The 47,606-nt window shown below is 61.8% G+C and carries 41 protein-coding genes and 1 pseudogene; 12 read left to right on the top strand and 30 right to left on the bottom strand.

Annotated features, from left to right (window positions below; translation table 11 throughout):
• The 4 genes from Q7T64_RS16515 to ndk form a co-directional block, all read right to left on the bottom strand.
• Positions 1–945, bottom strand: a 945-nt coding sequence (locus Q7T64_RS16515; RefSeq protein WP_304797952.1) for a helix-turn-helix domain-containing protein, incomplete at its 3' end; no start/stop codon positions are given.
• Positions 938–1,744: a type IV pilus biogenesis/stability protein PilW gene (gene pilW, locus Q7T64_RS16510; RefSeq protein WP_304797951.1), complete on the bottom strand. Its 807-nt coding sequence runs from the start codon at positions 1,742–1,744 to the stop codon at positions 938–940. The genes pilW and Q7T64_RS16515, both read right to left, overlap by 8 nt.
• Positions 1,744–2,916, bottom strand: coding sequence for a 23S rRNA (adenine(2503)-C(2))-methyltransferase RlmN (rlmN, locus tag Q7T64_RS16505; protein ID WP_304797949.1), 1,173 nt, complete (start codon positions 2,914–2,916; stop codon positions 1,744–1,746). Before rlmN ends, pilW begins: the two co-directional genes overlap by 1 nt.
• Before the next feature lie 35 nt (positions 2,917–2,951).
• Entirely contained in the window at positions 2,952–3,377 is a 426-nt protein-coding gene (gene ndk, locus Q7T64_RS16500) for a nucleoside-diphosphate kinase (protein WP_304797947.1), read from the bottom strand.
• Positions 3,378–3,569: 192 nt separating this feature from the next.
• Between ndk and Q7T64_RS16495 the strand changes: the two genes are divergently transcribed.
• Positions 3,570–4,262 carry a Bax inhibitor-1/YccA family protein gene (locus Q7T64_RS16495; RefSeq protein WP_304797945.1) on the top strand — a complete coding sequence of 231 codons (693 nt, stop codon included), beginning with the start codon at positions 3,570–3,572 and terminating at the stop codon, positions 4,260–4,262.
• Positions 4,263–4,451: 189 nt separating this feature from the next.
• Complete coding sequence (gene corA / locus Q7T64_RS16490; RefSeq protein WP_304797943.1) at positions 4,452–5,432, top strand: magnesium/cobalt transporter CorA; 981 nt, start codon at positions 4,452–4,454, stop codon at positions 5,430–5,432.
• 31 nt (positions 5,433–5,463) lie between these two features.
• On the opposite strand, the gene rlmD is transcribed toward corA, so the two are convergent.
• The 6 genes from rlmD to surE all read right to left on the bottom strand — a co-directional run bounded on the left by rlmD (position 5,464) and on the right by surE (position 11,325).
• Positions 5,464–6,819, bottom strand: coding sequence for a 23S rRNA (uracil(1939)-C(5))-methyltransferase RlmD (rlmD, locus tag Q7T64_RS16485; RefSeq protein WP_304797941.1), 1,356 nt, complete (start codon positions 6,817–6,819; stop codon positions 5,464–5,466).
• A 68-nt stretch (positions 6,820–6,887) separates the two neighbouring features.
• Entirely contained in the window at positions 6,888–7,667 is a 780-nt protein-coding gene (locus Q7T64_RS16480) for a 3'-5' exonuclease (RefSeq protein WP_304797939.1), read from the bottom strand.
• Positions 7,664–8,662, bottom strand: a complete 999-nt coding sequence (gene rpoS / locus Q7T64_RS16475; RefSeq protein ID WP_304797937.1) for an RNA polymerase sigma factor RpoS — start codon at positions 8,660–8,662, stop codon at positions 7,664–7,666. Before rpoS ends, Q7T64_RS16480 begins: the two co-directional genes overlap by 4 nt.
• A gap of 6 nt (positions 8,663–8,668) precedes the next feature.
• Positions 8,669–9,634 carry a peptidoglycan DD-metalloendopeptidase family protein gene (locus tag Q7T64_RS16470; protein ID WP_304797935.1) on the bottom strand — a complete coding sequence of 322 codons (966 nt, stop codon included), beginning with the start codon at positions 9,632–9,634 and terminating at the stop codon, positions 8,669–8,671.
• A gap of 51 nt (positions 9,635–9,685) precedes the next feature.
• The gene (locus tag Q7T64_RS16465; protein ID WP_304797933.1) at positions 9,686–10,591 is read right to left on the bottom strand and encodes a protein-L-isoaspartate(D-aspartate) O-methyltransferase; all 906 of its coding nucleotides are present in this window, start codon (positions 10,589–10,591) and stop codon (positions 9,686–9,688) included.
• The gene (gene surE, locus Q7T64_RS16460; RefSeq protein WP_304797930.1) at positions 10,588–11,325 is read right to left on the bottom strand and encodes a 5'/3'-nucleotidase SurE; all 738 of its coding nucleotides are present in this window, start codon (positions 11,323–11,325) and stop codon (positions 10,588–10,590) included. The genes Q7T64_RS16465 and surE overlap by 4 nt, the downstream gene beginning before the upstream one ends.
• Before the next feature lie 175 nt (positions 11,326–11,500).
• Here surE and Q7T64_RS16455 point away from each other — a divergent pair, with 175 nt between their 5' ends.
• Complete coding sequence (locus Q7T64_RS16455; protein WP_304797928.1) at positions 11,501–12,478, top strand: NADPH:quinone oxidoreductase family protein; 978 nt, start codon at positions 11,501–11,503, stop codon at positions 12,476–12,478.
• Here the strand turns inward: Q7T64_RS16455 and Q7T64_RS16450 are convergent.
• Both Q7T64_RS16450 and Q7T64_RS16445 read right to left on the bottom strand, forming a co-directional pair.
• Positions 12,462–14,423: an ATP-dependent DNA helicase gene (locus tag Q7T64_RS16450; protein WP_304797954.1), complete on the bottom strand. Its 1,962-nt coding sequence runs from the start codon at positions 14,421–14,423 to the stop codon at positions 12,462–12,464. The two genes, Q7T64_RS16455 and Q7T64_RS16450, sit on opposite strands and share 17 nt — an antisense overlap.
• A gap of 174 nt (positions 14,424–14,597) precedes the next feature.
• The gene (locus Q7T64_RS16445) at positions 14,598–14,810 is read right to left on the bottom strand and encodes a YdcH family protein (RefSeq protein ID WP_304797926.1); all 213 of its coding nucleotides are present in this window, start codon (positions 14,808–14,810) and stop codon (positions 14,598–14,600) included.
• A gap of 177 nt (positions 14,811–14,987) precedes the next feature.
• On the opposite strand from Q7T64_RS16445, the gene Q7T64_RS16440 reads away from it, so the two are divergent.
• Complete coding sequence (locus tag Q7T64_RS16440; RefSeq protein ID WP_304797923.1) at positions 14,988–15,794, top strand: PP2C family serine/threonine-protein phosphatase; 807 nt, start codon at positions 14,988–14,990, stop codon at positions 15,792–15,794.
• A gap of 51 nt (positions 15,795–15,845) precedes the next feature.
• Here Q7T64_RS16440 and Q7T64_RS16435 read toward each other — a convergent pair whose 3' ends face one another.
• From Q7T64_RS16435 to Q7T64_RS16375, 13 genes are all read right to left on the bottom strand, one after another.
• Positions 15,846–16,421, bottom strand: a complete 576-nt coding sequence (locus tag Q7T64_RS16435; protein WP_304797921.1) for a hypothetical protein — start codon at positions 16,419–16,421, stop codon at positions 15,846–15,848.
• Between the two features lie 10 nt (positions 16,422–16,431).
• Positions 16,432–17,538, bottom strand: coding sequence for a cell division protein ZapE (gene zapE / locus Q7T64_RS16430; RefSeq protein ID WP_304797919.1), 1,107 nt, complete (start codon positions 17,536–17,538; stop codon positions 16,432–16,434).
• Between the two features lie 129 nt (positions 17,539–17,667).
• The gene (locus tag Q7T64_RS16425) at positions 17,668–18,096 is read right to left on the bottom strand and encodes a hypothetical protein (RefSeq protein ID WP_304797916.1); all 429 of its coding nucleotides are present in this window, start codon (positions 18,094–18,096) and stop codon (positions 17,668–17,670) included.
• Positions 18,097–18,131: 35 nt separating this feature from the next.
• The gene (gene lpdA, locus Q7T64_RS16420) at positions 18,132–19,568 is read right to left on the bottom strand and encodes a dihydrolipoyl dehydrogenase (RefSeq protein WP_304797913.1); all 1,437 of its coding nucleotides are present in this window, start codon (positions 19,566–19,568) and stop codon (positions 18,132–18,134) included.
• Positions 19,569–19,687: 119 nt separating this feature from the next.
• Entirely contained in the window at positions 19,688–20,950 is a 1,263-nt protein-coding gene (odhB, locus tag Q7T64_RS16415; RefSeq protein WP_304797911.1) for a 2-oxoglutarate dehydrogenase complex dihydrolipoyllysine-residue succinyltransferase, read from the bottom strand.
• A 60-nt stretch (positions 20,951–21,010) separates the two neighbouring features.
• Positions 21,011–23,866: a 2-oxoglutarate dehydrogenase E1 component gene (locus Q7T64_RS16410; RefSeq protein WP_304797908.1), complete on the bottom strand. Its 2,856-nt coding sequence runs from the start codon at positions 23,864–23,866 to the stop codon at positions 21,011–21,013.
• Positions 23,867–24,212: 346 nt separating this feature from the next.
• Complete coding sequence (gene gltA, locus Q7T64_RS16405; RefSeq protein ID WP_304797904.1) at positions 24,213–25,517, bottom strand: citrate synthase; 1,305 nt, start codon at positions 25,515–25,517, stop codon at positions 24,213–24,215.
• Positions 25,518–25,672: 155 nt separating this feature from the next.
• Complete coding sequence (locus Q7T64_RS16400; protein WP_304797902.1) at positions 25,673–25,942, bottom strand: succinate dehydrogenase assembly factor 2; 270 nt, start codon at positions 25,940–25,942, stop codon at positions 25,673–25,675.
• Between the two features lie 51 nt (positions 25,943–25,993).
• Positions 25,994–26,704: a succinate dehydrogenase iron-sulfur subunit gene (locus Q7T64_RS16395; RefSeq protein WP_304797900.1), complete on the bottom strand. Its 711-nt coding sequence runs from the start codon at positions 26,702–26,704 to the stop codon at positions 25,994–25,996.
• A gap of 11 nt (positions 26,705–26,715) precedes the next feature.
• Entirely contained in the window at positions 26,716–28,494 is a 1,779-nt protein-coding gene (gene sdhA / locus Q7T64_RS16390; RefSeq protein WP_304797898.1) for a succinate dehydrogenase flavoprotein subunit, read from the bottom strand.
• Positions 28,495–28,496: 2 nt separating this feature from the next.
• Positions 28,497–28,868, bottom strand: a complete 372-nt coding sequence (gene sdhD / locus Q7T64_RS16385) for a succinate dehydrogenase, hydrophobic membrane anchor protein (protein ID WP_304797896.1) — start codon at positions 28,866–28,868, stop codon at positions 28,497–28,499.
• A complete protein-coding gene (gene sdhC, locus Q7T64_RS16380) occupies positions 28,869–29,276 on the bottom strand; it encodes a succinate dehydrogenase, cytochrome b556 subunit (RefSeq protein ID WP_304797894.1) in 408 nt (135 codons plus the stop codon). It abuts the gene before it with no gap.
• A 115-nt stretch (positions 29,277–29,391) separates the two neighbouring features.
• Positions 29,392–30,183 carry a GntR family transcriptional regulator gene (locus Q7T64_RS16375; protein ID WP_304797892.1) on the bottom strand — a complete coding sequence of 264 codons (792 nt, stop codon included), beginning with the start codon at positions 30,181–30,183 and terminating at the stop codon, positions 29,392–29,394.
• 361 nt (positions 30,184–30,544) lie between these two features.
• On the opposite strand from Q7T64_RS16375, the gene Q7T64_RS16370 reads away from it, so the two are divergent.
• The 5 genes from Q7T64_RS16370 (at position 30,545) to Q7T64_RS16350 (ending at position 36,911) form a co-directional block, all read left to right on the top strand.
• The gene (locus tag Q7T64_RS16370) at positions 30,545–31,534 is read left to right on the top strand and encodes a malate dehydrogenase (RefSeq protein ID WP_304797890.1); all 990 of its coding nucleotides are present in this window, start codon (positions 30,545–30,547) and stop codon (positions 31,532–31,534) included.
• Positions 31,535–31,809: 275 nt separating this feature from the next.
• Positions 31,810–32,337: a hypothetical protein gene (locus tag Q7T64_RS16365; RefSeq protein WP_304797888.1), complete on the top strand. Its 528-nt coding sequence runs from the start codon at positions 31,810–31,812 to the stop codon at positions 32,335–32,337.
• An 86-nt stretch (positions 32,338–32,423) separates the two neighbouring features.
• A complete protein-coding gene (gene acnA / locus Q7T64_RS16360; RefSeq protein ID WP_304797887.1) occupies positions 32,424–35,159 on the top strand; it encodes an aconitate hydratase AcnA in 2,736 nt (911 codons plus the stop codon).
• Positions 35,160–35,339: 180 nt separating this feature from the next.
• Positions 35,340–35,519: a hypothetical protein gene (locus tag Q7T64_RS16355; RefSeq protein WP_304797886.1), complete on the top strand. Its 180-nt coding sequence runs from the start codon at positions 35,340–35,342 to the stop codon at positions 35,517–35,519.
• 126 nt (positions 35,520–35,645) lie between these two features.
• The gene (locus Q7T64_RS16350; RefSeq protein WP_304797885.1) at positions 35,646–36,911 is read left to right on the top strand and encodes a DUF2863 family protein; all 1,266 of its coding nucleotides are present in this window, start codon (positions 35,646–35,648) and stop codon (positions 36,909–36,911) included.
• Positions 36,912–36,946: 35 nt separating this feature from the next.
• On the opposite strand, the gene def is transcribed toward Q7T64_RS16350, so the two are convergent.
• Genes def through Q7T64_RS16330 form a run of 4 tightly spaced genes read right to left on the bottom strand, consistent with a single transcriptional unit; the run spans position 36,947 to position 41,563 of the window.
• Positions 36,947–37,483 (bottom strand): peptide deformylase, encoded by a 537-nt coding sequence (gene def / locus Q7T64_RS16345; protein ID WP_304797884.1) that lies wholly within the window; start codon positions 37,481–37,483, stop codon positions 36,947–36,949.
• Positions 37,480–38,358, bottom strand: coding sequence for a UTP--glucose-1-phosphate uridylyltransferase GalU (galU, locus tag Q7T64_RS16340; RefSeq protein WP_304797883.1), 879 nt, complete (start codon positions 38,356–38,358; stop codon positions 37,480–37,482). The genes def and galU overlap by 4 nt, the downstream gene beginning before the upstream one ends.
• Before the next feature lie 5 nt (positions 38,359–38,363).
• Complete coding sequence (gene ligA, locus Q7T64_RS16335; RefSeq protein WP_370653352.1) at positions 38,364–40,427, bottom strand: NAD-dependent DNA ligase LigA; 2,064 nt, start codon at positions 40,425–40,427, stop codon at positions 38,364–38,366.
• A gap of 17 nt (positions 40,428–40,444) precedes the next feature.
• Complete coding sequence (locus tag Q7T64_RS16330; RefSeq protein ID WP_304797880.1) at positions 40,445–41,563, bottom strand: cell division protein ZipA C-terminal FtsZ-binding domain-containing protein; 1,119 nt, start codon at positions 41,561–41,563, stop codon at positions 40,445–40,447.
• 531 nt (positions 41,564–42,094) lie between these two features.
• On the opposite strand from Q7T64_RS16330, the gene Q7T64_RS16325 reads away from it, so the two are divergent.
• A complete protein-coding gene (locus tag Q7T64_RS16325) occupies positions 42,095–42,265 on the top strand; it encodes a hypothetical protein (RefSeq protein WP_304797877.1) in 171 nt (56 codons plus the stop codon).
• A 152-nt stretch (positions 42,266–42,417) separates the two neighbouring features.
• Here the strand turns inward: Q7T64_RS16325 and smc are convergent, their stop codons facing one another.
• On the bottom strand, positions 42,418–45,948 hold the full coding sequence (gene smc, locus Q7T64_RS16320; RefSeq protein WP_304797875.1) for a chromosome segregation protein SMC: 3,531 nt from the start codon (positions 45,946–45,948) through the stop codon (positions 42,418–42,420).
• A 156-nt stretch (positions 45,949–46,104) separates the two neighbouring features.
• Here smc and dapC point away from each other — a divergent pair, with 156 nt between their 5' ends.
• Together dapC and Q7T64_RS16310 are read left to right on the top strand one after the other, a co-directional pair.
• Positions 46,105–47,313 (top strand): succinyldiaminopimelate transaminase, encoded by a 1,209-nt coding sequence (dapC, locus tag Q7T64_RS16315; protein ID WP_304797873.1) that lies wholly within the window; start codon positions 46,105–46,107, stop codon positions 47,311–47,313.
• A 65-nt stretch (positions 47,314–47,378) separates the two neighbouring features.
• Positions 47,379–47,606: pseudogene (locus Q7T64_RS16310) on the top strand (2,3,4,5-tetrahydropyridine-2,6-dicarboxylate N-succinyltransferase); the annotation flags it as partial.

The raw sequence follows: 47,606 nt of genomic DNA, 5'->3' as shown, positions 1-47,606 counted from the left end.
GATTCCGCTTGCATTGCCCAGCACGACTGTCACCGGACCATTCAGGTCGATGCGCTCGGTCGACCCGGCCTGGATCGTCCTGGATAGCATTGGCGTGTTGTCCGGCTTGCGGATTTCAATCCAGCAATCTTCTTTCGCCTTCAACACCAATAGCTGTTGATCCTGCTGCTGGGCCTGCGCCGAGGCGCTCGTGATGCTTGTTTCAGACAGCCCGGCGTCCTGGCGCGGCGTCATGCTTGCAGCCGGCGCTGGCGCTGGAACGGGCTGGATTGGCGCGGTGACCGCTGCCGGCGACAGCTCAGGCAGCGACGCCTTGGGCACGGCGACTGCACCTGCAGCCGTGGGCGGCGGCACGGTCAATGTCGTCGCCGGTGCAAGCACGGCCGATGACACAGAACTTTCCGAACCACTCGGCGCCTTGCTGGCCGTGCTGTCGAGGCGCAATGCCACGCCAGCGGCCAGGGGTTTGAGCCAACCCGACTGGTAGGCGGCAAAAGCCACTGCCAGCGCCAATAGCAGGCCGGCAAACAGCAGCAGCGGCCGCGATGGTCCGCCGCGCTTCATCGGTGCCAGGCGAACCGGGGAAAATGGCGCAGCCGGCAGCGGCCGGCGCAATGCAATCGCATCATCGAGTGGCTTGGTCTCGGTCGCAAGCGCCTGCACCAGCGGCGCGGCGTCCATGCTCAGCAGCTTGGCATAGGCACGGATAAAGCCACGGGTACTGGCCATGCCCGGAAGCGCTGCAAAGTTGTCGGCTTCGATCGCTTCGATTTGGCGTGGCGCGAGGTTCAGGCGGGATGCAACGTGCTCCACGGTCCAGCCGAGCTCCTGACGGCAGGCCGATAGCTGGCGACCGGGAGACCGCGCTGCGTCCGCGCTGGCGGCACTGGCCTCTACCGCGCCGTCTGCCGGGGACTGGGCTTGATCGTTCGAAGCGTCACTCATCAAAAGCTCCGCGCAGGTAGGCTGCATATTCCGGTGAATTGGGGAAACGCCGGCGCAACTGATTGGCCAGGCCGGCTTCGGCCATTTTATCTCCCGAGCGGCGCTCGATCCGGATCGCGGTCCACAGGGAATCGGCGGTCAGGTACGCTGCCGAGATCACCCGGCGCGAATAAAACTGGCCGCGCTGCGGGTCACCGCTCGCCAGGTAAAACTTGGCCAGGTTCAGGTTGACGTCGGGGTTCCCCGGCTCGGCCTGGAAGGCGCGCGCGAGGTATTTTTCGGCTTGCGCCATGTTTTTCATGCGCAGGCTGCACATGCCGGCATTGTTCAATGCCTTGGATGGCGATGCGTATTGCCGGTTAGCCAGGGCTTTTTCAAAATAGGCGATTGATTTGTCCGCCCGCCCGGTCTGGCACAGGAACCAGCCGAAATTGTTGGCCAGGTCGGGATTGTCGGGAGTCAGCTTCATCGCCTGCACGAAGTTTTCTTCGGCCAGGCGGTTTTCCATCATTTCCATGTAGATCAACGCGCGCACGCTGTAGGCGTCCGACAGCGTCGGGTCGATCTGGAGCGCCTGCTTGACTTCGTCCAGGGCGGTCGTCATCTGGCCCTGTTCAAAATAGCCCACGGCGAGCTGCAGGCGGATCTGGGCGCGGCGCTGAATTTCAGTCTGGTCCGAGGAGGTCGGCAAGTCGTCTTTCGGTGCGGAACTGGTGCTGGCGCATGCGCCCAGCAAGGACAACAAGGCAAGCAGCAAGGCCGCGCGCAGGATCCGGCCCAGCGTAGTGGTGGCCACCATCATGAGCGAATCTCGATGATGCGGCCGAAATCCTGGCCGTATTTCTGCTGGTATCCAGCCATTTTCTGCATCCGTTCCTGGACGCGGGTGCGGTCCTGGACTTCACCGGCGAGTTGTCCGCATGCGGCGTCGATGTCGTCGCCGCGCGTCTTGCGCACGGTGGTGACGATGCCGGCGTCCATCAGGACTTTGGCGAATGACCTGATGCGATGATCGGGAGAGCGCTTCAGGCCGGATTCAGGGAAAGGATTGAACGGAATCAGGTTGAACTTGCACGGAACCGGGTTGCTGCGCGATTGCACCAGCGCGATCAGCTCGCGGGCGTGGCGGTCGCTGTCGTTGACACCGTCGAGCATGCAATATTCGAACGTAATGAAGTCGCGCGGCGCATACGCCAGGTAACGGCGGCATGCCGCCATCAGCTCAGCCAGCGGATACTTGCGGTTCAGCGGCACCAGCTCATCGCGCAGGGCGTCGTTGGAGGCATGCAGCGATACCGCCAGCGCAACCGGGCAATCCAGCCCGAGCTTGTCGATCATCGGCACCACGCCACTGGTCGACAGTGTCACGCGCCGGCGCGACAGGCCGTAGGCGTTATCGTCCAGCATCAGTTGCAGCGACTTGACGGTCGGCTCGTAATTCAGCAGCGGCTCGCCCATCCCCATCATCACGACATTGGTGATCTGGCGCTCGCCCTTGGGACCGGCAACGATGCCTTTGCTCTTGCGCAGAGCGAATTCCGCCATCCATAGCTGGCCGATGATTTCACCGGTCGTCAGGTTGCGGCTGAAACCTTGCTTGCCGGTGGAGCAGAAGCGGCAATTGACCGCGCACCCGGCCTGGGTCGAGATGCACAGCGTGCCACGGTTTTCTTCGGGAATGAATACCGTTTCGACAGCATTTCCATTGCCCACGTCGATCAGCCACTTGCGCGTGCCATCGGTCGACGTATGGTCGCTCAGCACGGGCAACTGCGGCAGGACGGCGCGGGTCTGCAACTTTTCGCGCAGCGACTTCGCCAGGTCAGTCATTTCGGCGAAGTCGCTCGCTCCGTACTGATGGATCCAACGCTGCAACTGCTTGGCGCGAAACGGCTTCTCGCCGAGCTCGCCGCAAAAGGCGACGAGCTCGGCGGGATCGAGGTCAAGCAGGTTGGTCAGGACGTTGGTCATCAATTTACGCAGGAGCGGCGAATAAGGGCACTAGACTACCGGGAATAGACGTTCAGCGCCGGGAAGAAATAGCTGATCTCGACTTGTGCTGTTTCCGCAGCATCGGAACCATGCACGGCGTTGGCGTCGATGGAGTCGGCGAAATCGGCACGGATGGTGCCCTTTTCTGCTTTCTTCGGATCAGTCGCGCCCATCAGGTCGCGATTTTTGGCAATTGCGCCCTCGCCTTCGAGTGCCTGCACCATCACCGGGCCGGAAATCATGAAGTCGACCAGGTCCTTGAAGAAGGGACGTGCGCTGTGAACCGCGTAAAAACCTTCCGCTTCGGCGCGCGACAATTGCATCATGCGGGCGGCGATGATTTTCAGGCCTGCGCCTTCAAAACGGGTATAGATCTGTCCGATCACGTTTTTCGCGACTGCATCGGGCTTGATAATCGATAGGGTGCGTTCGATTGCCATCTGTAAAAACTCCAATAAAAATAAAGGTTTAGGGCGATATCTTGATATTTCAAGGAACCTTGGATTTTAGCATGAAACACCCCATATAGCTGTCATGGTGCAGTGCAAGAAGCCGTGGCGCCTCACTTGCGTTGTCACTGATGCGTGCTATTCTTGTCCCGCCATTTCCCCCTTGATGAGGAGAGTCTCAATATGGAGCAGAATCTGCAACAAACCTACACCGGTGCCGGTGAGTCGCTGCTGGCGCGGCACCGCGTACTGCGCAACACCTACTTGCTGCTGGCGCTGTCGATGATTCCCACCGTGCTGGGAGCATGGACCGGCCTGCAGGTGAATTTTTCATTTTTCGCCGGCAGTCCGTTCATCGGCTTCATGGTTTTTTTGGCGATAGCGTTCGGTTTTTTCTACGCAATTGAAAAAACCAAGAATTCCGGCCTGGGCGTGGTCGTCCTGCTCGGATTCACGTTCTTCATGGGCCTGATGCTGTCGCGGCTGCTCGGTCACATTCTCGGCTTCCAGAACGGCACATCGCTGATCATGACGGCTTTTGGCGGCACGGCCACGATCTTCGCCGTGATGGCCAGCGTGGCGACGGTGTCCAAGCGCGACTTCAGCGGCATGGGCAAATGGCTGTTCGCCGGCATGCTGATCATCCTGCTGGCGATGGTGGCAAACATATTCCTGCAACTGCCCGCCTTGCAGATGACGATTTCAGTCATCGCGATCGCGATTTTTTCAGCCTACATCCTGTATGACGTGCAGCGGGTGCTCAATGGCGGCGAGACCAACTATATCTCGGCGACACTGGCCATCTACCTGGACTTGTACAATGTGTTCGTACACTTGCTGTCCTTGCTCGGCATCATGGGCGGTGAGCGGGACTGACCCCCGGACATCACGAGAAGCCGGCCTCTGGGCCGGCTTTTTTTTCGCGCCAGGGAAGCAGCACACAGTCCGGGCAAGGGATTGCAGCAGATCCGCGCGTGGGCTTGCCTTGCCGCCCGTTGCGGCAACCGGATCGGCCCGAACCGAAGTCCCCACACTGGCATCGCCAGGAATTTGCAGGAGTCATGCATGAACCAGACAAACGGCGTCGTGAACTGTTCTGCCTACAAGAACGGCGTCAAGATCGGCGATATCCAGCTGGACGATATCAGTGATGTGCTCCAGCAAAAGGACGTCTTCGTCTGGGTCGGCCTGTTTGAACCGGGCGATGCGCTGCTCAGGAAATTACAGGTGGAGTTCGGCTTGCACGAGCTGGCAATCGAAGATGCGCACAAAGCCCATCAACGTCCGAAGATCGAGGAATACGGCGAAACCTTGTTCCTGGTGCTGCAAACCGCCACGCTGGAAAACGCCACGATCGCGTTTGGCGAGACCCACATCTTCCTCGGAAAAAACTTCCTGCTGACAGTGCGGCATGGCGCTTCCGCCAGTTTCGCGAAAGTGCGCGAACGGGCCGAATCCATGCCGGAGAGACTGGCAAGGGGCCCCGGATTTGCCCTGTATGCGCTGATCGACTTTGTGGTCGACCAGTACCAACCCTGCATGGACCATCTGCAGTCCCAGTTCCGCTCCCTGGAGGAACGGTTGTTCAGCCCGGCATCGGACGAGGATGCGCTGCAAAACTTCTACCGACTGAAGAACGAACTATTGGCGCTGCAGGCGGCGGCAGTGCCGCTGATTGAAATTTGCACCCAGCTATTGCGCTTCCACGAAGACATCATTCCACGCGAGAGCCGCGTCTACTTCCGCGATATCCTCGATCACGTGAGCCGGGTCACCCAGGCCGCCGACCGCATGCGCGAGATGATCAATGCCGCGATGCAAGTCGCACTCGCGCAAGTCACGATCCGGCAGAACGAGGTGGTCAAGCGACTGGCGGGCTGGGGCGCGATGGTCGCCGTGCCGACCATGGTATTTAGCCTGTATGGCATGAATTTCCGGCATATGCCCGAGCTGCAATGGGAATGGTCCTATCCGGTCGTGATGGCAATCATCGCCGGCGCCAGCATCGTGCTGTACCGGCGGCTCAAGCGTGCAGGCTGGCTCTAGCTGCGTTTTACGTCAGCGATACCCGCGTGTGCTAATCAACCAGATCGAACAGTGCAATCGATTCCACATGCGCCGTGTGCGGAAACATGTTGATCACCCCGGCCTGCCGCAGCACATAACCTGCCTCGCGCACCAGGGTGCCGGCGTCGCGCGCCAGGGTGGACGGGCTGCATGACACATAGACGATGCGTTGCGGACGCAGTTCCGGCCGCAATTGCTTCAATGCGGCCAGCGCCTCGCAGACGGCGACTGCGCCGTCCCTGGGCGGATCGATCAGGAAGCGGTCAAATTTACCGAGGTCGATCAGGTCCTGGGCCGTCAACTCGAACAAATTGCGGGTCTGGAATTCGACCCGGTCCGACAAGCCGTTGTGGCGGGCGTTTTCTGTTGCGCGATTGGTCAGCGAGGCACTGCCCTCGATACCGACCACTTGCCGCGACCTGGTCGCCAATGGCAGGGTGAAATTGCCGAGCCCGCAAAACAGGTCGGCGATCCGCTCGTGCGGCTGCGGATCGAGCATGCGCAGCGCCTTGGCCACCAGCACCCGGTTGATCTGGTGATTGACCTGGGTGAAATCGGTTGGCTTGAACGGCATCTCGATGCCGAATTCCGGCAGCAGGTAATGCAGCGTCGATAGCGCCGGATAGAACGCGAACGCCGTATCCGGACCGCCCGGCTGCAGCCACCACTGGATCTGGTGCAGGTCGGCGAAAGCGACCAGCTTTTGTTCGTCGTCAGGCGTCAGCGGCGCCATGTTGCGCAGCACGAACACGGTGACGCGCCGCCCTTCCGACTCACCGACCGCCAGTTCGATCTGCGGGAATTTCTCCGGCTGCGACAGCGTGCTGATCAGCACGCGCAGCGCCGGCAGCAGCGCCGACACATTGCGCGGCACGACCTCGCAGGACAGCATGTCGGTGATGTAGCCGGATTTCTTTTCATGGAACCCGACCAGGATGCCGCCCTTCTTCGCCACCAGGCGAATCGACAGCCGGGCGCGGTAACGATATTCCCAGCTCGGCCCCTGTATCGGCCGCAGCACCATTTCAGGGCGTACCCGGCCGATATGGGCCAGGTTGTCCTCCAGCACGCGCTGCTTGGCCGCGACTTGCGCCGACGGCTCGATATGCTGCATCGCGCAGCCGCCGCATACACCGAAATACGGACATTTCGGCTTCACGCGCAATGCGGATTCCCGGTGCAGCGCAGTCATGCGGGCCGCTTCCCACTTGGACTTGCGGCGGAACGACAGGAAGGACACGGTCTCGCCCGGCAAGGCGCCTTCGACGAAGATCACCTTGCCGGGCGAACCGTCTTCGTTGGTCAGGTGGCCAACGCCGCGGGCTTCCATGTCCAGCGACTCAATCTTGATAATCGGATCAGGCATCAACACGCTGCCGGCCTCGCAAGGCGCGGACTAAAAAAAGGGTGGGAAGAAAAACGCCGGCCGGCACTTCAGGGCTGGGGCCAGGCGTCAAGATAGATTTTCCAGTGCCCGCCGTCGAGCTTGGCCAGGGACTCGCGCACCAGGCTCATTTCCTGCGCATAGGCGGCGGGGGTCAATTCTCCGCGCATCAGGCGAAAGCGGCAATGCATCAGGTAGGTATTGACGACATCGGTTTCACAGTAGTCACGGATATCGCCAAGCCGTCCCTGCTGGTAATAGCTCCACACCTGGGAGCCGTCGACACCCTGCTTGCCGGGAAAGCCGCACAGCTTGGCCAGGTCATCCAGCGGCGCGTTCGCGCGTCCGGTATGCAGTGCCAGCACATCCATCAGGTCAAGATGCCGCGAGTGATAACGGCTCAGGTAATTGTTCCACTTGAACTCGCGGTCGTCATTGCCCGACTCCCAGTAACGCGAAGCCGTGACGCCGTGGATCAGGGCCCGGTAATGCAGTACCGGCAGGTCGAAGCCGCCGCCATTCCACGACACCAGTTGCGGCGTGTACTTGTCGACCACGCGGAAAAAGTCCTGTACCAGGCGCGCTTCGCCATCATCTGGCGTGCCCAGCGAACGCACGCGAAATCCATCGTCGTCGCGAAACACGCAGGAAATGGCGGCGATCCGGTGCAGGTGATGGGCCAGGAAATCCGAACCGTTCTTGGCGCGCCGCGCGGCGAATGCCATCTCGGCCACGTCGGCGTCCGAGGTTTCGGGCGCTACTCCATTCAATACGCGCAGTCCGGCCACGTCAGGAATGGTCTCTATGTCGAACACCAGGATGGGAGTCACAGCAATGCGTCCTTGTTCACGCCGCGCGCCGTCAATGTCCGCTTGAGCTTGACCAGCGCTTCTTGTTGTATTTGACGGATCCGCTCACGGGTGACGCCCATTTCAGCGGCCAGCTCTTCCAGCGTCGCCGGATCGTCATTATCGAGCCCGAAACGGCGGGCGATGACGATGCGCTGCTTGTCAGGCAGCTTTTGCAACCAGTCGCGCACCAGCACATGGGTTTCCTGCTGCTCGGCGCGCGCATCGGGATTGTCGTCGCTGCGGCCGGGCAGCAAATCGATCAGGCTGGCCTGCGGATCGTTGTCCAGCGGCGCATCCAGCGATGCCGCATGCTCCGACAGCGCCAAGATGTCCTGTACGTCCTCGATCGGACGATCGACAAGATGGGCAATATCCTCGGCCGTCGCATCGCGCCCATCGTGGTGCTGCGATTCGAGGTGGTATTTGGCGCGCAGGACCTGGTTCAGTTCACGCACCATGTGCACCGGCAGGCGCACCGTGCGCGCCTGGTTCATGATGGCGCGCTCGATGCTTTGCCGGATCCACCATGTGGCATAAGTCGAGAAACGAAATCCGCGCTCCGGCTCGAACTTGTCGATTGCGCGCATCAGTCCCAGGTTGCCTTCCTCGATCAGGTCCAGCAATACCACGCCACGGTTGATGTAATGCTTGGCGATCGACACGACCAGGCGCAGGTTGTGCTCGATCATTTTCTGCCTGGCGTTGAAGTCGCCCGCCTTGGCCAGCGTGGCATGGTGCACTTCTTCGGCAACAGTCAGTAAAGGGCGCAGGCCGATCTGGTTCAGGTAGTGTTGCGTCGTATCGGTGGCCAGCTCCGCCGCCAGCACGCGCTTGACTTCATCGACAGTGTCAACCACGGTTGCGGCTTCGCCCGCGTCCAGAGCGCTGGCGTCGCCTGCCGGCGCGCCGTCGAGATCAGCCAATCCTTCGGGATCAGGTTCCTCGTCGGGTTCGTCGTCGGCTGATCGGTTCATCGTGATTTAGCGATTCGGCAAGTATTTTGTCGGGTCTACCGGTTTGCCTTGCTGCCGGATCTCGAAATGCAATTTGACCCTATCGGTATCGGAATTGCCCATTTCGGCAATCTTCTGCCCCCGGCTCACGGTTTGACCTTCCTTGACCAGGATGGTTTTGTTGTGGGCGTATGCGGACAGATAGGTATTGGTGTGCTTGACGATCACGAGGTTGCCGTAGCCGCGCATGCTGCCCGCGTACAGCACCGCGCCGCTACCGGCAGCCAGCACGGGCTGACCGAGCGTGCCGGCGATATCGATGCCTTTTTTGGCCTGGTCGAAAACCGAGACGACACGGCCCTCGGTCGGCCAGATCAGCTCGGGCGCATCATCGGCAGTGGCAGCCTGCTCGGCCGGCCTGGCGCCGGGTTTGGCCGCCTCCGGCCTGCTTGCGGCAGCAACGGGTGCGCCATCGGGCTTCTGCATTTCTGCCAGGGTCGCGTCGGAATACGCACGCTTGTCGCCACGCGGGAGTGACTTGGACGGCGTGGCCGCAGTTGCCGCGGGTCCTTGTCCGAGCGGCCGCACCTCGACTCCCGAGTTGACTGCCACCGCGCCGGTCTGCGCGCCGGCAGCGACCGGGGCGTCCGGCGGCAGTACGCGCAGCACCTGGTCCACCTTGATATCGTTCGCACTGGCGAGCTTGTTCCACGTCACCAGGTCGCGCCAGTTCTGGCTGAATTCTTGCGCAATGCGCAGCAAGGTGTCGCCGCGTTTGACCGTGTAATAGGCGGCGCGCTGCGAGGGCGCCGCCTGGGCCGGCTGGCTGGCCGCGGCAGCTTGCGCCGGCGGGCGTTGCCTCGATGCGTCGGACGTGCGGGATTGCCCCTGCGCCCGGTCGACCACCGGAGCGGATGATTTAGTGGTCGTGCATGCGGCGCTCAGGAACAACAGGGCGACCGCAACCAGCAGGCTGGATGATGAGTTTCTCATTGCTGAATTGTTTCGTGCGCATGGATCGCGCGTTCGGGCAGTATCAGGACGTCAGGCAGTACCGGGGCGAAGGGGTACAAAATGGCAATCCTCCAGCGTCGCCGTGGACCAGTCAAATTTGCTCTTGCGTTCGATCAGTTGCAGCACCTGATGACGCCCGCCGACCGGCGCCACCAGCCGCCCACCAATGCGCAGTTGCTCCAGCAGCGCCGTGGGCACTTCAAGGCCCGCAGCCGCCAGGATGATCCCGTCGAAGGGGGCAACTTGCGCAAGGCCAAGCATACCATCTCCAAATTGCAAGCGGATATTGGCAATGCGCAGCGGCCGCAGGTTGGTCTTGGCCAGTTCGTGCAGCGGCCGGATCCGCTCGATCGAATAAACCTCGGTGGCCAGCAACGACAACACCGCAGCCTGGTAACCGCAGCCGGTTCCGATCTCGAGGACCCGGTCGAGCTTACCGCCCCAACCATTGTCGCGCATGACCTCGATCATGCGGGCGACGATATAGGGCTGCGAGATGGTCTGGTGATGGCCAATCGGTAAGGACGCATCGATATAGGCCTGGCTGACCAGCGCCGGCTCGATGAACAGGTGGCGCGGCACGGCCTGCATTGCCGCCAGCACCTTGGTATCACGAATGCCTTGCTGCGCAAGTCGTTCGACCATCGCCCGCCTGATGCCGTCCGACACCACCGGCGCCTGGCGATCCGCCTGGAATACCGGCACCGGGCTTGCACGCTTGACGCCTGCGGTTCCTGCATTGCCGAGGACAGGGCCCGTCACCGGCCCACGCTGAGACCGTTCGCCGCCATCCGATGCATGATTGCCGGCGGCGTTCCGGGTCGCCGTTTGCGGGGTGCGCGCCCGTCCGCCCGCCGGTTCCGCCGGCGTCTTGCGGGAGCCGCGGTCAGAGAGCTCCGCAAGCGACAGGGGGAAACGCTTGCCCTCCTTGTTCATCCAAGCACGCTGCGCAATTGCGCGAGCTGCGCAGTGTGCGTGATGTCGATCTGCAGCGGTGTAATGGAGACAAATCCTTCGCTGACCGCGTGAAAATCTGTCCCTGATGCGTCGTCCTTCGCCCGTCCGGGCGGTCCGATCCAGAAAACCTCGTTGCCATGCGGATCGGCACTGCGAATCACGGGTTCGGATTGATGGCGGCGGCCCAGGCGGGTCGCCTTCCAGCCAAGGATCGCCTCATAGGGAATGCTCGGGATGTTCACGTTCAGCAGGAATGGCGTGCCAAGGGCGTCGAGCCGACGCTCGACCACTTCCCTGGCCACACGAGCGGCGGCGTCAAGGTTGGCCCAGCCATGCTGGGACTGCGAGAAGGCAATTGCCGGTATACCGAACAGGAAGCCTTCGGTGGCAGCCGCGACGGTGCCGGAATAGAGCGTGTCGTCACCCATGTTCTGGCCCTGGTTGATGCCGGACACGATCAGGTCGGGCCGCTCGGTCAGCAATCCGGTCAGCGCGATATGGACGCAGTCCGACGGCGTGCCATTGACCGAGTACACCCCGCCCGGCGTGCGATAGACACGCAGCGGCCGGTCCAGCGTCAGTGAATTGGAGGAGCCGGAGCGATTGCTCTCGGGCGCCACCACGGTGATATCGGCAATCGGAGCGAGTGCATTGGCCAGCGCTTCAATGCCGGGGGCTAAGTAGCCATCGTCATTACTGATCAGTATTTTCATGGCAAAGATTCTAACCGATGCACAGTCCGGTTCCGCGTCCCTTGCAATGAATTCCGGCATAATCAGCCGATCAGGCCGGTGGTTCGTTTTTCCCGTGCATTGTCAACGCCCGCGTTGCCGACACGCAGGCATGCACCCGACGCCCGCCAAAATCAAAAAAAACAAGGAGCAGAACATGAAAGCCGTCGTATGCAAGCAATGGGGACCACCCGACAGCCTGGTGATCGAAGACTTGCCGGACCTGCTGCCTGGCGAGGGCCAAGTCACGATCGAGGTCCATGCCGCCGGCGTGAATTTCCCGGATGTATTGATCATCCAGAACAAATACCAGTCCAAGCCGGCGCTACCGTTCACACCGGGCAACGAGCTGGCCGGCGTGGTCAGCGCAGTCGGCGCCGGCGTCACGCAGTACAAGGTCGGCGACCGCGTGATTGCCTTTATCGGCCACGGTGCATTCGCACAACAGGCCTGCGTCCCGGTAGAGTCCATGATGCCGATGCCGGCCGGCATGGACTTCGATATCGCAGCTGCGATCACGCTGACCTACGGCACATCCCATCATGCGGTGGTGGACCGTGCGCAACTGCAGCCGGGCGAGACCCTGCTGGTGCTGGGCGCAGCCGGCGGCGTCGGACTGGCGGCGATTGAAATCGGCAAGGCGCTTGGCGCGCGTGTCATCGCCGCTGCCTCCTCCGACGAAAAACTGGCGGTGTGCCGCGAGCATGGAGCGGATGCAACGATCAATTACAGCACCCAGGATTTGCGCGAAGCAATCAAGGCCGCAACGGATGGACGCGGGCCGGATGTCATTTTCGATCCGGTCGGCGGCATCTATGCAGAGCCCGCCTTCCGCTCGATTGCCTGGCGCGGCCGCTACCTGGTGGTCGGATTTGCCAATGGCGAGATTCCCCGGCTGCCGCTTAACTTGCCCTTGCTGAAGGGAGCGTCATTGGTCGGCGTATTCTGGGGCGAGTTCGCCAAACGCGAACCCCGGGCAAACGCCAGGTCCATGCAGCAAATGCTGGGCTGGCTGGCCGAAGGCAAGATCCGGCCGCACATTTCTGCCCGCTACAAGCTGGCAGATACGGCGCGCGCACTGGAAGACATGGCCGCCCGCAAGGTTACCGGCAAGCTGGTCATCCTACCGCGCTAGCACCCTCGACCGGGGCAGTGAGATCCTGCTCCTGGTCAGGTCCTGGAACAGGCGCTGCGTCGGGCGGGGCGTCGAGCCCGGCCGGCGCGGCAAAGAATTCGATTACCGTGGGCAGTTCGCGCGTCCGGCGAAATGGCGGCAAGCTCTGCCAGATCCGTCGCCCATAGGGTTTGGATACCAGCCGCGGGTCGCAGATCATCAGCACGCCACGGTCCTTGTAGTCGCGGATCAGCCTGCCGGCGCCCTGCTTCAAGGCGATGATCGCTTCGGGCAACTGGTGGTGCATGAATCCGTTCAATCCGCGGCTTTCCATCGCCGCAATACGCGCTGCCAGTACCGGATCATCGGGCGGCGCGAACGGCAGCTTGTCGATCACGACCACGGAGAGCGCTTCGCCCCTGACATCGACCCCTTCCCAGAAACTCTGGCTGCCAACCAGCACCGCATTGCCAGCGGCACGGAAGCGGTCCAGCAATTCGGTGCGGCCGGCGTCGCCCTGCACCAATAACGGGTAAGTGAGCTTGCGCTTGTCGAATTCCTCGCGCAGCCGCTCGCCCGCCTTTTTTACTGCGCGCAATGTGGTGCACAGCAGGAACGCGCGACCACCGGCGGCCATGATCACGGGCAGCGCGGCATCGACCACTTCATCGGTATATTGCGGCGAATTCGGTTGCGGCATGTCCTTGGGCACGTACAACAGCGCTTGCTGTTCGTAATCGAAGGGGCTTGGCCAACTGCGGGCGAGCTCGCCGGACAAGCCCATTTGCGCCGCATAGTGCTGAAAGTCATTTTTTACGGCCAGCGTGGCCGAGGTGAATATCCACGCACGCGACGCACCCTCGCGCTGCTTGCTGAAAATTGGCGCAACCGACAGGGGCGTCTGGTGCAATTGCAACGATGACGCGTAAGCTTCAATCCACTGCACCCGCTCGTTGTCGCCCTCCCCCGTCGTCTTGCTGCTGCCGGGGTCGGGATTCCAGTTGGCCAGTTGCGCGCCGAGCGCAGCCGCGCGGGCGCGGCACAGTTCGATCGTCTCGCCCCGCTGCGCCTGCGCCGACAAGATCGCCATCATGCCGTCGAGCTCTTTCTTGAGCAGGTCGAGCGCCGGGAAAAACGGGCTGGAAGGCGCGATCTGGTGCGCCGCCAGCCGCACCGAGTCCTGCGGGAAAGTCAGGCGCAGGTCGCGCGCGGCGCGTTCGACTGGCGCCACGACTTTCGGCCAGTCCGCGCCATCGCGTGCATGGAGCAAGCCCTCGGCCAGCGCATCGCGGCACAGTTCCAGGATGTGCGATGTGGAAACCGTCTCGCCGAAAAACAGCGTGGCCGTATCGGGCAACTGGTGCGCTTCATCGAAGATCACGGTGTTGGCCGAGGGCAGCAATTCCGCCACCCCGGTATCCTTGAGCGCCACATCGGCAAAAAACAGATGATGGTTGACCACCACCACATCGGCCTGCTGCGCCTCCTTGCGGGCCTTCATCACGAAGCAGTCCTGGTAATAGTGGCATTCCGCGCCCAGGCAACTTTCACGGGTCGAGGTCACCAGGTTCCAGATCAGCGCATTTTCGGGCACACGGGCCAATTCCGCCTTGTCGCCGCTACTGGTGGTTTTGACGAAGCGCGCGATTTCGCGCAGATAACCGACATCCTCGCGCGAAGTCAGGCGTCCGTTTTCCAGCGTGCGCTCAAGGTGGAAATGACAGGCGTAATTGGCCCGTCCCTTGAGCAAGGCCACCGTCACCGGCACATTCAGTGCTTTGCGTACCGTTGGGATGTCGCGCAGGTAAAGCTGGTCCTGCAAGTTCTTGGTGCCGGTAGATATGATGGTCTTGCCGCCCCAGAGCAATGCGGGCACCAGGTAGGCGAAGGTCTTGCCGGTGCCGGTACCGGCTTCGGCGATCAGCGTCGAGGCTTGCGTGATGGCGTGCGCAATCGCCCGGGCCATCTCGGTCTGGGAATCGCGGCTGCGGTAGCCTGGTACTGCGCTGGCAAGCGGACCGACATCGCCGAACAGACGCAGAAGCTCGGTGTCATGTTGTCCGGCTTCGTTGACCAAGCCGGTTTCCGCGTGTTTGCCGGAGGCGGAATCAGTCACTGTTGCAATCCTGGAAGTTTCACTTCAAGCCGGCACATCCGGTACCAGCTGCATCTTCAGCAGGGTAATGTAGTCCTTCAACTGCAGCTTGCGCTTTTTCATTCGGCGGATCTGCAATCCTTCTTGCGCCTGCGACTCGATCAGTGCCTGGATTGCCATGTCGAGGTCCCGATGTTCTACTTCGAGTTCGACGATGCGACGCCGGATTTCGGCGGGTGTGGACGAGGAGTGGCTCATGTCATGTAATTCAGCGTATCCGGTGCCTGCGCAAAAACAACACTATTGCCGCACAGGTAATGGTTCGCAGAGCAAAGCCCCTACAAAAGAGTTGCTGGCCGGGGAAGAGAGATGGAGCGCGTGTAATAATTTGGCGAAATGTTGCAAACAGCCGGAATTTTAATCCACGCATCACTTATGAGCCAGTACAAGATAGAAGCAGCCACAGGACAGCATATCGGCGACCGCAAGGAGCAGCAGGACCGGGTCGCGCTGTTTGCCGCACCAAAAGCACCCGGCTACATGATGGCGGTGCTGGCCGATGGTATGGGCGGGCTGACCGGCGGCACGATTGCTGCCGAGCAGGTGATCCACACGGCGCGCCAGGCTTTCGATCATTTTTCGCCGCTGACGGATACCGTGGAAGGCATGCTCGATTCCATCGCCCGCGATGCGCATACCATCATCAACCTGTCGGGCATCTCATCGGAAAAACAGCCGCACAGCACCATGGTTGCGCTGGTCCTGACGCCACAGCGGCAAGCGGTCTGGGCGCATGTCGGCGATTCGCGGCTGTATCGCTTCGACGGACCGAACTTCGCCGAGCGCACCGTGGATCACTCCTTCGTCGAGCGGATGGTGAAAGAAGGCAAGCTGACACGGGAACAGGCGCGCAACCACCGCTTGTCCAACCTGCTCTCCAATGTGCTTGGCCCGACCACGGCAAAACTCGATATCACGATGGGGCGGCACGACGGCCTCAAGCCCGGGGACAGCTTCCTGTTGTGCAGCGATGGCTTGTGGGCTTACTTTGAAGACAATGAGCTCGGCGCCGCACTGGCGGCAAGGTCCGCCCGCGAAGCATCTGAAATGCTGGTGAAAAAAACCCGTGAGCGCTCCGAAGGTGTCAAAGCCGACAATTGCACGTTGGCGGTCGTCAAGCTGGTCGCCGTGGAAGCGCCCAAGAAGACTTACACGGCCGAGAAAGTACGGCGCGCGGTCTGAGGCGCCTTGCTTGTGGCCTGCACCTGGCGACAGGCCGCTGGCCCGGCCTGCTTACTGTGGCGCCGGCAGCGGCGTGCGCTCCCGCAAGCGCGGCTCTGATTTCAGGCGCTGCGCCTCGGTGTCCGGAACGGCGGCGGCAGGTGGCGGCGCCTGACGCTGGCGCTCTTCGCTGGCGAGCCGTTTGCGCTCGATGGCCGCTTCACGCGCCTTGACTTCCCCCTCCCGCTCGCGGGTATCACGCTCGTCCTCCATGCGTCGCTGCGCCAGGGCCTGGTCGCGGCGATCGGCACGGTCTTTCCTGAGCCAGGACTTTGCGCCGACCTCGATCGAGCGCAATGCCGACAAGGTGGCGCGGCGACGGCTGGTTGCGGCGTCCAGGCAAGCCGTGGTCAGGAACTTGCGATAACAGGCGCGCTTTTCGGCCCGGTAGTCTTCTTCGGCACGGACAGCGTCGGCAGCCGCCTTGTCGATGGCGCGGATGGCTTCGTCAGCGGATTGATAGGCGACAAGCGCAGGCTTGTCGGCTTGCGCATGGCCCGGCGGCGCGATGCCCGCCAACAGGAGCGCCGCCAGCGCAACCATCTGCAGGAATCGGGGTGGGGACAGTATCTGGCGAGCGGTGCGCATGTTGCCTTTGTTACGAGATGGATTGCGCCACGTCACGGCGCTCGCTTTCCATGTACTCGCGCGATTGCATTTCAATGATGCGCGATACGGTACGGTGGAATTCATTGGCCAGCATCCCTTGCGTGTAAAGCTGCTCGGGCGGCGCCGCTGCCGACATCAGCAGCTTGACCTTGTGATCGTACAGTACGTCGATCAGCCAGGTAAAGCGGCGCGCTTCGGACGACATCCCCGCTGACATGGCCGGCGTGTCGGACAGGATCACCGTATGGAAACGGCTGGCGATTTCCAGGTAATCGTTCTGTGAACGCGGCCCGCCGCACAAGGTGGCAAAGTCGAACCAGATGACGCCGCCAGCGCGGCGCAGGCAGCGGATTTCCCGCGACTCGATCCGGATCCGCGGATCTTCTTCCGCCGTATCGGCCAGCGCGACGAATGCGTCGCGCAGCGCTGAATCGGACGCCTGCCCCAGCGGCGTGTGGTAAGCCGATACCTGCTCCAGCGAACGCTTGCGGTAATCGACCCCTGCATCGACATTGAGCACATCCAGGCGCGCATTGAGCAAGGCAATTGCCGGCAGCATGCGGTCGCGATGCAAGCCATTCGGATACAAGTCGTCCGGCGCGTAGTTCGAGGTCAGCACGAAGCTCACGCCGTTGTCGAACAGCGCCTTGAACAGGTTATACAGAATCATCGCATCCGCGATATCGGACACATGGAATTCATCAAAGCAAATCAGGCGGTACCTGCGGGCAATCCGGCGCGCGACTTCATCGAGCGGATCGGCTACGCCCTTCAGGTCGTCGAGCTCGCGGTGCACGCTGCGCATGAATTCGTGGAAGTGCACGCGGGTCTTGCGCACCACCGGCACGACCAGGTAAAAACTATCCATCAGGAATGACTTGCCGCGGCCGACGCCGCCCCACAAGTAGATTCCACGCGGCACTTCGGGCCGGCTGATCAGCCGCCGCAGCGTGCCCTTGCGCCGCGATTTATAGGCGACCCAGTCTTCGTAGGCCTGCTGCAAGCGTTCTACAGCACGCAACTGCGCCTCGTCGCTTTGATAGCCGCGGGCCTGCAATGATTGCGCGTAATACTCCCTGACGTCGAGTTTTTCCAAACTAGTCCCTGTGGCGGCTGGCAGCCGCTCTTTGCCTTATGCCCCGCCGGCAAACCCCTTTCGCCGGCACATTGCCAGCCCGCTCCGGCATGCCGCCCCGGCCGTGCTGCAAGCGCACTTGCTACGCGCTCATTGAGGATTGATTTCGACCACGATGCGCGGCGGATAGCCACCCACTGTCGAGCCGGCGCCGCCGATCGGAATATTGAAGCCGAAGCCGACACCGACATTGCCGCTGCCACCGCCAATGCCCACGCCGACATTCGGATTGCCAGCCACACCATAAGGCGAGGGCCGGTACAGTACTTCGGAGCTGCGGTATCCGCGCTTGTCGCAGACCACCCGCAGGTCGCCGGCCGGCGCACCGACTTGCACCAGCGCCGGCGGCGTCACCTCCCAGCGTCCGGCGGCGGTGCTGACCACACAGCGCACGTCGGCCACCGGTTGCCCTGCGCTGACTGCATGGATCTCGATGTTGCCGCGATCAGCCCGGCTGGCGCCGTCGCTGGCACAAGCCGCCAGCAGCAGCACGCACAGCACTACGGGTAAACGATGCATCAGCTTCTCCCCGTCAGGGCAAAGACGCGCGGCGATCAGAAATTCAGCGCCCGCTTGTCCACGGCAAGTGCGGCTTCCTTGGTCGCCTCCGACAGGGACGGATGGGCGTGGCAAATCCGGGCAATGTCTTCAGCAGAAGCGCGGAACTCCATCGCCACGACGGCCTCCGAAATCAGCTCTGACGCCATCGGTCCGATGATGTGGACGCCCAGTATCTCGTCGGTGCTGGCGTCGGCCAGTATCTTGACCATTCCGGAGGTGTCGCCGAGCGCGCGGGCGCGGCCATTGGCCAAAAACGGAAACGACCCCGCCTTGTAAGCGACGCCATCCGCCTTGAGCTGCTGTTCGGTCCGTCCTACCCAGGCGATTTCCGGCGACGTATATATGACCCAGGGAATTGTATTGAAGTTCACATGCCCGTGTTGCCCGGCAATGCGTTCAGCCACAGCCACACCTTCTTCCTCCGCCTTGTGCGCAAGCATCGGTCCGCGCACCACATCGCCCACCGCCCATACATTCGGCAGGCTGCTGCGGCACTCGGCGTCGACGGCGACAAAGCCGCGCTCGTCGAGCTTCAGGCCGACTGCATCGCCATTCAACCCGTTGGTGTTGGGTACACGGCCGATCGACACGATCAGCTTGTCGAATTGCGCCTTCTGGGCGACGCCCTTGTCGTCAGTGTATTCAACGCTGACTTGCTCTGCGTTGTTGACGATGGCGCCGATCTTGACGCCAAGATGAATGGCCAGGCCTTGCTTGGTGAACAGCTTGTGCGCTTCCTTGGCAATCTGCTCGTCGACTGCGCCGAGGAAGGACGGCAGCGCTTCCAGCACGGTCACCTGCGAGCCGAGCCGGCGCCATACGCTGCCCATTTCAAGACCGATCACACCGGCCCCGATCACGCCCAGGCGGGCCGGAACCGCGCCGATTGCCAGTGCGCCGATATTCGACAGAACAGTCTTTTCATCGAAGTCCGCGCCCGGCAATGCGCGCGGGCTGGAGCCGGTGGCGATGATCACATGCCTGGCCACCAGCGTTTCGCCGGCCGCGCCGCCGATCGGCTCCACATTGACTTCATAGGCCCCGCCATCGGCTTTGACGAATGAACCGCGGCCGTGGAAAAAGCTGACCTTGTTTTTCTTGAACAGATACAGGATGCCATCGTTGTTCTGTTTGACCACCGCATCCTTGCGGGCAATCATTTTCCCGAGATTGAGCGACATGCCCTTGATCTCGATGCCGTGATCGGCGAAAGCGTGGCCGGCGTGTTCGTAATTCTCCGACGACTGCAGCAAGGCCTTGGACGGAATGCAGCCGACATTGGTACAGGTGCCGCCTGGTGCGGGGCCGCCCTTTGCATTCTTCCAGTCATCGATACAGGCAGTCGAGAGACCGAGCTGCGCAGCGCGAATGGCGGCGATGTAGCCACCCGGGCCACCACCGATGACGACGACGTCAAAATTCTTGGACATGATGTTTTCCTTGTTCGATTCCGATGGGTCCGCGGCCGGCGCCGCCGATATCCGTCGACCTGCCGCATGACGCACGCGCACAGCATTGCCGTGCGCGTACCAGACAAGCGGCTATCCGGTTAAAGGTCCAGCAGCAGGCGCGCCGGATCTTCCAGCGCTTCCTTCATCGCCACCAGGCCCAGCACTGCTTCGCGGCCGTCGATGATGCGATGGTCGTAGGACAGCGCCAGGTAATTCATCGGACGGATCACGATCTCGCCGTTTTCAACTACGGCGCGGTCCTTGGTGGCATGCACGCCCAGGATCGCCGACTGCGGCGGATTGATGATCGGCGTCGACAGCATCGAGCCGAACACACCGCCGTTGGAAATCGAGAAGGTACCGCCAGTCAGGTCTTCCAGCGTCAGCTTGCCGTCCTTGGCCTTGTTGCCGAATTCGCCGATCTTTTTCTCGATGTCGGCAATCGACATCTGGTCGCAGTCGCGCAGGATCGGCACCACCAGTCCACGCGGCGATCCGACCGCAATACCGATATCGAAATAGCCGTGGTAGACGATGTCATTGCCATCGACCGATGCATTCATGACCGGATATTTCTTGAGCGCGGCAACCGCTGCCTTGACGAAGAAGGACATGAAGCCAAGCTTGACGCCATGCTCCTTCTCGAACTTGTCCTTGTACTTGTTGCGCAAATCCATGACCGGCTTCATGTTCACTTCATTGAACGTGGTCAGGATCGCATTGGTTGCTTGCGACTGCAGCAGGCGCTCGGCGATACGGGCGCGCAGGCGGCTCATGGGCACCCGCTCTTCCGGGCGGTTGCCCAGCGAAACCGCTGAGGTGGCGACCGACGGCAAGGCCTGGCGTGCCGGCGCGGCGGCAGCTGCGGCCGGCGCTGGTGCAGCCTTGGCTTGCACGGCGCCGATCACGTCGCCCTTGGTGACGCGGCCGTCGCGGCCGGTGCCGGCAACCTGGCCCACCGACATGCTGTTCTCGGACAGCATCTTGGCGGCAGCCGGCATGGCGATCCCGGCGCCTGTGGCGACGGCAGCCGCTGCGGCAGCCGCCGGTGCCGCAGCAGCGGGTGCAGCGGGTGCAGCCGGTGCGGCGGCGGCGGCCGGCGCAACCGCGCCAGCCGTCGCTTCGGTATCGATGCGCGCGATGATCTCGCCGGCGACCACCAGGCTGCCGTCGGCTTTCAGGATTTCGGTAATGACGCCGCTGTCGGGTGCGGGCAGTTCCAGCACAACCTTGTCAGTTTCGATATCGATCAGGTTTTCGTCGCGGGTAACTCCGGCACCGACTTTTTTGTGCCATTGCAGCAGGGTCGCCTCGGCGACGGATTCCGACAACTGTGGAACTTTCACATCAAGAATTGCCATGTAACTCTCCGATTCGGGTTGTTGTTGCGGGGCGCCGGCTTCCAGCGCGCCGCCATTTTTTTACTTGGTCAGGACGAAGCCCTTGAGCTTGGAAAAGGCCGCATCGAGCAGTGCTTTCTGCTGCGCGTAGTGCTTGTCGTAATAGCCAACCGCCGGCGATGCGCTGGCCGGACGGCCGGCATAGGCCAGCTTCTGTCCGTCTTCCAGGCTTTCGAAGATGTTGTGCTGGATCTGGAACCAGGGGCCCTGGTTCTGCGGCTCGTCCTGCGCCCAGACCAGTTCGTTGAAGTTCGGGAATTTCTTCAGCTCGGCCATGAACGCCTTGTGCGGGAACGGATACAACTGCTCCACACGCAAGATCGCCACATCGCTTGCACCGCGATCCTTGCGCGTGCCGACCAGGTCGAAATACACCTTGCCGGAACACGCGATCACGCGCTTGACCTTCTTCGGATCGATCTTCTCGTCCACTTCGCCGATCACCGTCTGGAAGCTGCCCTTGGACAGTTCTGTCAGCGAGGAGCCGGCCTCCTTGTTGCGCAACAGCGACTTCGGCGTAAAGATGATCAGCGGCTTGCGGAACAGGCGGATCATCTGGCGACGCAGCAGATGGAATATCTGGGCCGCCGTGGTCGGCTGGATCACCTGCATGTTGTTGTCTGCGCACAGTTGCAGGAAGCGCTCGATGCGGGCGGACGAGTGCTCCGGGCCCTGGCCCTCATAGCCGTGCGGCAGCATCATCACCAGGCCCGATGCGCGGCCCCACTTCACTTCGCCGGAACTGATGAACTGGTCGATCACGACCTGCGCGCCATTGGCGAAATCGCCGAACTGCGCTTCCCAGACGGTCAGTGTGTTCGGCTCGGCGGTGGAGTAGCCATATTCAAAACCGAGCACCGCCTCTTCCGACAGCACGGAGTCGATCACGGTAAAGGGCGCTTGCTGTTCCGAAATGTTTTGCAGCGGCACGTAGCTGCCCTGGTCCCAGCGTTCACGGTTCTGGTCATGCAGCACAGCATGGCGGTGCACGAAAGTCCCGCGGCCGGCATCCTGCCCGGTCAGGCGGATCGCATAGCCCGACGACAGCAACGAGGCCAAAGCCAGGTGCTCGCCCATGCCCCAGTCGAGGTTCAGCTCGCCGCGCCCCATAGCGGCGCGATCGGCCAGCACCTTGTCCACCAGCGAGTGCGGCTTGAAGCCTTCCGGTACGGTGGTGATGCGGGCGGCCAGGCGCTTGAGCTCGGCCATGGGCACGGCCGTGTCCGCCGCATCGGTCCACTTGCGGTTCAGGAACGGCATCCAGTCGACCGCGTATTTGCTCTTGAAATTCGAAATCACCGGATCGACGGTATGGCGGCCGGCATCCATCGCATCACGATAGGCCTTGACCATGTCGTCGCCACCGCCCTCGGCAATCGCGCCCTGCACCACCAGCTTGTCGGCATACAGCTTGCGCGTGCCCGGGTGCTTGGCGATTTTCTTGTACATCAGCGGCTGCGTCAGCGCCGGCGTGTCCTGTTCGTTGTGACCCAGTTTGCGGAAGCAGACGATATCGACAACGATGTCCTTCTTGAATTCGAGGCGGTAGTCGAGCGCAATCTGGGAGGCCAGCACCACCGCTTCCGGATCGTCGCCGTTCACGTGCAGCACCGGTGCCTCGATCATCTTGACCACGTCCGAGCAATACAAGGTCGAACGCGAGTCGCGTGGATCGGAAGTGGTGAAGCCGATCTGGTTGTTGATCACGATGTGCACCGTGCCGCCGGTGAAGTAACCGCGGGTCTGCGCCAGGTTCAGGGTTTCCATGACCACGCCCTGCCCGGCAAAGGCCGCGTCGCCGTGCACCAGCACCGGCAATACTTGCGAGCCGTCCTTGTCGCCGCGCCGTTCCATCCGCGCCTTGACCGAGCCCTCGACCACCGGGTTGACGATTTCCAGGTGCGACGGATTGAATGCCAGCGACAGGTGGACCGGGCCGCCAGGCGTGGTGATGTCGGAGGAAAATCCCTGGTGGTACTTGACGTCGCCGGCCGGCAGGTCGTCGCCGTGACGTCCTTCGAATTCGGCAAACAGTTCCTGCGGCATCTTGCCCAGGGTATTGACCAGCACGTTCAAGCGGCCGCGATGGGCCATGCCGATCACGATTTCCTGCACGCCACGCTCGCCGGCGCGCTGAATTGTCTCGTCCAGCGAAGCGATGAAACTCTCGCCGCCTTCCAGCGAGAAGCGCTTCTGGCCGACATATTTCGTATGGAGGTAACGCTCCAGGCCTTCGGCGGCAGTCAGGCGCTCAAGGATGTGTTTCTTTTTCTCGGCGCTGAACTTCGGTGTGGTGCGGCTCGACTCCAGGCGCTCCAGCAACCAGCGCTTCTGGGTCGGGTCCGTGACGTACATGAACTCGGCGCCAATGCTGCGGCAATAGGTGTCGCGCAAGGCGTTGAGCAGATCACGCAGGGTCGCGGTTTCTGCGCCGAAGTAGGTATTGCTGATGTTGAACACGATGTCCATGTCGGCATCGGTAAACCCGTAAAAGCTGGGTTCCAGTTCGGGGAGCGGCGGACGTTCCTGGCGCTGCAGCGGGTCAAGGTTGGCCCAGCGGTTGCCCAGGAAGCGATGGGCGCCGATCAGTTGCGTGACGGCGACCCGCTTGCGGCCCATTTCGACATCGGCCGATGCGGTGACGGTACGGATTGGCCCTTGTTTGGCGCGCTCCGCGAAGGACGCGACCACTGGCGCATGGGCGACATCGGGACGGTCGCTGCCATCGACAGCCGGTACATGCTGCATGGCGTCGAAATAAGCGCGCCAGTTATCAGGTACGGAGCCGGGATTGTTGAGGTAAGCCTCGTACAGTTCTTCGACGTACGGTGCGTTGCCACCAAACAAATAGGAATTGGCGAATTCGTCTTGCATCATATTGCTCACCTTTCTTCGCGTTTCGCGAGATTAGCGGGTTCATTGACCTTCCGCGACACGGCCTGACCGGTTGGCGGATTGCATATCAAGTTGTGGGGAAGGGCTGGATTTTGGTCGTGCAAAAGTGCTTTTTAACTGGCGCAAAGGATACCACAAGCGCCATTCTGCAATTCGACAACTTTCCCGGCTTTTGTTGCTGTGCGTCACACGCATTGCCTGCGTTCCAGGCACTGGCCTGTCCGGATCGCGATGTGTTCCCATAGTCAGGATCCGCCGCCCGCTGTGCCGGTCCTACATGCAAAAAAAAGCGGCTGCCAGGCAGCCGCTCGTTTCAGGTCAAACCGGCTCAGCCGCGCTTTTTCATCGGCGGCACATCGCGCTGGGTCGGTCCGACATACAACTGGCGTGGACGGCCGATCTTCTGCTCAGGATCAGAAATCATTTCATTCCACTGCGCGATCCAGCCAACGGTGCGCGCCATCGCGAAAATACCGGTGAACAAGGAGACCGGGATGCCCAGCGCAGACTGCACGATGCCGGAGTAGAAATCAACGTTCGGGTACAGCTTGCGGCTGACGAAATACTCGTCTTCCAGCGCAACCTTCTCCAGCGCCATCGCCAGCTTGAACAGCGGGTCGTTTTGCAGGCCCAGTTCGTTGAGCACCTCGTGGCAGGTTTCGCGCATCAGTTTGGCGCGCGGATCGTAGTTCTTGTAGACCCGATGTCCGAAACCCATCAGCTTGACGCCGGAATTCTTGTCCTTTACCTGCTTGACGAAGTCGCCGATCTTGTCGACCGAGCCGATCTCGCGCAGCATGTTCAACGCCGCCTCGTTGGCGCCGCCGTGTGCCGGGCCCCACAGGCAGGCGATGCCGGCGGCGATACAGGCAAACGGGTTGGCGCCGGAGGAACCGGCCAGGCGGACGGTCGAAGTCGATGCATTCTGCTCGTGATCCGCATGCAGGATCAGGATGCGGTCCAATGCGCGCACCAGCACGTCGTTCACCTTGTAGGGCGAGCACGGCGTGGAGAACATCATGCGCATGAAGTTGGCGCTGTAGGACAGGTCGTTCTGCGGATAGACGAAGGGCTGGCCCACCGAATACTTGTACGCCATCGCAACCAGCGTCGGCATCTTGGCGATCAGGCGAATCGCCGATACGTCGCGGTGGTGCGGGTCGTTGATGTCGAGCGAGTCGTGATAGAACGAAGCCAGCGCGCCGACCGTGCCCACCAGCACCGACATCGGATGGGCGTCACGGCGAAAACCGCGGAAGAAAAATTGCATCTGCTCGTGCACCATCGTGTGATTGGTGACGGTGCCGACGAACTTGTCTTTCTGCCCCTGGTTCGGCAATTCACCATTGAGCAACAGGTAACAGGTTTCCAGGAAGTCGCAATTCACTGCCAACTGCTCGATCGGATACCCGCGATAGAGCAATTCGCCCTTGTCGCCGTCGATATACGTGATCGAGGAATTACAGGCCGCCGTCGACATGAAACCGGGATCGTAGGTGAACTTGTTGGTAGCGCCATACAGTTTGCGGATGTCCAGCACGTCGGGACCGATGGTTCCCTTGTAGACCGGAAATTCCACCTGGGGGGAGCCGTCGGAGAACGACAGTGTGGCTTTGGCGTCAGCGTTGTTCATGGAAGTTCCTTATTTCTTATATATAGGCGGCAATACAAATACAGCAACTGTTACTTGGATCAGGCAATCATCCACGCTGGATCACGCAATCACTGAAACCCGATCCCCATCAGTGCGGCGGAATGAAGCCAGCCGGACGACTTGCGATCGTATCTTCATGCGGCCCGCAAGCGGACCAGCAACTCGTGCACCTGCGGCAGGTCAACCTCCGCCTGTGGCTCTTTCTGTGCCAGCAACAGCCCCATCAGGTCATTGTCGGATAATTCCAGCAGGCGCGTGAGCGCGTCCACTTCCTGATCGGTCAGCTCGGTTTCATGGGCATCGAGGAAGCGCGTCAGGATCAGGTCGTTTTCCAGCAAACCGCGACGGCTGCGCCAGCGCAGTCGGGCGCGGCGGGCGGAATCGGATTGATGGGACTGCGACATGATCTGCGACCGGAAAAAGCGCCAGCCATACGGCTGGCGCCTGGTGATGATTTAAACAGCGCGGCGAACCAGTAGTTCCATGATCTTGCCGATGGCACGATTGGGGTTCAGCCCTTTCGGACAGACATCGACGCAGTTCATGATCGAATGGCAGCGGAACAGCCGGTAAGGATCTTCCAGGTTGTCCAGCCGCTCGGCGGTGGCTTCGTCACGGCTGTCGGCGATGAACCGGTAAGCCTGCAACAGGCCGGCCGGCCCGACGAATTTGTCCGGATTCCACCAGAACGACGGGCAGGCAGTCGAACAGCAGGCACACAGGATGCATTCGTACAGGCCATCGAGCTCCTCCCGCGCGGCCGGCGTCTGCAGGCGCTCTTTCTCGGGCGGAATCGAATCATTGATCAGGAACGGCTTGATCGAGTGATATTGCTTGAAGAAGTTGGTCATGTCCACGATCAGGTCGCGGATCACCGGCAGCCCGGGCAAGGGCCGCAGGACGATCGGCTCGCTCAACTCGTTCAGGTTGGTGGTGCATGCCAGGCCGTTCTTGCCGTTGATGTTCATCGCGTCCGAGCCGCACACGCCTTCGCGGCAGGAACGGCGCAGCGCCAGCGAATCGTCCACGTCCGACTTGATGCGCTGCAGGGCATCCAGCAACATCTTGTCGGTGTCTTGCAGCGTCACCGTCAGGTCTTGCATGTACGGTTTGGCATCCTTGTCCGGATCGTAGCGGTAAATCTGGAATTTCAACGTGCGTGCCATGTTCGAATCTCTTAGAAGGTGCGGGCTTTGGGCGTGAAGGTTTCAACCGACAAGGGCTTGGTGATGACTGGCTTGTAATCCAGGCGATTGCCCTCCGAGTACCACAGCGAGTGTTTCATCCAGTTTTCGTCGTCGCGCTTTTCGAAATCGCGGTGCGCATGCGCGCCACGCGATTCGCGGCGGGCTGCGGCGGACACGATGGTCGACTTGGCGGTCTCGATCAGGTTGTCGAGCTCCAGCGCTTCCACCCGGGCCGTGTTGAATACCTTGGACTTGTCCTTGAACGACACATTCTTGCGCCGTTCGTCGAGTTCCATGATCGCCTTGACGCCGCCGTCGAGCAGTTCCTGGGTGCGGAACACGCCGCAGTAATACTGCATCGCCTGGCGAATGTCGTTGGCCACATCCTGCACGCGCTCCGAACCGGTGCTGTTCTCCAGCCGGTCCAGGCGGGATAGCGCCAGGTCGGCTGCATCTGACGGCAAGGGCTTGTGGCTGCGCGACTTCAGGTTGCTGGCGACCAGATGGTTGCCGGCGGCGCGGCCGAAAACCAGCAAGTCGAGCAGCGAGTTGGTGCCCAGGCGGTTGGCGCCATGCACCGATACACAGGCGCACTCGCCGATGGCGTACATGCCATTGACGATTTCATTGGGGTTGCCATTCTTCGGCGCGACCACCTGGCCGTAGATATTGGTCGGTATGCCACCCATCTGGTAGTGGATCGTCGGCACGACCGGAATTGGTTCACGGGTCGCGTCGACATTGGCGAACTTGTGGCCAATTTCGAGGATGGACGGCAAGCGCTTCTTGATGGTGTCGGCGCCGATGTGACGCAGGTCGAGCAGCACGTAATCCTTGTTCGGACCACAGCCGCGGCCTTCCTTGATTTCCTGGTCCATCGAGCGCGACACGAAGTCGCGCGGCGCCAGGTCCTTCAGCGTCGGGGCGTAACGCTCCATGAAGCGTTCGCCGTTGCTGTTGACCAGGATGCCGCCTTCACCACGCACGCCTTCCGTGATCAGCACGCCGGCGCCAGCCACACCGGTCGGGTGGAACTGCCAGAATTCCATGTCTTCCAGCGGCAGGCCGGCGCGTGCGGCCATGCCCATGCCGTCGCCGGTGTTGATGAACGCATTGGTCGAGGCAGCCCAGATACGGCCGGCGCCGCCAGTGGCAAAGACGGTGGTCTTGGCTTCCAGCATCATCACGTCGCCGGTTTCCATTTCCAGCGCAACCACGCCGATTACATCGCCGTCAAGGTCGCGGATCAGGTCAATGGCCATCCACTCGACCAGGAAATGGGTACGTGCGCGCACATTGCGCTGGTACAGCGTGTGCAGCATCGCGTGTCCGGTGCGGTCGGCAGCGGCGCAGGCGCGCTGCACCGGCTTCTCGCCGAAATTCGCGGTGTGCCCGCCAAATGGCCGCTGGTAAATCGTGCCGTCGGGGTTGCGGTCGAACGGCATGCCGAAATGCTCAAGCTCGTAGACGACTTTCGGCGCCTCGCGACACATGAATTCGATGGCGTCCTGGTCGCCCAGGTAATCGCCGCCCTTGACCGTGTCGAACATGTGCCAGTACCAGCTGTCCTCGGTCATGTTGCCAAGCGAGGCGCCAATGCCGCCCTGTGCCGCCACGGTATGGGAACGGGTCGGGAACACCTTGGACAGTACCGCGACATTCAGGCCGGCCTCGGCCAGTTGCAGCGAGGCGCGCATGCCCGAGCCGCCAGCACCGACGATGACAGCGTCGAAACGACGCACGGGAATATTCTTCTTGATTGCTGCCACGATTAGAGTTTCCAGAGAATTTGTGCCGCCCAGCCGGCACATCCGACCAGCCACGCAATCGTGGCCACCTGAAGAAATAGCCGCAACGCGACCGGCTTGACGTAGTCCATCCAGATATTACGGACGCCGACCCAGGCGTGATAGAACATCGACGCCAGCGCGACGAACGTGAAAATCTTGAACCACTGACGTGCGAACAGGCCGGCCCAGGAGTCGTAACCGATGTCGCCACTGGTCATGAAGGCGACCAGCAACACCAGCGTGTAGGCAGCCATCAGGATCGCCGTGGCGCGCTGCGCCAGCCAGTCGGCCGTGCCGTAATGAGCGCCGACGACGAGCCGGCGCGGACCTATTTTTTCAGGGATGTGCGCCATTCAAAATGCTCCAAACAGTTTCAGTGCGACCAGCGTGGTCAATAAAAGGCTGATGACCAGCGTCACCACGGCAGTCTTGCGGGTGGCTTCCTTGGTCAGTCCGACATGGGCGTCCTGGAACAGGTGGCGGATACCGGCACAGAAATGATGCAGGTAGGCCCATGCCAGCGCCAGCACCACCAGCCGGGCGAACCAGTGCGACAGCACGCCTTTGAAATGGTCAAAGGAAATCTCGGAGGTAAGGCTTTTTTCGAGCAGATAGAGCACGAAGGGAAGCAGCAGGAAGATCAGCAAACCGCTGATTCGATGCAGGATCGAGACCATTGCCGAAAGCGGCATCCGATAACGGACGATCTGTGACACACCGATATTCCTGAACTGAGGACGATCCTTGTTAACTGCTGACATGCTTTGCCTCTCGAAATCGAAACCTTGCAATTTTCGCTTATTTTTGTGCACCACACCAATACTTATTCATCCGGCACAAAAATTCGCACGTTCTTCCATTGGGCAATCCGGCTACCTAGCCCAATTCATTCTGATAGTGATGACGCCCGGTCAGGTACAGCCCGCGCCGGACCTCGACCGGCTTGTCGCCGTAGGTATAAGACACGCGCTCCACCGACAATAATGGCGTGCCGGAGGCGACGCCAAGCAGCGCCGCTGCTGCATCGTCGGCGCTGACCGCACGTATGCGCTCCGTTGCGCGGATCATGCGGGTGCCGAACTCGGTCTCGAACAGGCCGTACATCGGCCCCTTGTATTCGACCAGGCGCTCCGTGGTGAGGCCCTTGAACAGGGCGCCCGGAAGCCAGAGCTCGTCGACAATGATCGGCTCGCCGTCGAAAGACTGCACGCGCTTGATGAAAATGACGGCGTCGCCGCCGCGCAAATCGAGCAGGCGGGCCACCTCGACCGGCGCGCGCAGGCGCTTGACTTCAATGATGCGGTTTTCAGCCGGATGCGGCTCACCGGCGTCCGGCATCAGCCGCAGGAAGCGGAACTGGGCCCGAGCTTCGTGATGGGTGGCGACAAAAGTGCCCTTGCCCTGGCGCCGCACCACCAGGTTTTCGGCAGACAGTTCGTCGATTGCCTTGCGCACCGTGCCCTGGCTGACCTTGTACCGTGCGGCGAGCTCGACCTCGCTGGGAATGAGTTCGCCGGGCTTCCATTCGCCAGCTTGCAGGCTTTGCGTGATCAGCACCTTGATCTGCTGGTACAAGGGGCTGAAGGTGGCCGCGCTGCCGGCGACAGGAAGCTTGCTGACAGATGCTGCAGTGGAAGGGTTCGTCAGATGCGAAGGGGCGGCGCTCATGATTGACATTTCACCATAAAAGTGCGCTTGCCGTCCAGAAAAAACTGGCTAGTAAGATGTCTTATATAAGACATATGATGAGCGTTGACAGAGCGCCGTGTGCAGCCTACACTGCCGGCAACATTTCCTGGCGCAGTTGGCGCCTGTTGGCGCAATTGCCCGCCCCTGCATCTGCACACACCGTATTCAGGCTCACGCGACATGCTTTCAACGGTATCATTATCGGTCACCACGAACGAGCGTCGCCAACCGCGTCCCCAGGCATCCCGCGCCGTGGCCCAAGACCGGGCCCGCACCCGATTGCGCACCTCATTTCAACTGATCCACCCAATTTCGCACACTACTACCCTGGAGACTCAATATGGCTAAAGCACCAATGCGCGTGGCAGTCACCGGCGCCGCCGGACAGATCGGTTACTCCCTGCTGTTTCGCATCGCCAATGGCGACATGCTCGGCCGCGACCAGCCGGTGATCCTGCAATTGCTCGAAATTCCTGACGAAAAGGCCCAGAAGGCATTGAAGGGCGTCATGATGGAAATCGACGATTGCGCATTCCCGCTGCTGGCCGGCATGAGCGCACATAGCGACCCGATGACGGCATTCAAGGATGCCGACGTTGCACTGCTGGTCGGCGCCCGCCCGCGCGGACCCGGCATGGAACGCAAGGACCTGCTGGAAGCCAACGCCAAGATCTTCACCGTCCAGGGCCGCGCGCTGGACGCCGTCGCCTCGCGCAACATCAAGGTGCTGGTGGTGGGCAACCCGGCCAACACCAATGCCTACATCGCGATGAAATCCGCACCGAGCCTGCCAGCCAGGAACTTCACCGCCATGCTTCGCCTGGATCACAACCGCGCCCTGTCGCAAGTGGCGGCCAAGATCGGCAAGCCGGTCACGTCGATCGAAAAATTGTGCGTCTGGGGTAATCACTCGCCCACCATGTACGCCGACTACCGCTTTGCAACGGCAGACGGACAATCGGTCAAGAGCCTGATCAACGACGACGTCTGGAACAAGGACGTATTCTTGCCGACGGTTGGCAAGCGTGGCGCTGCGATCATCGAGGCACGCGGACTGTCGTCGGCTGCATCGGCGGCGAATGCAGCAATCGACCATGTGCGCGACTGGGTGCTCGGCACCAATGGCAAATGGACCACGATGGGCATTGCGTCTGACGGCTCCTACGGTATTCCGGAAGGCACCATGTTCGGATTCCCGGTGACAACCGAGAACGGCGAGTACAAAATCGTGCAAGGATTGGAAATCGACGCTTTCTCGCAAGAGCGCATCAACCTGACGCTCAAGGAGCTGCAGGAAGAGCGTGACGGCGTCAAGCATCTGGTTGGCTGATAGCGGCAATGCTGCCGGCGCGGTGCGTCGGCAGCAACCACGATCCGGATGTGCCGGTACGGCAGGTCCAAGTACTTCTTCCAGGGCAGTGCGGCTGTTGACCGTACGCCATGCGCGCAGCACCAATGACGCGCTCCCTGCAAAAAGCACTTTGGCATCAAGTGGAGTTTTCCCTCGCTCGCAACATGTTTTTCCCTCGGTCTGCAAAAGACGACGGCACTGACCGACGCAAACAGGCTGACTTCAAACGGCGTACACAATAGGAGATGGTCGCCATGAAATCAGTATTCAATGCCCTGCTGCTGGGCGTAGCACTTACCGCATTTGCAGCACCCGCAATGGCGCAGGCAACTGCCAAACCGGAGGGCAAGGCGCAAAGCAAGCCGAAGGCAAAGGCCAAGGCACAGAAAAAGGCCGTCAAGGAAGACAGCGCGGACCAGGCCCAATCCACCGACGACGACAAGGATGTCGACGTCGCCAGTTCGTCCGCAATCGAGATGCAGTGCGCGCATGGCGACAAGGTCACGGTCTATGAAAACGCGGCCGACAACAGCCACATCGGCATGCGCTGGAAAAAGCAGTTGCTGCGCATGCACCGCGTGGAAACCACAACCGGCGCAAATCGATTTGAAAGCAAGCGGCACGGCCTGGTATGGATCGGCATTCCCGCCAAGGGCATGCTGCTCGATTCAAAACGTGGTCTCCAGGTGGCCAACGAATGCCGCAGCCCGGAGCAATTGGCCGCGCTGGCCGCTCCCAAGGAGCCGGTAGTGCCATCGCTATTGGTGGAAGCCCGGAAATAAGCGCCAGCAGCGCCGGATACCACCGGGCCATGAGCAAAACAAGATCACAACATTCCCAACCTTATTGATACAAAAAAGGAGAGTTCATGTCCCGCAACATCCTCAATACGCTGAAGGACTTCAACGCCGGCGGCTCCCGCAAAGGAAAGTTTTACTCGCTGCCGGCGCTGGGCAAGTCCCTGGGCGTGGATATCTCCCGCCTGCCGGTATCGATTCGCATCGTCCTGGAGTCCGTGCTGCGCAACTGCGACGGCAAGAAAGTCACCGAACAGCATGTGCGTCAATTGGCGAACTGGGCGCCGAACGCGCCGCGCACCGATGAAATTCCCTTCGTCGTGGCCCGCGTGGTATTGCAGGACTTCACTGGCGTTCCACTGCTGGCCGACCTGGCTGCAATGCGCGGCGTCGCCGCCGGCATGGGCAAGAACCCGAAGAATATCGAACCGCTGGTACCGGTCGACCTGGTGGTCGACCACTCCGTGCAGGTCGATTATTACGGCACCAAAAAAGCGCTCGACCTGAACATGAAGCTGGAATTCCAGCGCAACAACGAGCGCTACCAGTTCATGAAATGGGGCATGCAAGCCTTCGACACCTTCGGCGTCGTGCCGCCCGGCTTTGGCATCGTGCACCAGGTCAACCTGGAATACCTCGCCCGCGGCGTACATGTCAAAGACGGCGTGACTTATTTCGACTCGCTGGTCGGCACCGACTCGCACACCACCATGATCAACGGCGTGGGCGTCGTGGCCTGGGGCGTTGGCGGCATCGAGGCCGAGGCCGGCATGCTGGGCCAGCCGGTCTACTTCCTGACGCCGGACGTGGTCGGCGTCAACCTGACCGGACGCCTGCGTGAGGGCGTGACCGCAACCGACCTGGTGCTGACGATCACGGAATTGCTGCGCAAGGAAAAGGTCGTCGGCAAGTTCGTTGAATTTTTTGGCGAAGGCACCGAATTCCTGTCGCCGACCGACCGCGCGACCATCGGCAACATGGCGCCGGAATACGGCGCCACGATGGGCTTTTTCCCGGTCGATGAATCGACCATCGAATACTTCCGCGACACCGGCCGCAGCAAGGCGGAAGTGGATGCGTTCGAAAACTATTTCCGGGCGCAAAAGATGTTCGGCGTGCCGCGTGCCGGCGACATCGACTACAGCAATGTGGTCACGCTCGACCTCGGTACGGTAGCGCCATCGCTGGCCGGCCCCAAGCGTCCGCAGGACCGCATCGAAATCGGCAACGTGAAGTCCAACTTTGCCACGCTGTTTTCCAGCCCGGCTGCCGACAACGGTTTCAACAAGAAAGCAGAAGACCTGCCTGCCGTGTACAGCACCACCGACGGCGTCAAGGTCAGCAACGGCGACGTGCTGATCGCGTCGATCACTTCCTGCACCAATACCTCGAACCCGAGCGTGCTGCTGGCCGCCGGCCTGTTGGCCAAGAAGGCAGTCGAAGCCGGCCTCAAGGTGTCGCCGCATATCAAGACTTCGCTGGCGCCGGGATCGCGCGTGGTCACCAAGTACCTGGAAGCGGCTGGCCTGTTGCCCTACCTCGAAAAGCTGGGCTTTGCCGTTACTTCGTATGGCTGCTCGACCTGCATCGGCAATTCGGGCGACCTGACCAACGAGCTCAACGAAGCGATCGTCAAGAACGACATCGTCGCCGCCGCCGTACTGTCGGGCAACCGCAACTTCGAGGCACGGATCCACCCGAACATCCGCGCCAACTTCCTGGCCTCGCCGCCGCTGGTCGTGGCGTATGCGATCGCTGGCACCATGCTGAAAGACCTGATGACGGAACCGGTGGGCAAAGGCCGCGGCGGACGCGACATCTACCTGGGCGACATCTGGCCAACCAGCAAGGAAGTCAACAAGCTGATGCGCTTTGCGATGAACGCAAAAGTGTTCAAGGAAAACTATGCCGACGTGAAGAACAATCCCGGCAAGCTGTGGCAAGGAATCCGTGGCGTGGCCAGCGGAGAAGTCTACAACTGGCCAAAGTCGACCTACATTGCCGAGCCGCCTTTCTTCCAGGACTTCACGATGCAGCCTGCCGCAGCGGCCGGCGGCATCAGCGGCGCGCGGGCGCTGGGTGTATTCGGTGACTCGATCACCACCGACCACATTTCGCCGGCCGGCTCCATCAAGGAATCCAGCCCGGCCGGCCTGTGGCTCAAGGCCAACGGCGTGATGAAGGCGGACTTCAACTCGTACGGCTCGCGGCGCGGCAATCATGAAGTGATGATGCGCGGCACCTTCGCCAACGTGCGCATCAAGAACCTGATGATTCCGGCCACGCCGGACGGCTCGCGGGTCGAAGGCGGCATCACCCGCTACCAGCCTGATGGCCAGGAAATGTCGATCTACGACGCCGCCATGCAGTACATCGCCAATGGCGTGCCGACGATGATTTTTGCCGGCGAAGAATACGGCACCGGCTCATCGCGCGACTGGGCGGCAAAAGGGACGCAACTGCTGGGCGTGAAAGCTGTTTTCGCCCGTTCGTTCGAGCGTATCCACCGTTCCAACCTGGTTGGCATGGGCGTGCTGCCCTTGCAGTTCATTGGCGACGACAGCGTCCATACGCTGGGAATCACCGGTGACGAAAGCTTCGACCTGCGCGGCCTCGAAAACGAGATCAATCCGCAGCAACTGGCAACGCTGGTGATCCACCGTGCCGATGGCAGCAGCCAGGACGTCAAGGTGTTGCTGCGCATCGATACGCCGATCGAAGTCGACTACTACCGCCACGGCGGCATCCTGCCCTTCGTGCTGCGGCAGTTGCTGGCTGAATCGGCCGACACCGCGCGCGCCGCTTAAGGCGTTCGCTGCGGCTGCTGCAAGCCTGTGCGGGCTGTCGCGCCCGGGCTTGCAAGCAAGCCGTAAGGGAGTCGCGCTATGCTGATGGTTTGGATCTGCGCCGCGCCGTGACACCTGTTGCGGCGTGGTTTCGATCCCGGCGATCGCCTTCGCCGCTGTTTATTTCTGTGGAGAGACACTATGTGGAAAATTGCCCTGGCGTTCATCGCCTTTTCAGTGGTGGCGCTATACCTGATCATGGTTGCTGGCGACAAGGTCGACATGCAAGGTGAAGCCGGGCATGGCGTGCCATCGTCTTCCGCGCCGGCGGCTTCAGCACCGACGCCAGCAACGGCGCCCGCCCCTGCTGCCGCCAAGTAAGCCCTCGGGCGCCCATCGCCCAAAAGCCGCGTAGGTGCTACGCGGCTTTTTTATTTGGGTATCGGACAATGTGCAGCGTGCGGCACTACAATACGCTTCGAACAAATCGTCCCTCCCCACCTGATCATGCGTCGTTCCGGAAAAGCAAAATCCCACAAACCGTCTGGCGAAAGCCAGCGGCTGATCCAATTGGCCCAGGCTACGCTGGCCGCCGGCAGCCGCATGGAAGAGCGCCTTTGGGAGCGCCAGCTCGACGCTTCCCTGCACAAACAGATGGTGACCGGGCACCAGCAAAATATCGACAGCGCGCTCGATCATCTGTTCCAGCTCGATCCTGCTGCCTATGAAGCCCTGATGGATTCGGCGGAATCGGCCAGCGAAAGCTGCACGCTGGAACATGCCGGGCAGACCTACGAAGCGCTGCTCATCGCCATCCCTATCCTGGCCTGGACGCGCTACAGCATCTATTCGGGCCCGGTCGCGGCCGACATGATCAACACGCTGTCAGCCCATCTGTACGCCCACCTGCTGGCGCCGGACACGCGCATGGCGCTGGCGCCGACCCTGTTTGCGATCGACCAGCTCCCGCGCAGTCATGCAGAAACCTACTCGCTGCTGCACAAGATGACGCTCGCTGCGCTGGACGGCAAGCCCTTGCGGGCGCTGACCAATCCGCCGGAGACAGCGCCGTTCCTGGCCGATACCCGTTACCTGCTGGCAGCGGTGGTCACCAAACCAGGTGGCGCCTTGTTCCGCTGGCAAACTGCGGAGGCTGGCAACGACATCGCCGCCGCACGCGACGAAGCTTTCCAGCAGTGGATGAACCAGAGCCTGCCCAACGTCGAACGCTTGCTGCCCGGATGCGGCGTGGAACTGCTGCTGCCCGAAGCCTATTTCGTCGCCTGTCGCGAAGGCGACAAGCGGATCCGGCCGATCTCGATACACGCCGCCATCCATTACCTGACGCTGCTGCTGTCGGTCGAAGCCAGCACCTTGTCGGTGACGATCGGCGGATTCAGCAGCGAACAGAGCGACGGCCGCATCGATGAATACCGGATCGGCTTTAGCCTGGCCCAGGAACGCGACATCATTTACGGCATTGTCTGGCCCTTGTATGGCGAAGAAAGCGGAGAAGAAGAGCCGCTCGACAGCCTGATGGCGCGCGACCTGATCGCCGGCAAGCCTGTCAGCAGCGAAGACCAGACGCCGATCCAGCAAATCATCACGCTGCTGCGCGAGAGCGGCATTGCCGACATCAAGCATCATGCTGAAATATTCCCGCTCGACTTTTGCGAGGATTGCGGAGCGCCCTTGTTCGCCGACCAGGACAGCGAACTGGTGCATGCGGAAATGCCCGAGGAAGTGGCGCCAGCGCCGACGCACCTGCATTGACCGGCCTGGTCCGGCAGGACGACAGGCCGTGGCTTTCAGTCGTCCTGCCCGGCGTCCAGCCCGGGGAAAAGAATGTCGGTATAGCCGAACTTGCTGAAGTCCCGTATGCGCATCGGGTACAGCACGCCGTCGAGATGGTCGCATTCGTGCTGCACCACCCGCGCGTGGAAATCCTCTGCTTCACGATCGATCGGATTGCCGGCCTGGTCAAAGCCACGGTAATGCAGGCGCGTGAAGCGCGGCACCATGCCACGCAGTCCGGGCACGGACAGGCAGCCTTCCCAGCCCTCTTCCATGTCCGCGTGCAGCGGCCTGATCACCGGGTTGATCAGCACGGTTTCCGGTACCGCAGGGGCATCGGGATAACGCGGGTTTTGCCGGAAGCCAAAAATCACGACCTGCAAGTTGACGCCGATTTGCGGCGCGGCCAGCCCGGCGCCGTCGGCTGCATGCATGGTGTCGAACATGTCGGCAATCAGCGCCGCCAGTTCGGGCGTGCCGAATGCCGTGACCGGCTCTGCCTGGCGCAGCAAGCGCGCATCACCCATGCGCAAGATTTCGCGCACGCTCATTGCTGCAATTCTTTCAGGTACTCGGCGAAGGCGGCGCCGGTTTCCGGATGCTTCAGGCCCATCGCCATGGTCGCCTTCAGGTAACCGAGCTTGGAGCCGCAGTCATAGCGCGTGCCCTGGTAACGATAGGCCAGCACCCGCTGCTCGCCCATCAATGCGGCGATACCGTCGGTCAATTGGATTTCACCGCCCGCGCCGCGGCCCAGGTTTTCCAGATGCTGGAAGATCCGGCTTTGCAGCACGTAGCGGCCGACCACGGCCAGGGTCGATGGCGCATGGTCCGGATCGGGCTTCTCGACGATCGCATTGACCTGCTCGATATCGGTCTTGTAAGGCGTGGCGGACACGATGCCGTACTGGCGCGTCTGCGCGCGCGGCACTTCCTGCACCGCCAGGATGTTTGCCTGTTCATACTCGTACAGCGCCGTCATTTGCGCCATCACCGGCAGGGTGCCTTCCGGCACATCCATGAAGTCGTCTGCCAGCAGCACGGCGAACGGCTCATCGCCGATCACGGGCTTGGCGCACAATACCGCATGGCCCAGTCCAAGCGGCTCGGCCTGGCGGATGAAGATGCAGGCGATATGCTTGGGAATCACATGGCGCACCATCTGCAGCAACGCGTCCTTGCCGGCTGCCTCCAGCTCGCTTTCGAGCTCATAGGCCTTGTCGAAATGATCTTCGATCGCGCGCTTGTTGCGCCCGGTGATGAACACCATTTCCGTGATGCCGGCCGCAACCGCCTCTTCCACCGCGTACTGGATCAAGGGCTTGTCGACGATCGGCAGCATTTCCTTGGGCTGGGCCTTGGTTGCCGGGAGGAAGCGACTACCCAGTCCAGCCACCGGAAACACAGCTTTGCGTATCGTTTGCATGGTTCTTATTCCCGTAGCAATTGTTTGAGTCCATCCTCGTCCAGCACGGTGACGCCCAGTTCCTGCGCCTTTGCGAGCTTGCTGCCGGCTTCCTCGCCGGCAACGACATAACTGGTCTTTTTCGACACCGAGCCGGAAACCTTGCCGCCCGCGGCTTCGATCAGTGCAGCAGCCTGGTCGCGCGCCATGGTCGGCAGCGTTCCCGTCAAAACGAATATCTTGCCATGCAGCGGCTTGGGCGCGGCCATTGCCATCGGCTCGGCATCGGGCCAGTGCACACCGGCGGCACGCAATTGCTCGATCAGTTCGATGTTGAGCGGGTCGTCGAAAAAGCTGCGCACCGATCGCGCCACCACCGGACCGATATCTGCCACCTGCAGCAAGCGCTCGTCACTGGCCTGCATCAGTTCGTCGATCCGGCCAAAGTGACGCGCCAGCTCCTTGGCGGTCGATTCGCCGACGTGCCGTATGCCCAATGCGTAAATGAAGCGCGCCAGTGTGGTGGACTTGGATTTTTCCAGCGCATCGAGCACGTTCTGTGCGGACTTGTCGGCCATCCGGTCCAGTTCCGCCAGCGCGACCAGGCCCAGCTTGTACAGGTCGGCGGGCGTCGCAATCAGGTTCTTGTCGACCAATTGCTCGACCAGTTGGTCGCCCAGTCCCTCCACGTCCATCGCCCGCCGCGACACGAAATGCAGCAGTCCGCCCTTGCGCTGGGCGGCGCATTTCATCCACCCGCCCGAGCAACGCGCGATCGCTTCTTCTTCCGGGCGCACGATCGGCGAGCCGCAAACCGGGCAGCTCGACGGCATCACGAACTGCCGGGCATCGGCTGGCCGCCGTTCCGGCACATGGGCGACCACTTCCGGAATCACATCGCCGGCGCGGCGCACGATCACGGTATCGCCGATGCGGATATCCTTGCGGCGCACCTCGTCTTCATTGTGCAGTGTCGCGTTGGTGACCGTCACCCCGCCGACGAACACCGGCGCCAGCCGCGCAACGGGAGTGATCGCACCGGTGCGGCCGACCTGCACGCCGATATCCTGCACCAGCGTGGTCGCTTCCTCGGCCGGGAATTTGTGCGCCATGGCAAAACGCGGTGCGCGCGACACGAAACCCAGTTTCTGCTGTTGCGCGAGATCATTGACCTTGTAGACCACGCCATCGATATCCCACGGCAAGGCAGCGCGGCGCTGGCCAATGTCCCGATAGAACGCCAGCAGTCCTTGCGCGCCCCTGACTACCGCCCGTTCGGCGCACACCGGCACGCCCAGCGACACATACCAGTCGAGCAGAGCGGCGTGCGAGGCCGGCATTTCCGCGCCTTCCAGCGAGCCGATGCCGTAGGCAAAAAACCGCAGCGAGCGTTGCGCGGTGATGCGCGAATCGAGCTGGCGCAGGCTGCCGGCGGCGGCATTGCGCGGATTGACGAATTCGCGCTGGCCGGCTTCGCGCTGGCGCGCATTGAGCCGGGCGAAGTCGGCCTTGTACATCATGACCTCACCGCGCACGTCGAGCACCTGCGGCGGATTGTCGGTCTGCAGCCGCAAGCAGATACTGCGCACGGTACGGATATTGACGGTGACATCCTCGCCGGTCGCGCCGTCACCGCGGGTTGCTGCGCGCACCAGCACGCCGTTTTCATAACGCAGGTTGATCGCCAGGCCGTCGAACTTGAGCTCCGCGGCGTAGTCCACCTCGTCGATCTCTTTCAGCGTTTCCCGCACACGGCGGTCGAAGGCCAGCACGTCATCGTCCGAAAAGCCGTTATTGATCGACAGCATCGGCACGGTATGCGTGACCTGGGCAAATTGTGCCAGCGGCGCAGCACCTACCCGCCGGGTCGGCGAATCGGGACTGGCCAGCTCGGGATGCGCCTGCTCCAGTTCCTGCAGTTCGCGGAACAACAGGTCGTATTCGGCATCGGGAATGGTCGGCTGGTCGAGCACGTAGTAGGCGTGCCCGTGCCGGTTCAGTTCGGCGCGCAGCCATGCGGCACGACCAGCCGGCGTCGGCGCAGCGGCGCCAGGTCCGGCCTGCTGCGCAGTAAACAAGTCCGGCTGCACCATGTCGTGGAACCCGGTCAGCTAAACAGGCGCAATGCCCGCACCGAGCCAGCGGGAATGTCGGCTGCTTCCATTTCGGCGTAGAAACCGTCCACCTGCGCAGCAATGCCGGCGATCTCGGCCTCGCTCAGCGGCTGGCCGGCATCGTCCACCACTACGCCGTCGAGGCGGGCGGCGAGCATGCGCGCACAGGCCACCATCGCGCCAAAGCCATCCCGCTCGGGCGCAACGCGCGGCACATCCAGCAGCAGTGTCAGGCGGTTGGTCGTTTCTTCAGCCAGCGTCACATTGGTCGACAGTGAAAACAGCACGCCGTTTTCGCCATCCTGCATGACCAGGCGGCCATCCGGACGCAAGTCGAAGCCATGCCGTTCCAGCGCCGCCAGCAGGGTGCTGATGGCCCACGGCGCGCCCTTTGAATGGACGGTCACGCCAAGCTGGGCGTCGTGCTCGGCCACGAACTGGTGCAACTGGCGCGCAGAAACCATCACTTGTGTCATGTCGGGCACGAAGGACTCGCCGCCGATTTCATCGGCTACCTGGCGCAGCCGCGTGACGACTTCGGAAAACTCGATTTCGTTCAGGTTGCTGTTGCGGTTGGCCATCTGCACGCCCGCGCGCAGGGTGGTGTACACGCCCCCTGTTGCGACCTCTTCCCATTGACCGTCCTCAGCCTGGCCGATGTAGTGCACGGCCTTGCCACCGACATGGCCTAGCCGTTGCAAGGCCGGCAGGACTTTTTCACCGCGCACCGGGCCTTCGAGCTCGATCGCGATTTCGCAGTCGATCAGCTCGTCGACCGGCAGCGCCTTCTGCGGGCGCTCGGCGGCGGCCGGCTCCAGCGCAATGCCGCCATGTTCGCTGTGCTGATCGGCGTGTGCGCCAGTGTCCTGTGCGCGGCTGGCGTCGCCGGGCATGCCCGAACCACCGTCCCCCTCCGGCGCATCGTCAAGCAGCGGCTCGCGGCGTTGTCCGGGCGTTGCCGCGGCATCGCGCATCAGTACATCTTCGGTGGATGAGGAAAACGCGCGCTCGACGCTTTTCCTGGCCTTGTATTCCTGCCACTTGTTGTAAGAGATGACACCGACGACGATCGAGCTGCCGATGGCGATCAGGCTGACTTGGAGTTCGGTCATGCTGCTTGGGTCTCGCGGGAGATGAAGCGACGGAAGGTGCGGCATTGCGTCACCATCAACAAAGGTAACGACGCAGTGTCCTGCACGGCGAAAAACAGGGATCCGGGGGATATCATCTGGCGTGGCTGGGCTCTTGGTGCGCAGCGCCTGCACAGTACTTGCGCAATGCCTGCTGGTTCCGGGCTAGGGTAAGTGTTCGGCTGCAAAGTTGTCAAGCCGCGCGAGACCCGCTTTCAGAGGGAAAACCCGATCCGTCGCGCCGCAGGCCGTGCGCATACAGCCGTTGACTGTAATCAATGCCGGCATGAGTCCGGCAACTAAGATATCAACCACGCCATCGCACGTTTTTCGGCGCAGCGAGGACAGGCCGCCCGCGGTGGCAATAAGCGCTGCGCAGCAAGCGGCAACACTGGCGTGCCAATGCAGCAACCGGTATTTCCCGCCGCCCGCCCAAGGGGCAGGTCCAACCATCACCGCATCGCGGAGGGTTCCGTGTCACAGACCAGAGATTATAAATTGCAGGAACTGACCATGCTTTCCCTGAGCCCGGTGCTGCGCCAGATCAGGCACTGGTGGCTGCGGCGCGCGGAAGACCATTACCTGATCTGCGCCGACGTCGAGCAAAAACGGGTGCGCGAGGCGCAACAGAATGTCGCCTACTACCAGAAACAGGCTGCGCTGGCGCGCTCGGAACGAATCTGACCGGCCGGCCGGCTAACAACCAGAAAAATAAAAAAGGATGCCCGGGCATCCTTTTCCTTTGCACACATTTCCACCTCCCGGCGCCGGCAATCGCTGGCGCCGCGACTTCCTTCCCGGATCCCACACTCTGATAGCAGTGCGCCGGCTGGCAATCAGGCCGCTTGTGCCTCCGACGCGAAATGCGCAGCCGATTCCATATCGACTGCCACGATGCGCGACACGCCCTGCTCCTGCATCGTCACCCCGATCAATTGCTGCGCCATTTCCATTGCAATCTTGTTGTGCGAAATGAACAGGAACTGGGTCTGTGCCGACATGCGCTTGACCATATTGCAGAAACGTTCGGTATTGGCGTCGTCCAGCGGTGCATCCACCTCATCGAGCAGGCAGAACGGCGCCGGATTGAGCTGGAACATGGAAAACACCAGGGCCGTTGCGGTCAGTGCCTTTTCGCCGCCCGACAGCAAGTGGATGGTCGCGTTTTTCTTGCCCGGCGGCTGCGCCATCACCTGCACGCCGGAGTCGAGGATCTCGTCGCCAGTCATGGTCAGGCGCGCATTGCCGCCGCCAAACAGGATCGGGAACAGTTCGCCGAAATGCCGGTTGACCTGGTCGAAGGTGTCCTGCAGCAGTTCGCGCGTTTCCTTGTCGATCTTGTGGATCGCATCTTCCAGCGTATTCATCGCCTCCACCAGGTCGGCGTTTTGCGCGTCGAGGAAGTTCTTGCGCTCGGACGCCTGCTGCAGTTCGTCCAGCGCTGCCAGGTTGACAGGCCCCAGCCCGGCAATGGCATTGTTCAGGCGCGTGACTTCGCCTTGCAGCCAGGATGCCCGCATGTCCTCGGTCAGCTTTTCGGCCAGCGCTACTTCGTCGGCCTGCGCTTCCAGCAACTGCTGGGCGTATTGTTCCAGGTTCAGCCTTGCCGCTTGTTCCTTCAGTTGCAGCTCGGTGATGCGGTCGCGCGCTGGTTGCAGGCTGCGTTCGGACTGCATGCGCGACTCTTCATGGTGGCGCAATTTCTGCGTGAGCTGGTCCAGTTCGTGACGGGCGTCGGCCAGCGCACGCTCCTGTTCGGTGCGCTTGTCGAGCAAGCCCTGCAGGCCGGCCTGCGCCGCCTGGTCGTCCAGGGTTTCCAGCTCAAGCTGGCCCTGCTCCATGCTGGCGAACAATTGCGCCGTTTGCTCCAGCGCCGTGGCGATGCTGCGCTTGAGTTCCTCGATCCGGTTGCGGTGCGACTTTTCGGCAAACTCGGCTTCCTGGGCGCGTCGCTCCAGGTCGCGCAGGCGTTCGCGCGCATCGTTGAGTTGCTGCTCGCGCGACAGGTAATCGGTCTGCCCCTGTTCATGCTTTTCCTGGATTTCGGCCAGGTCGCCGTCAAGCTGCTCGAATCGCGCTTCGGACTCGGCCTTTGCCTGTTGCTGTTCGCTTTCCTGGGCGGCGATTTCGGCCAGGTCGGCGGCAATCTGCGTGCTGCGCTGGTTGAATCGCTCCTGCACCTCGGTCTGCCGCATGACGTCGATTTGCAGGGCATGCACCGCCTGCGTCAGCGATGCAGTGCGCTGGCGGATTTCCTGCAGCCGCTGCACGCCGTGCGACAGCGCCGCTTCGGCACGTACTGAGCGGGTGCGCGCCTCGTCGGCCAGCATTTGCTGGGCGCGCAGTTGCTTGCTGATGTTCTCGATTTCCTGCTGCCGCGCCAGCATGCCTTCCTGCTCGGAGTCCGGTGCATAAAAACGTACGCTGGAACGGGCCACGACATGGCCCTGCCGGGTCACGAAGCAGGCGCCGGCCGGCAGTTTGGCGCGGTCGAGCAAGGCGCTGGACGCATCGTCGGCCACGAATACGTTGTGCAACCAGTCCTGCATCAATGCCCGCAACCCGGGGTCATTCAACTGCAACAGGTTGATCAACGGCTTGAGACCGGCGGGCGCATCCGGCACTGGCAAGCCGGCGGCGGCATTGGGCGAATACAGCGCAAGCTTGGCCGGCGGGACATCATTGAAAAATCCCTTGGCCCAGTCCAGGTTCGACATTTCAAGCGCCGAGGTGCGCTCGCGCAGCACCGCTTCCAGCGCGCTTTCCCAGCCTTGTTCGATATGCAGTTTCTGCCACAGGCGCGGCAATCCGGCGAGTTCATGCTTTTGCAGCCAGGGCTGTACCTTCCCCTGCGATTGCACCCGTTCCTGGAGCTGCCTGAGCGCGCTTAACCTGGCTTCCAGCTGCGCATTGGCAGCGCTTTCCGCATTGACCTGTTCCTGCGCCTGGCGCCGCTCCTGTTCCAGGATCGGCTGCTGTTGCTGCGCCGTCTCCAGTTGCATCGTCACTTCTTCCAGCGCGGCCTGCTTTTCCTCGAGTTGCATCTTGAGGTTGGCAAGATGGGAGGAGTCCGGCATCTGCAAGCCGCCCTGCTCTTGCGCCAGCCGTTCGCGCCGCACGGCCAGGCCGGACAGGATGTTGGAAGCATTGCGCTGGTGCGCCGACTCCAGCTCGATTTGCTGCTGGACCTGCATGATGCGGCTGCGCGATTCGGTGGTCCTCTGCTGCGCCTCACGCCAGGCCTGCTCCAGCGCCGGCACCCGGCCCTGGTGCTGCTGCGCGGCTTGCTGGGCCTGCTCGACCAGCACCGCGTGCTCTTCCAGGTGCATTTCGGCTTCAGCCAGGTCGTCCTGATGCTGGCGGCTCTGGCGCTGCCACTGGTCGCGCTGGGCCGTCAGCGAGTTGATCTGGGTCTGCAAGCGGGTGCGCGATTCGATCACGAACTTGATCTGCGCTTCCAGGCTGCCGATCTCGGAATTGGTCTGGTACAAATGGCCCTGCGCCTGGTGCAGGCGGTCGCCGGCGGCGTAATGCGACTGGCGCATGTGTTCCAGCTCGGTCTCGACATGGCGCAGGCTGGCGGTTTGCGCTTCCAGCTCGGTTTTTGCCTTGTCGATTTCGCGCAGGTGCTTTTCCTGCTCGACCTTGGCTTCGTTCTTGCGCAGCAGCCACAACAGCTTTTGCTTTTCTTCCTGGTCGGCCTGAAGGGTATGGAAGCGCTGCGCGACGGCGGCCTGGCCCTGCAATTTTTCCAGGTTGGCATTGAGTTCGCGCAGGATGTCGTCGACCCGTTGCAGGTTCTCGCGCGTGTCGTGCAGCCGGTTCTCGGTTTCGCGCCGGCGCTCCTTGTATTTCGACACGCCGGCGGCTTCTTCCAGGAAAATCCGCAACTCTTCGGGGCGGGCCTCGATGATGCGCGAGATCATGCCCTGGCCGATGATGGCGTAGGCGCGCGGACCCAGGCCGGTGCCCAGGAAAATATCCTGGATGTCGCGCCGGCGCACTGCCTGGTTGTTAATGTAATAAGTGGAGGTGCCGTCGCGGGTCAGCGTACGCTTGACCGCAATCTCGGCGTATTGGCCCCATTGGCCGGCCGCCTTGCCATCGGCATTGTCGAACACCAGCTCAACCGATGCGCGTCCGGCCGGCTTGCGGTGGGAGGAACCATTGAAAATCACGTCCTGCATCGATTCGCCGCGCAATTCAGACGCTTTGGACTCGCCCAACACCCAGCGCACTGCGTCAATGATGTTCGATTTGCCACAGCCGTTCGGCCCGACCACACCCACCAGTTGCCCGGGCACCTGGAAATTGGTCGGATCGACAAACGATTTGAATCCGGAAAGCTTGATGGATGTAAGTCGCACGGTGGTCCTGTCCTCATTGAGCTTCGAGGCGCCATCATAACATCGCGCACCGGCCGATCCGGCGGATGGAGCAAGCCGCAAACTGCCGCACGACGCACGCCTTTTGCAGTGCGGCAGCTATAATGCAGCCTTCCTTTTCCCGTACGCCGCCCTCCCGTGAATCCCCTGCTCGACAAGCTGCAACCCTATCCCTTCGAAAAGCTGCGTCGCTTGTTTGCGGCGGAGCAACCGGCCGCCGGATTTTCGCCGATCAGCCTGGGCATCGGCGAACCGAAGCATCCGACCCCGGCCTTCATCCAGCAAGCGCTGACCGATAACCTGAAGGGCCTGGCGTCCTATCCCAGCACGATTGGGACCGACGCGCTGCGCATGGCAATCGCCGGCTGGCTGGAGCGCCGCTATGGCTTGCCGCCGATCGACCCGGCAAGCCAGGTGTTGCCAGTCAATGGCTCGCGCGAAGCCTTGTTCGCGCTGGCGCAGACCGTCATCGACAATCGCCGCGAGGCCGTCGTCGTCTGCCCCAACCCGTTCTACCAAATCTACGAGGGGGCGGCCTACCTGTCCGGCGCGGTGCCGTATTTCGTCAATTCGGACCCGGCCCGCAACTTCGCGCCTGACTTCAGTACCGTGACTGCCGCCACCTGGGAAAAGGTGCAGTTGCTGTACGTCTGCTCACCGGGCAATCCGACCGGTGCCTTGCTAACGCTGGACGACTGGCGCGAACTTTTTGCGTTGTCAGATCGTTATGGTTTCGTCATCGCTGCCGATGAATGCTATTCCGAAATCTATTTCAAGCCGGAAGCGCCGCTGGGCAGCCTGGAAGCGGCAAATCTGCTGGGCCGCAGCGGCTATCCGCGCCTGATCACGTTCAGCAGCCTGTCCAAGCGCTCCAACGTGCCGGGCATGCGCTCGGGCTTTGTCGCCGGCGACGCCGCCATCCTGAAAAAATTCCTGCTGTATCGCACCTACCACGGCGGCGCCATGAGCCCGCCGGTGCAAGCGGCGTCGGTGGCGGCCTGGAACGATGAAGTGCATGTTCGCGAAAACCGCGCCAAATACATCGACAAATTCAGCCAGGTCACGCCATTGATGCAGCAGGTGCTCGATGTCGCGCTGCCGGACGCCGGATTTTATTTATGGGCAAAGGTAGACGGCGTCGGCGGCATGAGCGACACCGAGTTCGCCGCCCGCCTGTACGCCGAATATAATGTGACGGTGCTGCCCGGCAGCTTCCTGGCGCGCGATGCGCACGGCAGCAACCCCGGCAGCGGCCGGGTACGCATGGCGCTGGTGGCCGAGGTTGAGGAATGCATGGAAGCGACTCGCCGCATCGTCGCCTTCGCCCGCAAGCACAGCGCCACCTGAAGCCCGGCTTTTCACCGTATTCGATCAATTCATTCAATCAATCACCCATCAGGCAGAACAAGAAAATGACCGCACAACTCCAGAAAATCATCGACCAGGCATGGGAAGACCGCACATCGATGTCACCGAAATCCGCACCTGCCGCCGTGCGCGAGGCAGTCGCCCACGTGCTGGCCGAACTCGACAGCGGCACACTGCGCGTGGCCCAGAAAATCGACGGTAGCTGGAGCGTCAACCAGTGGATCAAGAAGGCCGAGCTGCTGTCGTTCCGGCTGGAAGACAATATCGCGATG

This window comes from Lacisediminimonas sp. (assembly GCF_030645335.1).
GTDB lineage: Bacteria > Pseudomonadota > Gammaproteobacteria > Burkholderiales > Burkholderiaceae_D > Lacisediminimonas.
This window is presented reverse-complemented; position numbering and strand designations above follow the sequence as displayed.

Excerpts from the sequence above, each read along its gene's own strand:
- sdhC (WP_304797894.1), bottom strand. The coding sequence starts at position 29,276 with ATGTCAGCAGTTAACAAGGATCGTCCTCAGTTCAGGAATATCGGTGTG.
- Q7T64_RS16450 (WP_304797954.1), bottom strand. The coding sequence starts at position 14,423 with ATGGCCCGGGCGATTGCGCACGCCATCACGCAAGCCTCGACGCTGATC.
- rlmN (WP_304797949.1), bottom strand. The coding sequence starts at position 2,916 with ATGACCAACGTCCTGACCAACCTGCTTGACCTCGATCCCGCCGAGCTC.
- rlmD (WP_304797941.1), bottom strand. The coding sequence starts at position 6,819 with ATGCCTGATCCGATTATCAAGATTGAGTCGCTGGACATGGAAGCCCGC.
- sdhD (WP_304797896.1), bottom strand. The coding sequence starts at position 28,868 with ATGGCGCACATCCCTGAAAAAATAGGTCCGCGCCGGCTCGTCGTCGGC.
- Q7T64_RS16325 (WP_304797877.1), top strand. The coding sequence starts at position 42,095 with ATGCTTTCCCTGAGCCCGGTGCTGCGCCAGATCAGGCACTGGTGGCTG.
- Q7T64_RS16350 (WP_304797885.1), top strand. The coding sequence starts at position 35,646 with ATGCGTCGTTCCGGAAAAGCAAAATCCCACAAACCGTCTGGCGAAAGC.
- gltA (WP_304797904.1), bottom strand. The coding sequence starts at position 25,517 with ATGAACAACGCTGACGCCAAAGCCACACTGTCGTTCTCCGACGGCTCC.
- Q7T64_RS16330 (WP_304797880.1), bottom strand. The coding sequence starts at position 41,563 with ATGACCGAACTCCAAGTCAGCCTGATCGCCATCGGCAGCTCGATCGTC.
- Q7T64_RS16400 (WP_304797902.1), bottom strand. The coding sequence starts at position 25,942 with ATGTCGCAGTCCCATCAATCCGATTCCGCCCGCCGCGCCCGACTGCGC.
- Q7T64_RS16365 (WP_304797888.1), top strand. The coding sequence starts at position 31,810 with ATGAAATCAGTATTCAATGCCCTGCTGCTGGGCGTAGCACTTACCGCA.
- Q7T64_RS16455 (WP_304797928.1), top strand. The coding sequence starts at position 11,501 with ATGAAAGCCGTCGTATGCAAGCAATGGGGACCACCCGACAGCCTGGTG.
- acnA (WP_304797887.1), top strand. The coding sequence starts at position 32,424 with ATGTCCCGCAACATCCTCAATACGCTGAAGGACTTCAACGCCGGCGGC.
- Q7T64_RS16495 (WP_304797945.1), top strand. The coding sequence starts at position 3,570 with ATGGAGCAGAATCTGCAACAAACCTACACCGGTGCCGGTGAGTCGCTG.
- Q7T64_RS16375 (WP_304797892.1), bottom strand. The coding sequence starts at position 30,183 with ATGAGCGCCGCCCCTTCGCATCTGACGAACCCTTCCACTGCAGCATCT.
- corA (WP_304797943.1), top strand. The coding sequence starts at position 4,452 with ATGAACCAGACAAACGGCGTCGTGAACTGTTCTGCCTACAAGAACGGC.
- lpdA (WP_304797913.1), bottom strand. The coding sequence starts at position 19,568 with ATGTCCAAGAATTTTGACGTCGTCGTCATCGGTGGTGGCCCGGGTGGC.
- Q7T64_RS16435 (WP_304797921.1), bottom strand. The coding sequence starts at position 16,421 with ATGCGCACCGCTCGCCAGATACTGTCCCCACCCCGATTCCTGCAGATG.
- rpoS (WP_304797937.1), bottom strand. The coding sequence starts at position 8,662 with ATGAACCGATCAGCCGACGACGAACCCGACGAGGAACCTGATCCCGAA.
- Q7T64_RS16395 (WP_304797900.1), bottom strand. The coding sequence starts at position 26,704 with ATGGCACGCACGTTGAAATTCCAGATTTACCGCTACGATCCGGACAAG.
- Q7T64_RS16465 (WP_304797933.1), bottom strand. The coding sequence starts at position 10,591 with ATGAACAAGGAGGGCAAGCGTTTCCCCCTGTCGCTTGCGGAGCTCTCT.
- Q7T64_RS16355 (WP_304797886.1), top strand. The coding sequence starts at position 35,340 with ATGTGGAAAATTGCCCTGGCGTTCATCGCCTTTTCAGTGGTGGCGCTA.
- Q7T64_RS16445 (WP_304797926.1), bottom strand. The coding sequence starts at position 14,810 with ATGAGCCACTCCTCGTCCACACCCGCCGAAATCCGGCGTCGCATCGTC.
- pilW (WP_304797951.1), bottom strand. The coding sequence starts at position 1,744 with ATGGTGGCCACCACTACGCTGGGCCGGATCCTGCGCGCGGCCTTGCTG.
- Q7T64_RS16410 (WP_304797908.1), bottom strand. The coding sequence starts at position 23,866 with ATGATGCAAGACGAATTCGCCAATTCCTATTTGTTTGGTGGCAACGCA.
- Q7T64_RS16425 (WP_304797916.1), bottom strand. The coding sequence starts at position 18,096 with ATGCATCGTTTACCCGTAGTGCTGTGCGTGCTGCTGCTGGCGGCTTGT.
- odhB (WP_304797911.1), bottom strand. The coding sequence starts at position 20,950 with ATGGCAATTCTTGATGTGAAAGTTCCACAGTTGTCGGAATCCGTCGCC.
- ndk (WP_304797947.1), bottom strand. The coding sequence starts at position 3,377 with ATGGCAATCGAACGCACCCTATCGATTATCAAGCCCGATGCAGTCGCG.
- Q7T64_RS16440 (WP_304797923.1), top strand. The coding sequence starts at position 14,988 with ATGAGCCAGTACAAGATAGAAGCAGCCACAGGACAGCATATCGGCGAC.
- galU (WP_304797883.1), bottom strand. The coding sequence starts at position 38,358 with ATGCAAACGATACGCAAAGCTGTGTTTCCGGTGGCTGGACTGGGTAGT.
- Q7T64_RS16370 (WP_304797890.1), top strand. The coding sequence starts at position 30,545 with ATGGCTAAAGCACCAATGCGCGTGGCAGTCACCGGCGCCGCCGGACAG.
- surE (WP_304797930.1), bottom strand. The coding sequence starts at position 11,325 with ATGAAAATACTGATCAGTAATGACGATGGCTACTTAGCCCCCGGCATT.
- Q7T64_RS16470 (WP_304797935.1), bottom strand. The coding sequence starts at position 9,634 with ATGAGAAACTCATCATCCAGCCTGCTGGTTGCGGTCGCCCTGTTGTTC.
- def (WP_304797884.1), bottom strand. The coding sequence starts at position 37,483 with ATGAGCGTGCGCGAAATCTTGCGCATGGGTGATGCGCGCTTGCTGCGC.